General features: G+C 66.3%; 41 protein-coding genes, 2 tRNA genes, 3 rRNA genes and 1 pseudogene (1 of these 47 running past the window's edge). 26 read left to right on the top strand and 21 right to left on the bottom strand.

Annotated elements, in window-relative coordinates:
- The 4 genes from RHOOR87_RS0114170 to nucC all read left to right on the top strand — a co-directional run.
- Window positions 1–516: the 3' portion of a CBASS oligonucleotide cyclase gene (locus RHOOR87_RS0114170; RefSeq protein WP_007514458.1), read on the top strand. Its footprint begins 450 nt before the window's first position; the window shows 516 of its 966 coding nt (coding positions 451–966); its start codon lies off the left edge, out of view; its stop codon occupies window positions 514–516.
- A 7-nt stretch (window positions 517–523) separates the two neighbouring features.
- Entirely contained in the window at window positions 524–1039 is a 516-nt protein-coding gene (locus tag RHOOR87_RS0114165) for a hypothetical protein (RefSeq protein ID WP_007514456.1), read from the top strand.
- The gene (locus tag RHOOR87_RS0114160; RefSeq protein ID WP_007514454.1) at window positions 1039–1974 is read left to right on the top strand and encodes an AAA family ATPase; all 936 of its coding nucleotides are present in this window, start codon (window positions 1039–1041) and stop codon (window positions 1972–1974) included. The genes RHOOR87_RS0114165 and RHOOR87_RS0114160 overlap by 1 nt, the downstream gene beginning before the upstream one ends.
- Window positions 1975–2106: 132 nt before the next feature.
- A complete protein-coding gene (nucC, locus tag RHOOR87_RS0114155) occupies window positions 2107–2832 on the top strand; it encodes a CBASS effector endonuclease NucC (protein ID WP_007514452.1) in 726 nt (241 codons plus the stop codon).
- A 129-nt stretch (window positions 2833–2961) separates the two neighbouring features.
- Here the strand turns inward: nucC and RHOOR87_RS0114150 are convergent, their stop codons facing one another.
- The 5 genes from RHOOR87_RS0114150 to RHOOR87_RS0114130 form a co-directional block, all read right to left on the bottom strand.
- Window positions 2962–4578 (bottom strand): hypothetical protein, encoded by a 1617-nt coding sequence (locus tag RHOOR87_RS0114150; protein ID WP_196806984.1) that lies wholly within the window; start codon window positions 4576–4578, stop codon window positions 2962–2964.
- Window positions 4511–5884, bottom strand: a complete 1374-nt coding sequence (locus RHOOR87_RS0114145; RefSeq protein WP_157769773.1) for a toll/interleukin-1 receptor domain-containing protein — start codon at window positions 5882–5884, stop codon at window positions 4511–4513. The genes RHOOR87_RS0114150 and RHOOR87_RS0114145 overlap by 68 nt, the downstream gene beginning before the upstream one ends.
- Window positions 5885–6000: 116 nt before the next feature.
- On the bottom strand, window positions 6001–7299 hold the full coding sequence (locus tag RHOOR87_RS0114140) for a restriction endonuclease subunit S (protein WP_015449153.1): 1299 nt from the start codon (window positions 7297–7299) through the stop codon (window positions 6001–6003).
- Window positions 7289–8899 (bottom strand): class I SAM-dependent DNA methyltransferase, encoded by a 1611-nt coding sequence (locus RHOOR87_RS0114135; protein ID WP_007514444.1) that lies wholly within the window; start codon window positions 8897–8899, stop codon window positions 7289–7291. The genes RHOOR87_RS0114140 and RHOOR87_RS0114135 overlap by 11 nt, the downstream gene beginning before the upstream one ends.
- Window positions 8900–8949: 50 nt before the next feature.
- Window positions 8950–9174: a helix-turn-helix transcriptional regulator gene (locus RHOOR87_RS0114130; RefSeq protein WP_007514442.1), complete on the bottom strand. Its 225-nt coding sequence runs from the start codon at window positions 9172–9174 to the stop codon at window positions 8950–8952.
- Between the two features lie 82 nt (window positions 9175–9256).
- Here RHOOR87_RS0114130 and RHOOR87_RS0114125 point away from each other — a divergent pair, with 82 nt between their 5' ends.
- The 4 genes and pseudogenes from RHOOR87_RS0114125 to RHOOR87_RS20930 all read left to right on the top strand — a co-directional run.
- Window positions 9257–9613, top strand: a complete 357-nt coding sequence (locus tag RHOOR87_RS0114125; protein ID WP_007514440.1) for a hypothetical protein — start codon at window positions 9257–9259, stop codon at window positions 9611–9613.
- Window positions 9610–9891 carry a BPSL0761 family protein gene (locus tag RHOOR87_RS20915; protein WP_015449152.1) on the top strand — a complete coding sequence of 94 codons (282 nt, stop codon included), beginning with the start codon at window positions 9610–9612 and terminating at the stop codon, window positions 9889–9891. Before RHOOR87_RS0114125 ends, RHOOR87_RS20915 begins: the two co-directional genes overlap by 4 nt.
- A complete protein-coding gene (locus RHOOR87_RS0114120) occupies window positions 9872–10606 on the top strand; it encodes an SseB family protein (protein WP_015449151.1) in 735 nt (244 codons plus the stop codon). The genes RHOOR87_RS20915 and RHOOR87_RS0114120 overlap by 20 nt, the downstream gene beginning before the upstream one ends.
- A gap of 337 nt (window positions 10607–10943) precedes the next feature.
- Window positions 10944–11051: pseudogene (locus RHOOR87_RS20930) on the top strand (tyrosine-type recombinase/integrase); the annotation flags it as partial.
- A gap of 173 nt (window positions 11052–11224) precedes the next feature.
- Here the strand turns inward: RHOOR87_RS20930 and RHOOR87_RS0114115 are convergent.
- On the bottom strand, window positions 11225–19867 hold the full coding sequence (locus tag RHOOR87_RS0114115; RefSeq protein WP_027485367.1) for a glucoamylase family protein: 8643 nt from the start codon (window positions 19865–19867) through the stop codon (window positions 11225–11227).
- 168 nt (window positions 19868–20035) lie between these two features.
- Between RHOOR87_RS0114115 and RHOOR87_RS19285 the strand changes: the two genes are divergently transcribed.
- Window positions 20036–20518 (top strand): GNAT family N-acetyltransferase, encoded by a 483-nt coding sequence (locus RHOOR87_RS19285; RefSeq protein WP_037115351.1) that lies wholly within the window; start codon window positions 20036–20038, stop codon window positions 20516–20518.
- On the opposite strand, the gene RHOOR87_RS0114105 is transcribed toward RHOOR87_RS19285, so the two are convergent.
- Window positions 20511–22985 carry a GGDEF and EAL domain-containing protein gene (locus RHOOR87_RS0114105; protein WP_015449148.1) on the bottom strand — a complete coding sequence of 825 codons (2475 nt, stop codon included), beginning with the start codon at window positions 22983–22985 and terminating at the stop codon, window positions 20511–20513. The genes RHOOR87_RS19285 and RHOOR87_RS0114105 overlap by 8 nt on opposite strands.
- Window positions 22986–23083: 98 nt before the next feature.
- A complete protein-coding gene (locus RHOOR87_RS0114100) occupies window positions 23084–24226 on the bottom strand; it encodes a hypothetical protein (protein WP_027485366.1) in 1143 nt (380 codons plus the stop codon).
- Between the two features lie 116 nt (window positions 24227–24342).
- Between RHOOR87_RS0114100 and RHOOR87_RS0114095 the strand changes: the two genes are divergently transcribed.
- A complete protein-coding gene (locus RHOOR87_RS0114095; RefSeq protein WP_027485365.1) occupies window positions 24343–25626 on the top strand; it encodes an acetyl-CoA C-acetyltransferase in 1284 nt (427 codons plus the stop codon).
- Window positions 25627–25678: 52 nt separating this feature from the next.
- Window positions 25679–26230, top strand: coding sequence for an energy transducer TonB (locus tag RHOOR87_RS0114090; RefSeq protein ID WP_027485364.1), 552 nt, complete (start codon window positions 25679–25681; stop codon window positions 26228–26230).
- Window positions 26231–26440: 210 nt separating this feature from the next.
- Here RHOOR87_RS0114090 and RHOOR87_RS0114085 read toward each other — a convergent pair whose 3' ends face one another.
- The 4 genes from RHOOR87_RS0114085 to RHOOR87_RS0114070 all read right to left on the bottom strand — a co-directional run bounded on the left by RHOOR87_RS0114085 (window position 26441) and on the right by RHOOR87_RS0114070 (window position 30734).
- Window positions 26441–28318 (bottom strand): phospholipase D family protein, encoded by a 1878-nt coding sequence (locus RHOOR87_RS0114085; protein WP_027485363.1) that lies wholly within the window; start codon window positions 28316–28318, stop codon window positions 26441–26443.
- 87 nt (window positions 28319–28405) lie between these two features.
- Entirely contained in the window at window positions 28406–28879 is a 474-nt protein-coding gene (locus tag RHOOR87_RS0114080) for a histidine phosphatase family protein (protein ID WP_007514420.1), read from the bottom strand.
- A gap of 57 nt (window positions 28880–28936) precedes the next feature.
- Window positions 28937–29569 (bottom strand): ParA family protein, encoded by a 633-nt coding sequence (locus RHOOR87_RS0114075; RefSeq protein ID WP_027485362.1) that lies wholly within the window; start codon window positions 29567–29569, stop codon window positions 28937–28939.
- A 127-nt stretch (window positions 29570–29696) separates the two neighbouring features.
- Complete coding sequence (locus RHOOR87_RS0114070) at window positions 29697–30734, bottom strand: hypothetical protein (RefSeq protein ID WP_015449142.1); 1038 nt, start codon at window positions 30732–30734, stop codon at window positions 29697–29699.
- A gap of 160 nt (window positions 30735–30894) precedes the next feature.
- Between RHOOR87_RS0114070 and RHOOR87_RS0114065 the strand changes: the two genes are divergently transcribed.
- Complete coding sequence (locus RHOOR87_RS0114065) at window positions 30895–31089, top strand: hypothetical protein (protein WP_007514414.1); 195 nt, start codon at window positions 30895–30897, stop codon at window positions 31087–31089.
- A gap of 83 nt (window positions 31090–31172) precedes the next feature.
- On the opposite strand, the gene speE is transcribed toward RHOOR87_RS0114065, so the two are convergent.
- Entirely contained in the window at window positions 31173–32042 is an 870-nt protein-coding gene (gene speE / locus RHOOR87_RS0114060; RefSeq protein ID WP_027485361.1) for a polyamine aminopropyltransferase, read from the bottom strand.
- Window positions 32043–32328: 286 nt separating this feature from the next.
- On the opposite strand from speE, the gene speA reads away from it, so the two are divergent.
- Both speA and RHOOR87_RS0114050 read left to right on the top strand, forming a co-directional pair.
- Window positions 32329–34218, top strand: a complete 1890-nt coding sequence (gene speA / locus RHOOR87_RS0114055; protein WP_027485360.1) for an arginine decarboxylase — start codon at window positions 32329–32331, stop codon at window positions 34216–34218.
- A 106-nt stretch (window positions 34219–34324) separates the two neighbouring features.
- Window positions 34325–35125, top strand: a complete 801-nt coding sequence (locus RHOOR87_RS0114050) for a 3-hydroxybutyrate dehydrogenase (protein ID WP_027485359.1) — start codon at window positions 34325–34327, stop codon at window positions 35123–35125.
- 13 nt (window positions 35126–35138) lie between these two features.
- Here the strand turns inward: RHOOR87_RS0114050 and RHOOR87_RS0114045 are convergent, their stop codons facing one another.
- The 4 genes from RHOOR87_RS0114045 to radC form a co-directional block, all read right to left on the bottom strand.
- Window positions 35139–35891, bottom strand: a complete 753-nt coding sequence (locus RHOOR87_RS0114045; protein WP_027485358.1) for an SDR family NAD(P)-dependent oxidoreductase — start codon at window positions 35889–35891, stop codon at window positions 35139–35141.
- A gap of 45 nt (window positions 35892–35936) precedes the next feature.
- Window positions 35937–36641, bottom strand: coding sequence for an SPOR domain-containing protein (locus RHOOR87_RS0114040; RefSeq protein ID WP_015449138.1), 705 nt, complete (start codon window positions 36639–36641; stop codon window positions 35937–35939).
- On the bottom strand, window positions 36641–38329 hold the full coding sequence (argS, locus tag RHOOR87_RS0114035; protein ID WP_007514402.1) for an arginine--tRNA ligase: 1689 nt from the start codon (window positions 38327–38329) through the stop codon (window positions 36641–36643). The genes RHOOR87_RS0114040 and argS overlap by 1 nt, the downstream gene beginning before the upstream one ends.
- A gap of 509 nt (window positions 38330–38838) precedes the next feature.
- On the bottom strand, window positions 38839–39510 hold the full coding sequence (gene radC / locus RHOOR87_RS0114030) for a DNA repair protein RadC (protein WP_007514399.1): 672 nt from the start codon (window positions 39508–39510) through the stop codon (window positions 38839–38841).
- Between the two features lie 96 nt (window positions 39511–39606).
- On the opposite strand from radC, the gene coaBC reads away from it, so the two are divergent.
- Genes coaBC through RHOOR87_RS20805 form a run of 3 tightly spaced genes read left to right on the top strand, consistent with a single transcriptional unit; the run spans window position 39607 to window position 43635 of the window.
- Window positions 39607–40812, top strand: coding sequence for a bifunctional phosphopantothenoylcysteine decarboxylase/phosphopantothenate--cysteine ligase CoaBC (gene coaBC, locus RHOOR87_RS0114025; RefSeq protein WP_007514397.1), 1206 nt, complete (start codon window positions 39607–39609; stop codon window positions 40810–40812).
- Window positions 40809–41264, top strand: coding sequence for a dUTP diphosphatase (gene dut / locus RHOOR87_RS0114020; RefSeq protein ID WP_027485357.1), 456 nt, complete (start codon window positions 40809–40811; stop codon window positions 41262–41264). The genes coaBC and dut overlap by 4 nt, the downstream gene beginning before the upstream one ends.
- Window positions 41265–41322: 58 nt before the next feature.
- Entirely contained in the window at window positions 41323–43635 is a 2313-nt protein-coding gene (locus RHOOR87_RS20805) for a phosphomannomutase/phosphoglucomutase (protein ID WP_027485356.1), read from the top strand.
- A 71-nt stretch (window positions 43636–43706) separates the two neighbouring features.
- Here the strand turns inward: RHOOR87_RS20805 and RHOOR87_RS0114010 are convergent, their stop codons facing one another.
- Complete coding sequence (locus tag RHOOR87_RS0114010; protein ID WP_007514391.1) at window positions 43707–44348, bottom strand: DUF4124 domain-containing protein; 642 nt, start codon at window positions 44346–44348, stop codon at window positions 43707–43709.
- A gap of 117 nt (window positions 44349–44465) precedes the next feature.
- Window positions 44466–45113 carry an orotate phosphoribosyltransferase gene (pyrE, locus tag RHOOR87_RS0114005; RefSeq protein ID WP_015449133.1) on the bottom strand — a complete coding sequence of 216 codons (648 nt, stop codon included), beginning with the start codon at window positions 45111–45113 and terminating at the stop codon, window positions 44466–44468.
- A gap of 156 nt (window positions 45114–45269) precedes the next feature.
- On the opposite strand from pyrE, the gene RHOOR87_RS0114000 reads away from it, so the two are divergent.
- From RHOOR87_RS0114000 to RHOOR87_RS0113990, 3 genes are all read left to right on the top strand, one after another.
- Complete coding sequence (locus RHOOR87_RS0114000; protein WP_027485355.1) at window positions 45270–46040, top strand: exodeoxyribonuclease III; 771 nt, start codon at window positions 45270–45272, stop codon at window positions 46038–46040.
- A 64-nt stretch (window positions 46041–46104) separates the two neighbouring features.
- Window positions 46105–47343: an MFS transporter gene (locus RHOOR87_RS0113995; RefSeq protein WP_027485354.1), complete on the top strand. Its 1239-nt coding sequence runs from the start codon at window positions 46105–46107 to the stop codon at window positions 47341–47343.
- A gap of 137 nt (window positions 47344–47480) precedes the next feature.
- Window positions 47481–47792 carry a hypothetical protein gene (locus RHOOR87_RS0113990; RefSeq protein WP_015449130.1) on the top strand — a complete coding sequence of 104 codons (312 nt, stop codon included), beginning with the start codon at window positions 47481–47483 and terminating at the stop codon, window positions 47790–47792.
- Here RHOOR87_RS0113990 and RHOOR87_RS0113985 read toward each other — a convergent pair.
- Entirely contained in the window at window positions 47762–48892 is a 1131-nt protein-coding gene (locus RHOOR87_RS0113985; protein WP_007514380.1) for an anhydro-N-acetylmuramic acid kinase, read from the bottom strand. The two genes, RHOOR87_RS0113990 and RHOOR87_RS0113985, sit on opposite strands and share 31 nt — an antisense overlap.
- Window positions 48893–48905: 13 nt before the next feature.
- On the bottom strand, window positions 48906–50351 hold the full coding sequence (locus tag RHOOR87_RS0113980) for a peptidoglycan DD-metalloendopeptidase family protein (RefSeq protein ID WP_007514378.1): 1446 nt from the start codon (window positions 50349–50351) through the stop codon (window positions 48906–48908).
- Window positions 50352–50537: 186 nt separating this feature from the next.
- Between RHOOR87_RS0113980 and tyrS the strand changes: the two genes are divergently transcribed.
- From tyrS to rrf, 6 genes are all read left to right on the top strand, one after another.
- On the top strand, window positions 50538–51749 hold the full coding sequence (gene tyrS / locus RHOOR87_RS0113975) for a tyrosine--tRNA ligase (protein ID WP_027485353.1): 1212 nt from the start codon (window positions 50538–50540) through the stop codon (window positions 51747–51749).
- A gap of 467 nt (window positions 51750–52216) precedes the next feature.
- A 16S ribosomal RNA gene (locus tag RHOOR87_RS19280) occupies window positions 52217–53761 on the top strand.
- A 221-nt stretch (window positions 53762–53982) separates the two neighbouring features.
- A tRNA-Ile gene (locus RHOOR87_RS0113965) sits at window positions 53983–54059 on the top strand.
- Between the two features lies 1 nt (window position 54060).
- Window positions 54061–54136, top strand: a tRNA-Ala gene (locus RHOOR87_RS0113960).
- A 203-nt stretch (window positions 54137–54339) separates the two neighbouring features.
- A 23S ribosomal RNA gene (locus RHOOR87_RS0113955) occupies window positions 54340–57219 on the top strand.
- A gap of 250 nt (window positions 57220–57469) precedes the next feature.
- Window positions 57470–57583 (top strand): 5S ribosomal RNA (rrf, locus tag RHOOR87_RS0113950).
- The 16S, 23S and 5S rRNA genes sit together here with 2 tRNA genes alongside, the layout of an rRNA operon.
- Window positions 57584–57671: the final 88 nt, after the last annotated feature.

The raw sequence follows: 57671 nt of genomic DNA, 5'->3' as shown, positions 1-57671 counted from the left end.
GACGGCTCCTTCCTGAGCACCAGCATCCCCCGGCATCTCGAGTTCGCCAAGAAGCGGAAGCAAGCCCAAGAAATACACTTTGCCCAGGTAGTACGCCTCGTCAAGTTCTGGGCTAGACGCATGAAGGCGGAAAACAGCAACTTCCGATTTAAGTCCTTCATGATCGAGATGATTCTTGCCAAGTTGTGCGACGACGGCTTGTCATTTTCTGACTATCCCGAAGCCCTGCAGCACTTCTTTACCTACGCGGCCCGCAGCGGTCTGCGCGAGCAAATCGCCTTCAAGGATTACTACCCGCTGTCGAGCATTGGCACCTTTTCAGAGCCGGTGCAAATCATCGATCCGGTCAACGTGGCGAACAACGTGTCGAAGCTGTACACCCGTGCTCAAGCCGACGCCATCGTAGACGCGGCGCTAGACGCGGGCGATGCAATCGACGCCGCGCTGAAAGCCCCCACCAAACAGGAGACCGTACGCTACTGGCAGAAGGTCTTCGGTTCCTCCTTCCAGGTATGAGGATCCCATGACAAGCAGCTTCACTGTTTCTGCAACCACGACATTCACGGTTACTCATGCTCGCCACATGGCGGCAAAAGTCGCAGCCGACCTCAAACGCATGCAGCGCTTCTACGGTGCTCCGAGCGACTTGGATATCGCTGACTATGAAACCGAAGTAGTGGAGCTTTTGAAAGCCGGCTATTTGGGCACCGTGACTTACGGCTACAAACGCGGCGACAAATGGATTGAGCCCACGTTGCGCTACTCCGCCAAAGACCTGGCTGGTGCAGATGGCGTCGACGACGACCCGGGTAAGGTCCGTCCAGGCGCGGACATTTCCGGGGCGAGCTTCTACAACTACCTGACCTATTCGTCGGCGTGGCTAAACCTGACACCCGACCAGCGGGAAGCATTCAAGAAGAGCTTGCCCTTTCAACGCAGTACCGCTGCTGAGCCGGGCATCGATGGATACCTGACCCCTGACCGCATCTACTCTGCTGGCGGTAAGGCGCTCGATCGTTTTAGCGTGAGGACCTACTAATGAGCACCAAACCGACCCTCGATGAATTGTTCGACCAGCGTCAAACCTATCCCGACATCGATTCGCGGACACGGCTGGAACGTCTGATTGGTCTGGACGAGCAAAAATCGCGCCTGTCGAAGATTCTGGGACTCCTAGTTCACCCAGCTGGACTCGAAGCTTGGGCGAACAAGCATCATCCCGGTGCCACAGCGTTGCTGGATACCGTCCTGCGGCGTCCACCGTTGGTCATCCTCGCGGGCGATGTTGGATCAGGAAAGACCGAGTTGGCCGAAACGATCGGTGATGCCGTCGCGCGGCAAGAGAAGATCGACATTACTCTTTTCCCGTTGAGCCTGGCCACGCGCGGCAAGGGTCAAGTCGGCGAGATGACCCAGCTGCTGACGGCCGCGATCGATTACACGCTTGCGGAGGCCAAGAAACTGCAAGCCGGCCATGGGAAGAGCAATGGCGGGATCATCCTCCTTGTTGATGAAGCGGATGCACTTGCCCAATCGCGCGAGTCGACTCAAATGCACCATGAGGACCGTGCGGGGGTCAATGCCTTCATCCGGGGAATCGATCGCCTGGCACAGACGAAAGTGCCTGCGGCCGTCATCATGTGCACCAACCGCCTGAGTGCACTAGACCCGGCGGTGCGTCGTCGTGCGGCTGACATTCTTACCTTCACCCGACCCGATTCGCCGCAACGTCGTCACGTTCTTCAGCAACGGTTGGGGCCGCTGGGCCTCTCCAAGACTCAGCTCGACGGATTGGTGAACGCCACTGGCGCGCGCAATGGGCATGATGTGGGGTTCACCTTCTCCGATCTCACCCAGCGCCTAATTCCGTCGATCGTCTTGGATGCTTATCCTAGCCGCGCCGTGGAGGGCGACCGTGCAGTTCAGATCGCCCAGCAGATGACGCCGACTCCAACGTTTCGCGATCAGGCCTGAGTTTCCGCGATATCTGATACGCCTGGAGCGACTTCAATTGCGAGGTAATACGTCTTCGGTGCGCATTATTGAGCTCCAAATTCTTCTTCCGCGACGAGCAATTGCCTGCCATCAACAGCATTGAGGTGTTGAATGTCCATGTGGTCACTCTCCCAGCTACTTTCTTCTTTGCACGAAGACATTCAGCAGCGTCTTGCTACTGTTCGAAAGACGTTCGGTCACCCCGGAACGAAAGGCGATGCGAGCGAGAATGTCTGGATCAGCATGCTGGACACATACCTGCCAAAGCGCTACCAAGCAGCTAAGGCCCATGTTGTGGACAGCCTCGGAAACTTTAGTCAGCAGATCGACGTAGTGATCTTCGATCGGCAGTATTCGCCGTTCATTTTTACCTACGAGAACGAAACCATCATTCCAGCCGAGAGCGTGTATGCGGTATTCGAGGCCAAGCAAACGGCTAACGCCGGTTTGGTGACATACGCGCAGGAGAAAGTCGCTAGTGTCCGCAAGTTGCATCGGACGAGCCTTCCGATCCCTCATGCGGGAGGCACATATCCTCCGAAGCCCCTCGTCCCCATTCTTGGTGGATTGCTGACCTTTGAGAGTGAATGGAGTCCTGCGCTAGGAGCGTCTTTTGATCGAGCGCTATCGACCGATCTCGGACATGGTCGTTTGGACATCGGGTGTGTCGCCGCCCACGGTCATTTTTCCTTTGACCAAACCGCGAACAGATACAACTTCACCGATGGAAACAAACCGGCGACCGCATTCCTCTTCAAATTAATCGCCCAACTACAGTTCAGTGGAACGGTTCCCATGATCGATGTCGAAGCCTATGGCCAGTGGTTGACAAAGTGACAAGGAAGAGCCACCACTGACGGAGGTTCGCACCGAGCGATGCCGGGTACCGTCGACTTCACGGTAACGCTTGGATTGTAGGTCCGATACCTCGGAGCAGCCAACGCGTCCACGCGTAGGCGACACTACCTAGATGTAATGCTTGAAAGGCAACATCGGCTCTGAATGAAGTGGTGCGGCGGTAAGAATCTCACCGATAGCATTCGCGAACCGAAGCGTGACCGGAAGGCGGTCATTGAAAAGGCAACTATTGAAATTGATCTTGCTCAGCGCGAGCACATCGGCCATCACTGTTTGAATCGACGCATCGCCTCGACGTATGACGATATGCAGCGGGTTCGGCGTGTCCGGCCCCATGTAGGTGTCCAGACGTGGAACATAGCCGGAGGTCCAGAGGTAGCCCGCGCGTGCGCTGACGATGAGAGCGGTTCCCCGGATCACAGGATAGTTGCCGGGACGGAACAGCTTTAAGTCGTCCCAGGCATCTCCAATCTGGACGCCGACCGGATTCGTCGCGCCACTGCAGGCACTGTGAAACCCCTCCCACTCGGCATCGTCAAAGCGTGATTGCGCGTGTATGAAAAGCTCAGTCGGCTCACAATCGTGCTTGTTCTTGTACTCGGCAATGACCGTGGACGCCAGTCGGTAGGCCGCGTCCGCATCCAGGTGATACTGCCTTGTATCGGGGTTATACCAAGGGCCAAGTGCTCCACGGAAGACAACCCCCTCACCATCCGCAAGGAACATCTGAGCGGCACAGCATGCGTAGCGATGGTCCTCGTTTTGCGGCTGCTGCTTATAGACAAGTCCGACGTAGCACACACCCGGACGTACGCCAGCAAGTTGCCAAGGGCGTCCGCCAGACTTGTAGTAGGAACCAGTCGAGAGCTTCCAAGCAATTGTCGCGGGATCTTCCACGCGACGCTTCGGCTGATCAGTTCCAGCCTTGAGAAATCGCCCCGGCGCGAGCGTCGTTTCTCGAACGATCTGAGTCACGATCTTGTGATCGAGCAGGCGCGCTTTTAACTGGCGACGAAAGTTCTTCTCATACTGGTAGACCTCAGCATCCTTTTCGTCCTGTGCGAAAAGCGACGCTTGATAGGTCATCTTCGATGCCTGCTTCTCGCTCACGAGGATCTTTCCAGGCACTCGATCTGCCTTTGAGACCGCAGACTGAGGACGACCAAGCTCGTAGACGAACTCAGGAATAACCGCGTACCAGAACTGGGGCGGGTCTTCGAGCCGCTTGATCTCGGCAATGAGCCTATCAACGTAGGTATCGACTAATTCCTTGATAGCCTCGTGCCGGTTTCCGATATGTGCCTTGCGCCTTAGATCATCTTCGGACAGGTCGCGGATCGCGAAAGCTGGCGTTGCGGACCAATGTGAGAAAAACGTCTCAGCAAAGCCAGGAAACGGGACATGGTGAGGCATGCTCTCTTTGGACGTCTTTCCGCGCGTTGGAATAGGAATGTAGCCGGATACCTGAGATGCCCATTCTTGAAAGCACTCGAACGATTGCGGCGTTCCGATGAACCCATAGCGAATCGAACGAGGAGCCGCGCCAGCATCAACGGGACCAAACAGGTAGAGGCCATCTCGGGGATAAGTCACACGCTGCCCGAAGCGAAACTCAAGCTCCGGTTCCTCAATGTGCAATACGCTGAGTGCAGGACGCCTATTCCTCATCGCTTTCGCCCTCGTCTTCGTACCATTCGCCGTAGTCGATGTCGGGGTCATCTTCATCGGCATCCACATCGCCGGCTTCATGCACGCCGAACTTCGCAACCGGCAAAAAGGGCGGAAGCGAGGCGACGAGATTCTCAGTTGGCGACACTGGAAAGGCGATTTCGTTTGTACCGCCTGACACCCACCACAGATATGCAAGCAGCATGTCGCGCCAACGCGCGTTCCGCCAGCTCGCGGCGAATGATCGTCTCAGGCGATGAGCCTTTTTTGGGTCATCGATGATGTCCATACCGTTCGTGGAGAACAATAAGCGAGGGGAGAGGCGGATATGAGGCTTCGGGTAGTCGCGGGTCTGTGCGTTCAGACCGTAGTGCCAAAACACGTTTCGCTTCTCCGACTGGCCCATGATTTGGCGCGATCCCTTCATGTGCTTCCAGTTGAACGAAACTTTCGTCTTCGGGACGACGCGTATGTCAGCCCACCACGTGCGTCGGCCTTTCTGATTGGCGAGAGCCGACATGCCCAGCCGGTGCATGTGTAGATCGAAGGCTTGATTGCCGAGGTCAGAGAAGTGACGACTCGCGACGTATCGCTCGATCCCTTGCTCTGACCATCCTTCGGACCGGAACCTCGATAACGAAAGCTCCCCGACAACATGTGCCGGAACTCCGGGGCGTAATTCGCCGGCAGCATTTGGGGAGGCAAAGGTGAGGATTCCGTTCTTGAACGGAATGAGCGGGTAAGTCTCGATGTCGCGCATCTGGAATCGCTGGACATCGAAGCCGAAGGGTGGTTCGCAGTAGTACAGTGTCTCGGGAAACGACTTGATCCGGAGCCAATTCGAGACGAGATACTCTGTGCGTTGGATCAGCTTTGCAGCGCCATTCGTTTGATCGGTTAGCCACTCACTCAAGGTGTCGCCGTCATCAGTTCTCGAGATGGCTTTGTTTGCCAAAAGTAATTCGGAAAGCTCGACGAAGCCGTTAGCCCACCCATGAGAGAAGTCGATGTATTGAAGATGGGCGATGCGGAAAGGCGCATCGTAGGAAGCCAGCCGCAACGGGATGATGAACTCAGTATCGGAAATCGACTTACTAACAGCGGTTGCAATTTCGACCTCGTTACGAACGCCTTGCTTCTCCAAGCCATCTGGCGTGCAGACCAATAGCATCTTGAGTGCTCGGTTTCGGAGGGCATCTTCCAGTTTTCGAGACCAGTCCGACCCGCCATGCAGTGCGAACAGATCCGCCCAAACCTCATAGCCCAAAGCAGACAACTTGGCACCAAGCCAACGCACGAATGCATTGTCTTCCGGTGTTGCGTGCGAGATGAAAATAGCCGTTCGAGGTGAAGTTTTGTCCATGTCGTTCAGATGCGTCCTCATTCACAAAAGGATTCACAGGCTACGGCGTGAACTCTAGCGCCTCGTGTCGCCATGCCTCGCGGGGTTGATGCGCTGAAGCTGGCTGAGCTTGGGCTTCATGGTATGGCTTTCTCGATGACCTGTGCGTCGGGCAGGCGCAGCTTGCCGGAGATCAGGCGGGGGAGCAGGGTGTCGCGGAGTTGGGAAAGGCTATCGGCATGGCTAGACGCGGCGGCAATGCGCGCGCGCAGAGGCTCGATGATTTTCTCGAAAGCCTCTGCCACGCCATCGTCAGGCACGACTACCGAAAACTGCTTCAGGCTTCCCAAGTCGACACGTTGTCTGCCGCTGGTGCCAGTCATTGCCTGAATCGCGAACGCACGAAAGTTCGGCATGCGCGCCAACAGGTAACCCCAAAACGGAGGCAGTGGAGCCTTGGGCCGCATCACGATGAATTCCGTCGAACCCCAGCCAACTTCGTTGTCGGCCAGGAAATCCACGAACGCGGTCTTGCCGTTTTCCAGGCACGGTGTGATCTTCGCAAGCAAGGTATCACCATTGGTGAACTTGCTACCTGATCCCAATTCGCGCTGCGTGATTTCGGCTGGACGATGACCTTGGGTCGGTGCGTTGGCCATATCCAGATACGACGCCAAGCTGCCTTTGCGCAACACACGTTGTGGATTGAGTTCCATGCAATCGGAAAGACTGGCCGCGCGCCAACCCTGCGGGATTGGGCCGAGCGGGGAATCTTCGAAGGTGTCGGGGAACAGCGCGGCGGTGGCGACGTCCATGCCATCCGGCACGCGGCCTTCGGCTTTCGCATGCACCGGATCGAAGTCGACGAACCACGATTTGAACAGGGTTTGGGCGATGGCTTCGAGGGTGGCGTTGGTTTCTTCGAGCAGAGAGATTCGAGTGTCCAACGCCTTCAGTACTGATGCTGCGAGTTGTTGCCGCTCCATCGGCGGAATCGCAAGCACGACTTTTCGCAATTCGCTCTGTTTTATCCCCAGTACGGTCGTGCCGGAGGAACGTCCTTTCATCTGAGTCTGCATCGGCTCCGATTGAAGGGCATACAGCAGGAAGTTGTTATCCACCAACCCTCGCTTCCCACGCAGCGTCACGATTCGTTGCGCCAAGGCGACAGGCAATTGTCCGATTTGCGCGACTTCACCAAGTGGAGCTTCTGTCGTCAAAACAACATCACCGATTCGAGGTAGTCCCCGGGTCATCCAGTCATCGAAGTCAGCTGGCGAAATGAATTCAGTAGGCTCTTGGATGCGTCCGTTCTTTACGATCTTTGCAGTGATCAACGGGATGCCAGCGTCAACTTTGCGGGGGGTTTTTCCCCGGTAGTCGATAATCGCGTCCAGGCATTCCTCAAGAGGAAGCGTCTTCCATTCAGACGCCATAACCCAACGCCCCCAGCTTCTCCCGGATCAGCGCATCCAGCTCCACACCCTTCGCCATCTGCTCGGCGAGCTGCGCGGTTAGCCGCTCCATCTTCTCGCTGAACACCTCGTCGTCGTCCTCGATATCCTCCGCGCCCACGTAGCGGCCAGGGGTGAGCACGTAGCCGTGTTCGGCGATTTCGGCGAGGGGCACGCTGCGGCAGAAGCCGGGGACGTCGGCGTAGGCCAAACCCTCACCCCGGCCCTCTCTCCCACGGGAACTTCCTTCGGTCGCCGGGGGGAGAGGGGGAAAAGCCTGACGCCAGCGGTGCACGGTGTCGCCGATGCGGGCGATGTCTTCGTCGTCGAAGACGCGGAACACGCGGCCTTCCATGCGGCCGAGTTTGCGGGCGTCGATGAACAGCACTTCGCCGCGGCGGTCGCGGCCGTTCTTGGTCTTGTCTTTCGCCAGGAACCACAGGCAGGCGGGAATCTGGGTGTTGAAGAACAGTTGCGGCGGCAGCGCCACCATCACCTCGACCACGTCGCGTTCGACCATCGCCTGGCGGATCGCGCCTTCGCTGTTCTGGTTGGAGCTCATGCTGCCGTTGGCCAGCACCACGCCGGCCTGCCCGCGCGCGGACAGGTGGTGCAGGATGTGCTGCAGCCAGGCGTAGTTGGCGTTGCCGGCGGGCGGCGTGCCGAACTGCCAGCGGCGATCGTCGGCAAGGCGCTCGCCGCCCCAGTCGCTGATGTTGAACGGCGGGTTGGCCAGTACGTAGTCGGCGCGTAGGTCGGGGTGTTGGTCGCGGTGGAAGGTGTCGGCCGGCTCCTTGCCGAGGTTGAAATCCATGCCGCGGATGGCGAGGTTCATTGCCACCAGTCGCCAGGTGGTGGGGTTCGCTTCCTGGCCGTAGATGCTGAGGTCGCCGAAGCGGCCGCCGTGGCTCTCCACGAACTTCTCCGACTGCACGAACATGCCGCCGGAACCGCAGCACGGGTCATACACCTTGCCCTGGTGCGGGCCGAGGATTTCCACCAGCACCTCGACCACCGAGGCGGGCGTGTAGAACTGGCCGCCCTTCTTGCCTTCGGCGCTGGCGAACTGGCCGAGGAAGTATTCGTACACCTCGCCAAGCACGTCCTTGGCCTTGCCGCCCGCGCCGAAACCGATCGTGGAGACTAGGTCGACCAGCTCGCCGAGCTTGCCCGGTTCCAGCTGGGCGCGGCCGAAACGCTTGTCGAGGATGCCCTTCAGGCGCGGGTTGTCCGCCTCGATCGCGTCCAGTGCGGCGTCGATGCGGCGGCCGATGTTCGCCTGCTTGGCGTGCGCGCGAAGGTTTTCCCAGCGCGCCTGCTCGGGCACCCAGAACACGTTGGCGGCGGTGTAATAGTCGCGATCCTCTTCCGCGGCGGCGCGCATCACGGGATCTTCGAGGTACAACTCGGATTCCGGATCAGCCAGCGCCACGCGCAGTCCGCTGCGCAACTCGTCGAACGCATCGGAGATGTACTTCACGAAGATCAGCCCAAGCACCAAATGCTTGTACTCGGCCGCGTCCATGCTGGAGCGCAGCTTGTCGGCGGCGGCCCAGAGGGTCTTTCTCAACTCGATATTCAATGATGTTGTTCCCGGTAGTCCTGGGCCAATCGGTATGCCGGCGGCAGGGCTTAAAGCTTGGCTTGCGCCATCAACGCGGCGATCGGCATGTCCAGCCCCTCTGCCACCTTGGCGAGGGTGGCCAGCGTTACGTTCCGCTCGCCGCGCTCGATGGCGCTGTAGTAAGCGCGGTGCATACCGATGGCATCGGCGAATGTGTCCTGGCTGTATTCAAGGGCCTGTCGACGCTCACGCACGGCGGTACCCAATTTGGTCTGTAGCGTCACCTTGTCCATGCGGTGACCGTAAGCAGACGATACTTTTAGGACTACTCCTTTAGATGTAGTCTATATATAAGTATCGAAGGATGACACGACGATGCCGCTGCGATTGGTCGATGATGATCTGGATCTGTCTTTGGACATCGCGATGAGCTGGAGCTCCCGGGAGGCCCTGGGCATCCAGCTGGAGCGTTGTCTGAGCACGGGCACCAACGCGCCGTTCGAATCGCGGTTGATCACCAGTCTGGCGAGCATCCTGGACGACGATCTCCAGCCACCAACCCAGAGCCAGGTTTCGTATGCCCTCAGTATCGCGAAAGCGCTTGCCATATCACTCCCCGGGGAGGCGCTGAAGTACAAGGGAACCATGAAGCAGTTCCTCAGTCGCTACGCCCCGGTGTTCCGCGAGCACCGGTGGAAGTATTCGACGAGCGCACAAGTGCAACAGTCATGACGCTGCCGTATGAACGTTCGAGAGCAGTCATCGAAACGAGGGCGTTCTTGGCGCAGCTGCTCGGCAACCGTCGAGTTCCGGCCTCGGTACGCAGTGAAGCCAAGTGGCTTCTGCGGCACTACCCGTCAGCCAACGAGGTGTTCCAAGCGGGATGGCATGAGTTGGCCAGCCCAGCCTATGTTCTGGAGCCGATCTTCGACACCAGCGTCGACGGAAAGCCATCGGAACGTTGGCCCCCACCACGCCAAGTAGAACGGAATGACCCCAACGAAACTTGATGATCTCCTTGCTACGGCAAGGTCGACGCCGGCGGGGATGGATCCGTCAAAGGCTCAAGAGGCGGTGTTTCAAGCCCTCCTCGACGCCACCGTGTACGCGCATGTCCCATCGAAAAGACCGCCTGAAGGGCGTATGCGCTTCTTCCAGTTCATACGCCCGGACAATGGTCAAACGGTGCTTCCGTTCTTCAGTGACCGCACCCAGGCAGAGCAGCCTTTGCGCGATGGTGTTTCGATTGTGGCTATGTCGGGTCGGCGTCTGTTTGAACTTACACGCGGCGCCACCTTGATTCTCAATCCAAATATCGATGCAGTGGCACTGTATCCACCGGAAATTACGGCGATTCTTGAGGGCAGAGAGCTTGGCTACTTTGCGCAGCAGGAACCCATTGACAACGAAGCCTTGCTTGCACGTCTGCCTAGCGTCTCAACGAGCGAAGTTGACGAGGTACTACGTGAGTTGTTCGATCGGGAGGGGACTGTTAGGGCCGCCTATCTGGTGGAGGTGAACACCCAAGGCAACAAGCCGGAGGAATTCATTCTTCTTGGCGTAGTGGCGGGTTCGGCGGCCAAAGAGCGACTCCTCCAACTTGTGACGCTAGCCCTCAAAACTAAGTCGCCGCGAATGGATCTTCCCCTGAGCATTGCGTTCTTCGCACCGGATGAAGTGCTTCCTGATATCTGCCACAGGGGCATCCAGTTTTATGGAACATAAGCAAATATCAGGATGTGCATCGCACCCATTTGGCTAGCGCGCCTCCGTACAGCTCCGGGCCGCGGGGTAGTCCGTAACGCTGACACACCGTGATCCGCGACCAACCGCATCGCCTCATGCATGAACTCACTGCAAGACATCAGCGTTGTCGTCATAAACACCGCCAGCTTCTTCATCACGCCTAAAGTCGGTGTCTGTGAAGTTGGCAACACCACCTGTCCAGAATGTCGTGACAGGCGCCAATTTGGTGCTGTGGCAACACATCAAGAGGCATGTCGCATCGTACACAGCCAGATCTGATGGCGTCACGCTATGTTTCCCATCTATTTACGGTGCCCGCACGATCCAGGAACTGCTCGGCCACAAGGACGTCGCAACCACGCAGATCTATACGCACGTTTTGAACCGCGGTGGCCACGGGGTGTTGAGTCCGCTGGATCGATGAGCTGCCCGGTTACAAGGACGTGGCGACCACGGCCGCTCTTGCGCATCCATGCACCCGCGGCATTGGCACATCCGTGTGCGGCAAGATCTGCACCCACGTTCTGAACCGCGGCGGCCACGGCGTGCCGAGCCCATGGGACCGCTGGGCGCAGGCATGCGCCGCCGCGGCCGGCTTCATGGGCGGCGCGGCCAGTTCAGCTCCACGCTGTGCTCCGCGCCGTCCTCGGCGAGCGGGATGCCGCCGTCGGGCTGCATCTCGCCGTCCAGCCACAGCGTGCTCGGCGTGCCGGCGTCGCTCTGGTGCAGGCGGATGCGGTAGAGCGTGTCGCGGTGGCGGTAGTCGACCGAGAAGCCCTCCCACTCCGGCGGCAGCACCGGCGCGAAGCGCAGCGTGCCGGCTTCCAGGCGCAGGCCCAGCAGCGATTCCACGATCAGCCGGTACATCCAGCCGGCGGAGCCGGTGTACCAGCTCCAGCCGCCGCGGCCGACGTGCGGGGCCACCGCGTAGACGTCGGCGCTGACCACGTAGGGTTCGACCTTGTAGACGTCCACGGAAGCCGCGTCGAGGCCGTGGTTGACCGGGTTGATCATGCGCAGCAGTTCCCACGCGCGCGCGCTGTCGCCGAGTTCGGCGAACGCCATCGTGGCCCAGATCGCGGCATGCGTGTACTGGCCGCCGTTCTCGCGCACGCCGGGCAGGTAGCCCTTGATGTAGCCGGGGTCGAGCGCGGATTGGTCGAACGGCGGCGCCAGCAGCTGCACCAGGCCGGCGTCGCGGCGCACCAGGCGGGCGTCCAGCGAGTCCATCGCCTGCCGCTGGCGCCCGGGCGCGCCGATGCCGGACAGCACCGACCAGCTCTGCGCGATCGAGTCGATGCGGCATTCGTCGTTGCTGGCGGAGCCGAGCGGCGTGCCGTCGTCAAAGTAGGCGCGGCGATACCAGGCGCCATCCCAACCGTGCTGTTCCAGCGCGGTGCGCAACCTGGCCACTTCGCCTTCGCAGTGTTGCGCGAACGGCTCGTCGTCGTGCAGCCGGGCCACCTCGGCGAAGCGCTGCAGCACTTCGCAGGAGAAGAAGCCCAGCCACACGCTTTCGCCGCGGCCGTGTTCGCCGACCCGGTTCATGCCGTCGTTCCAGTCGCCGCCGCCGATCAGCGGCAGGCCGTGCGCGCCGCGCAGGGCAAGGCTGCGCTCGATGGCGCGCACGCCATGCTGGTACAGCGTCTCGCGCAGGGCCGAGGGCTGCGGCAGGTCGTAGTGCGACTCCTCGCCCTCGTGCAGCGGACGGCCCTCGATGTAGCCGACGCATTCGTCCAGCACGCCGCGGTCGGCGCTGGCCAGCACGTAGCGCGCGATGGCCAGCGGCAGCCACAGGTAGTCGTCGGAACAGGTGGTGCGCACGCCGCGGTCCCGCGGCGGGTGCCACCAGTGCTGCACGTCGCCTTCGGCGAACTGGTGCGCGGCGCACAACAGCAGCTGCGCGCGCGACAGTTCCGGCGCGGCGTGCACGGTCGCCATCGAGTCCTGCAGCTGGTCGCGGAAGCCGAACGCGCCGCCGCTCTGGTAGTAGCCGCTGCGCGCCCACAGCCGGCAGGCGATGGTCTGGTACAGCAGCCAGCCGTTGGCGAGCACGTCGAGCGCGGGCTCCGGCGTGTGCACCTGCACCGCGCCGAGTACGCGCGCCCAGTGTGCGCGCACCTGGTCCAGTGCGTCGGCGGCGCTGCCGCTGCCGCGGAAGCGCTGCACCAGCGCACTGGCCTCGGCGGCGTCGCGACCCAGGCCGAGGCGGAAGATCAGCTGGCGCTGCTCGCCGTCGCCCAGGCTCACCATCGACTGCAGCGCCGCACACGGGTCCAACCCGGCACCGAGCCGGCCGGACAGGTGTGCGCGGCCCAGCCCGGCCGGCGCGCGCAGGCTGCCGTTGCGGCCGAGGAATTCGCTGCGGTCGCCGCCGATGCCGCGCGCGGGGTCGTCCACGTCGAAGAACGCTACGCGGTTCGGGAACTCGCTGTTGTAGGCGTTGCGCGCGAACAGCGCGCCGCTGGCCGGGTCCGACTCGGTGACCACGTGCATCGCGGTCTTCGCGCGCAGGTCGCCGAGCAGCCATTCGACGTAGCCGGTGACGCTGAGCCGACGCGGCTGGCCGGAGTCGTTGCGCAGCTTCAGCACCGAGAACTTCACCGACGCGTCCAGCGCCACGTAGACCCACAGCTCGGAGTGGATGCCGTCCTCGTGGTGCTCGAACACGCTGTAGCCGAAGCCGTGGCGGGTGACGTAGCTGCCGCTGCCGCGGCACGGCAGTGGCGTGGGCGACCACAGCTGTCCGGTGTCCTCGTCGCGCAGGTACAGCGCCTCGCCGCTGCCGTCGCCGACCGGGTCGTCGTGCCACGGGCTGAGCCGGAATTCGTGTGCGTTCTCGCCCCAGCTGTAGGCGCTGCCGCTCTCGGAGATCACCGTGCCGAAGCGCGGGTTGGCCAGCACGTTCGCCCACGGCGCCGGCGTGCTGTCGCCGGCGGCCAGGGTGATCACGTACTCGCGGCCGTCGTGGCTGAAGCCGCCGTGCGGGTTGGCCAGCTGCAGCGCCGGCGCCGCGCCGGCGCCGCCGGCGAGCGTGGCGCTGGCGATGCGCCGGGGCCGGCTCGGCTCGAAGCGCGGCGCGTGGGTCTCCACCTGGCGCCGGCCGATCTGCTCGGCCAGGCTGCCGCGGCCGTCGCCCAGGATGATCCGCGCGCTGGCCAGCATCACCAATCGGTCCTCGCCGGACAGTTGCTGCCCCGGGCGCACGAAGATGCCGCCGGGACGGTCGAGCAGGCTGGCCTCGCTGCCGGAGGCGATCAGGCCCATGATCAGGTCGTGCAGTTCCTGCCGGTAGCCGACGCGGTCCTCGTTCCAGATCACCAGGTCCACCGCCAGTCCCTTCTGCCGCCAGTACGCGTGCGCCTGCACCAGCTGGCGCACCAGCTCGATCCGTGCCGGGCTGGCGATCTGCAGCAGCACGATCGGCAGGTCGCCGGACACCGACTGCCCCCACAGCCCGCTCTGCCCGCGCCGGTTGCCGCGCAGCACCGCCGGCTCGGCGCGCAGGCCGGCGTTCGGGTACAGGATGCCGGTGGCCATGTGTTCGTACAGCTGCGCGTCGGCGAGGCTGGCGTTGAGCTGGCGCAGCAGCACCTGGCTGTGCGTCCAGGCCAGGTCGAACACGCGGTCGGCGAGGTGGCGGTCGCGGTACTTGCCGATCAGCTGCAGGCAGCCGTCGCGTTGCGCGGCGTAGCCGGTGACGAAGTCGATGGTGGCCGATTGCTCCGGCTCCAGCGTGAGGCGGCAGCGGATCGCCACGATCGGGTCGAGCACCGGGCCGGCGCTGTCGGACAGCCTCGCCTGCTCGCGGTCGAGCGCCTGCGGCTCGGCCGTGCTGCGGCCGCGGCCGATGAAGCGGGCGCGGTCGGTCTCGTAGGAGATCGCGTCGATGTCGGCGTCGTGTACCGCCAGCAGGTGGAACAGCCACGGCACCTGCTCGCCGGCCGAGCGCGGCCGCCGCGTGCACACGATCGCCTGCAGCGAGGGCACCAGCTCGGTCTGCACGAACAGCTTGCTGAAGGCCGGGTGCGCCGCGTCGGCGGCCGGCGGCGCCAGCACCACCTCGGCGTAGCTGGTCAGCTCGATCGTGCGCCGCGTGCGGCTGCGGTTGGTGATGCGCGTGCGGCGCAGCTCGATGTCGTCTTCCGGCGACACCACGATCTCGGTGTGCGCGTCGAACTCGCGTTCGCGCACGCGGAATTCGGCGCGTGCGTCGGAGAAGATCGCCTCGAACTGTTCGGTCTTCCTCCGCGTGGGCTGGTAGGCGGTGGACCAGTACTCGCCGCTGGCCACGTCGCGCAGGTAGCAGAACATGCCCCAGGCGTCGCAGGTGATGTCCTCGTGCCAGCGCGTCAGCGCCAGTTCGCCACACCGGCTGTAGCCGCCGCCGGCGCTGCTCAGCATCACGTGGTAATGGCCGTTGGAGAGCAACTGCACGGCCGGGCGCGGGCGGTCGGGATCGGCGAACACGCGCAGCCGCGCCTCGGCCGGTCGCGATGCGCCGTCCGATTCGGGGAAGCCGGAGGCGTGCAGGTATTCCGCCGCGGTCTTCGGCACGCGTTCCTGCAACAGCAGGCTGGTGGCCTGGAACTGCGGGTCGGATTCGAAGCGCCGCTGCATCGGCCGATCCAGCAGCGCATGGCCCAGTGCCAGCAGGCTCATGCCCTGGTGGTGCGCCATGAACTGCCGCACCAGCGCCGAGTCCTGGCCCAGCGGCAGTCGCGCCGGGGTGTAGTCGATCGCCTCGTACAGGCCGTAGCGGCCGCGTGCGCCGGCCTCGGCCAGCCGCTGCAGGTTCTTGGTGGCCGCGGCCGGCACCACCATTAGCGCCAGTGCGCTGGCATACGGCGCCACCACCACGTCGTCGCCCAGCCCGCGCTTCAGGCCCAGCCCGGGCACGCCGAATGCGCGGTACTGGTAGGTGAAGTGCGCGTCCAGCATGTTGTAGCCGGATTCGGACACGCCCCATGGCACGCCGAGCTGGTTGCCGTATTCGACCTGCCGCGCCACCGCGGCGCGGCAGGTCTGGTCGAGCAAGGTGCCTTCGTAACTCGGCATCACCAGCATCGGCATCAGGTACTCGAACATCGAGCCGGTCCACGACAGCAGTACCGGCTCGCCGCCGACGGTGGTGAGCAGGCGGCCCAGTGCGAACCAGTTGTCCTGCGGCAGCTGGCCCTGCGCGATGCCGACGAAGCTGGCCAGCCGCGCCTCCGACGCCAGCAGGTCGTAGTAGCCGGCGTCGAGCCGGCGCTGGTCGACGTTGTAGCCGATCGCCAGCAGGTCGCGCGCGCCGTCGTACAGGAAGCGGTAGTCCACCAGCGCCAGCTCGCCGGCCTGCTGCGCCAGCTGCTCGATCGCGGCGAGGCGCGCGCGCGCGCGTTCGCGCACGCCTTCGGCGTCGGCCACGGCGGGCCAGGCCAGCGGTTCGATCCGCGCCAGCTGGCGCAGCGTGGGGATGCCCTCGAAGCTGGTCTCGTCGTCCGCCGGCGGGTCGAGGCCGAACGCGGCGGCCTCGTCGCACAGCTCGTCGCACTGCGCGAGCAGCGCGTCGAGCCAGAACTGCGCCTCGCTGCCGGGTTCGGCGTCCAGTCGCGGCAGCAGCGCCTGCGCGTGGCCGCGCAGCTGGCGCAGCAGCGCGCTGGCTGCGCCGGTGCTTGCCGGCGGCGCGGCCGCGCCCTCCTGCAGATGCCGGTCGAGCGGGTCTAGCGCGTGCGCGAGGTCGGGATCCAGGGTGTCGCGCAGCAGCGCCAGCGTGTCGTGCAGGCCGTGCAGCAGGTCGGGGCGGAACACCGGCTGGTCGGCCAGTTCCTCCAGCCCGGGGCGCAGGGTCAGCAGGTGGCCGGCAAGGTTGCCGCTGTCCACCGCCGAGACGTACAGCGGCGCCAGCGGCTGCAGGCTCTGCGTGTCGTACCAGTTGTAGAAGTGGCCGCGGTGGCGCGGCAGCCCCTGCATGGTGGCCAGGGTCAGCCGGGTGCGTTCGAGCAGGCGGCCGGTACCGAGGAAGCCGAAGTCGTGCGCGGCCAGGTTCGCCAGCAGCGCCAGGCCGATGTTGGTCGGCGAGGTGCGGTGGGCGACTGTCGGGTCGGGCCGCTCCTGCAGGTTGTCCGGCGGCAGCCAGTGCCCGGTGGCGCCGACGTGGACGTCGAAGAACGCCCAGGTCTGCCGCGCCAGCGTGCGCAGGAAGCGCTGCTGCGCCGCGTTCGGCGCGAACGCGACCGGCGTGCGCGGCTGGCTGATCCACCACGCGAGGGCAGGCGAGCCCAGCCACAGCAGCAGCAGCGGCGTCGCCAGCCACAGCGCCAGCGGGCGTTCGAGCGCCAGCGCCACGCCCAGCGCCAGCGCCAGCACCGGGCCGATCCACATCAGCCGCCACAGCACGGCCGGCGCATGGCCGCCGTGCCGTTCGACCTCGCCGGAGGGCTGCCACTGCAGCAGGTGGCGCTGGCTGACGGTCACCCGCCACAGCGTGCACACGATCGCGTCGAGGTGGTACAGCGCCTCGTGCGGCAGCCATGCCAGCCCCAGCGCCATCCGCGCGAAGTGCTGCAGGCTGGCGCGGAAGGCGGCGCGCAGGTGCTGGTCGAGCTGTACCTCGCGCGGCTTCTGCACCAGTTCCAACAGCGCCGCCAGCAGCGGCGGCAGCAGCACCATCGACAGCACCGCCACGGTCCACGAGAGCACCGGCGACATCAGCAGCCAGCCGCTCACCAGCAGCGCCAGCAGCGCCGGCGGCACCAGGCTGCGGCGCAGGTTGTCGAGGATCTTCCAGCGCGACAGCGCGGTCAGCGCGTTGCGGCGCCAGCCGGCGTGCGCGGTCGGCGCCCACGGCAGCAGCCACGGCAGCAGCTGCCAGTCGCCGCGGATCCAGCGGTGGCGGCGCTTCACGTCGGCGCCGTAGCGGGCCGGGTAAGTCTCGAACAGCTGCACGTCGCTGAGCAGGCCCGAGCGCGCGTGGCAGCCTTCGACCAGGTCGTGGCTGAGGATGCGGTTGTCCGGGAAGCGCCCGTCCAGCGTGCGCTCGAACGGGTCGATCGCGTAGATGCCCTTGCCGACGAACGAGCCTTCGCCGAACACGTCCTGGTAGACGTCCGAGACCATCCGCGTGTACGGGTCGATGCCGGCGTCGCTGCCGTACAGCTGGGCGTAGTGCGAGCGCGCGGTGCTCGGCAGGCTGATCCCCACGCGCGGCTGCAGGATCGCGTAGCCGCTGACCACGCGCCGCCGTTCGGGGTCGTACACGGCGCGGTTGAGCGGGTGGTCGATGGTGCCGACGAAGGCCTGCGCCGCGTCGCGCGGCAGCTCGGTGTCGGTGTCCAGGGTGATCACGTACTGCACCGGTCCGAGCGCGGCGACATCGCCCACCACCCGCATGAAGCGATCGTGCGCGTTGCCGCGCAGCAGCGCGTTGAGGTCGGCCAGCTTGCCGCGCTTGCGCTCGTGGCCCATCCAGCACTGCTCGCCCGGATTCCAGCGGCGCGGTCGATGGAACAGGAAGAAGCGGTCGGCCTTGGCGCTGGCGTAGCGGTCGTTGAGCGCCTCGATGCGCCGCTGTGCCCGCCGCAACAGCGCCTCGTCGCCGGGCAGGCTCTCGTGGTCCGCGTCGGTGAAGTCGGTAAGCAGGGCGAAATGCAGGTGCTCGTCGCGGTTGCCGAGGAAGCGCACCTCCAGCGCTTCGGCCAGTTCGTCGACGTCCTGCGCGCTGGCGATCAGGCTGGGGATCGCCACCAGCGTGCGCGCGGCGGCCGGAATGCCGTGCGAGTAATCCATGCGCGGCAGCTGCCGCGGCGCGATCGACAGCGTGGCGATCCAGTTGAGCAGGCTCAGTCCCAGCTGGCTGGCCAAGATCGCGGCGGGAACCGCCAGCGCAACCAGCGCCCAGCTCGGCCAGCGATCGTGCGCGGCGGCGGTGACCAGCGGCTGCGCGAAGGCGAACGTGACTAGCGCCAGCAGGCCCAGGTAGATCGGCAGCGGCGCGCGGTCGAAGCCGCGGCGCAGCGTTTCGCGCAGCGGCGGGCGGATGCCCAGTTGCCGTTCCAGCTGCAGCCGACCGCGGTCGATCAGGTAGTAGCCGACGTGCTGCGGCAGCGGCACGCTGCTGTCGGTGGGGGCCGCGGCCTGGCTCAGCGCGATCGCCGCCTCGGCCACCTGCAGCTCGGTCAGCCGGTGCCGCCGCGCCATCGCCTCGACCACGTGGCGGTAGCGGTCGCGGGTGGCGAAATCCATCGCCGCGTAGACGCCGGCCGGGTCCTCGCGCAGGCATTGCTCGACCAGGCTGCAGCGCTCGACGAAGTCGCGCCAGTCGATCGCCGACAGCGTGCGCAGGCTGCCGATGCTGTTGCTGATCGAGACCTGGTTGGCGGCCTGCTGCTGCGCCTCGAGCTGCACCAGGCGCTCGATGCTCTGCCCCGACGCGGCCAGGCGCTGTTCGATCCAGCTCAGCGGCAGCGCCAGCGCCGGGCTCTGGCCCTGCAGCCGGCGCGCCATCTCGGCCACGAACGGGCCGTTCATCGGCGGGTCCGAGCGCGCCATGTCGGCCACCACCAGCACCACCGAGTTCGGCTCGCGCCCGGCGATGGCGGTCATCGCGTCGGCCCAGCGCGCGGCCTTGCCGCGGTCGCGCCAGTCGGCCATCACCCGCGCGGCGACCCGGCGCAGGTTCTCGATCAGCGCCAGTCGCAGCATGATCGGGATCGCCCACAGTTCGCCCAGCTTCAGCGGGCTCACTTCCTGGTAGGCGTCGACGAAGTGCTGCAGGATGTGCGTGTCGACCCGCCCGTCGCCGTGCGAGATGATCTCCAGCGCGATGTCGTACACCCGCGGCAGCCCGGCCGACGGCCCGCTGGCCAGCCGCGGCAATTCGCGGCTGTAGCCCTTCGGCAGGTGCCGGCGGGCGATCCGCACCTGCTCCTCGACCAGGTAGAAGTTGTCCAGCAGCCACTCGGCGGCCGGGGTGATCCGCCGCCGCTTGCGGGTGGCGTCGGTCAGCCGTTCGCAGGTGTGGGTCAGCACCGCCTCGTTGTCGTCCAGCCGCGCCAGCAGCGAATCCATGCTGGTGCGGGCGCTGAGCCGATGCAGCCCGGCCAGTGCGCGGCCGTGGCGTTCCATCTGTTCGGCGCTGAACAGTTCCGCGCGCAGCGCCGGCTCCTGCTCCGGCCGGGTGCGCGCCGCTGCGCGCCGCCGGCGGAACGCTTGCAGGCGGCGCAGCTTGAGCAGGTCGAGCAGGTTGCCAATGTTCAAGACGATTTCCTTGGGCCTCGCGGGATCGGCCACGAGGCGTCCATGCGGGCGGAGCGCCGACGGGAACCCGTGCGAGGGCTGCGACCGCCGGCTCGGCCCGACCTTACGCGGCGGCATGTGAAGATGGCGCGCGCTACGATGGGCGCCCGCCGCTACCGGAGCCACGCCGTGCCATTGCAGATCCGCGCCGCCACTCTCGCCGACGTTTCCGACCTGGCCGCCTGGAATGCGGCGATGGCTTGGGAAACCGAGCACAAGCGGCTCGATCCGGCGACGCTGGAGCGCGGCGTGCGCGGCGTGTTCGAGCAGCCGCGGCGCGGCTTCTACCTGGTGGCCGAGCATGACGGCGCGGCGGTCGGCTGCCTGCTGGTCACCTACGAATGGAGCGACTGGCGCGGCGGCGATTTCTGGTGGATCCAGAGCGTCTATGTGGTGCCCGCCGCGCGCCGCGCCGGTGCGTTCCGCGCGTTGTACGCCGATGTGGCGCAACGCGCCGCGGCGGCCGGCGCGGTCGGCCTGCGCCTGTACGTGGAAACCGAAAACCGGCGCGCGCAGGCGACCTACGAAGGGCTTGGCATGCAGCGTTGCCACTACTTCATGTACGAGGCGCTGCCGGCGGCGCCGGCCGCGCAGGAGCGGACGCTCAGGTAGGTTCGGCCAGCCGCTGCTCGAATGCCGCCGCCGGCATCGCGGCGCCGTACAGGAAACCCTGCAGCTGCGAGCAGCCGGCGTGGCGCAGGAAGGCGCCCTGCTCGTACGTTTCCACGCCTTCGGCGATCACGTCCTTGTTGAGGCTGCGCGCCATCGCGATGATCGCGCTGGTGATGGTGGCGGTGTCGCGGTCGCTGGTGATGTCGCGTACGAACACGCGGTCGATCTTCAGTGCGTCGATCGGGAAATGCTTCAGGTAGGACAGACTGCAGTAGCCGGTGCCGAAGTCGTCCAGCGACAGCCGCACGCCGCGTCGCTTGATCCGCTGCAGCAGCCCGGTGGTGGCGTCGCCGCCGGACATCACCATGCGCTCGGTCAGTTCCAGTTCGAGCAGGCCGGTCGCGAGGCCGCTCTCCTCCAGCACCTCGTCCAGCCAGTTGTAGAACTCGGCATGCTGGAACTGCAGCGGCGACACGTTCACCGAGACCGGAATGGCGTGGCCGAGGTCCTGCCACCGCCGCGCCTGCCGGCAGGCGCGGCGCAGCGCCCAGGCGCCGATCGGCAGGATCAGCCCGGTGTCCTCGGCGACCGGGATGAACTGGTCCGGCGCGTACGCCTCGTGCCCGTCCGCCTGCCAGCGCAGCAGCGCCTCGGCGCCGACGATGCGGCCGCTGTGCGCGTCCACCTTGGGCTGGTAGTGCAGCTCCAGTTCGTGCCGCGGCTGCGCCTGGCGCAGCGCGGCCTCGATCCGCCGCCGCGCCTGCGCGCGTTCGTTCATCGACGCGGTGAAGAAGCGGTAGCCGTGCAGGCCCTGCGCCTTCACCGCGACCAGCGCGGTCTCCGCATGCTGCAGCAGGCCGTCCGGCTCGACCGCATCGTCCGGGTACACGCTGATGCCGATGCTGAGCCGCAGGCCGAGTTCGGGCAGGCCGTCGACGCGGGTCTGCTCGCCGTGGTTGATCAGCCGCTGGCACAGGCTGGCCGCCTCGCCCGCGCTTTCCAGGTGCGGCAGCACCGCCACGAACTCGTCGCCGCCGTAGCGGCTCAGCAGGTCGTCGCCGGACAGGCAGTGCTGCAGCTGGGCGGCGAACGCGCGCAGCACCCGGTCGCCGGCGGCGTGGCCGTGCAGTTGGTTGACCTGCTTGAAGTTGTCGATGTCGACGTAGAGCAGCGCGGCGCGCTGCTGGCGCCGGTTCGCGGTGGCGATCGCCTGGCCGATGTGCTCGTGCAGCTGGCTGCGGTTGGGCAGGCCGGTCAGCGTGTCGTGCTGGGTCAGGTGGATCATCTTCAGCGCCAGCGCGCGGGTCTCGCTGACGTCGTGGAACACCAGCACGCCGCCGATCACGTTGCCGGCGTGGTCGTGGATCGGCGCGGAGGAATCCTCCACCGGCGTGTCGAAGCCGTGGCGGTGGCGCAGCAGGGTGCGGCCGGCCAGGTCGACGATGCTGTTGTGGCCGATCGCCGCGCGCAGCGGATTGGCCACGGCGTCGCCGCTGCGTGCGTCGAACAGCTGGAAGATCTCCTCGATCGGCCGGCCCGCCGCCTCGATGCCGGTCCAGCCCGTCATCGCCTCGGCAATCGGGTTGAGCGAGGTGATGCGCAGCTGCGGGTCGGTGGTGATCACCGCGTCGCCGATCGAGCGCAGGGTCACCTCGGCCAGCTCGCGCTCGCGGTGCAGCGCATCCTCGAACGCCTTGCGCTGGCTGATGTTCTGCACCTGCGAGACGAAGTACAGCGGCGCGCCCTGCTCGTCGCGCACCAGCGACACGCTGAGCTGGATGTGCACCACGCGACCGTCCTTGTGGAAGTTGCGCTTCTCCAGCTGATAGGACTCGCGCTGGCCGGCCAGCAGCTGCGCCATCAGTTCCGCGTCGGCCGCCAGGTCGTCCGGATGGGTGACCGCGGCGATGTCCAGCTGCAGCAGCTCCTCCTCGCGGTAGCCGAGCATCTGGCAGACCGCCGCATTGACGCGCACGAACCGGCCGTCCGGGCGGGTCAGCGCCATGCCGATCGCGGCGTGCTGGAACGCGGCGAAGAAGCGCTGCTCGCTCTCGTGCAGCTTGAGCTCCAGCGTGCGCCGCTCGGTGATGTCGACCAGCGCGGTGAAGATGCCGCGGACGCGGCCGTCGGCGTCGAAGTCGGGCTGGAAGTTGCCGTGCGCGTAGCGCGGCCGGTGGCCGTCGTGCAGCTCGCCCTCGTAGCTGGCCATCTGCCCGGCGTAGGCGCGCGCCAGCGCCGCCTCGGCCAGCGCGTGGTTGCGCCGGCCGACCACGTCGACCAGGCGCTGGCCGAGCAGCTGCTGCGGGTCGAGGCCGAGCCAGCGGCGATGGGTGTCGTTGACGAAGCGGAAGCGCTGCTCGAGGTCGAGGTAGGCGAGCAGCGCAGGCGTGCCGTGCGCCACCCGTGCCGGCCAGTCGGATGCATCCGGAAGCGAAGGCGATACCTCGGCAGGCTTGTGCGGCCGCATGGTCATTCCGTCAGCATGGCGCCCCCTGTCGGCGCCGCTTCATCATGCGCCGAGTTTTCGCCGCTGCCCAGCGGGCCGGGCGAACCACCCGGCGACGATCAATGCAGGGCGGCGGCCGGGGCGCCGAGCCGGCCGGCGGCGTCCAGCACGATCCGGCCCGATGCGTGCAGTTCGGCGACGATGCCGTACTGGTCGGTCAGTCGCGCCAGCAGCGAGCCCAGCGCCTGCGGCTGCAGCGGGTAGCCGTGCGCCAGCGCGCGCGCATGGCCGCCGTCGCCGCGCTGGGCCACGGTGATCGCCACCACGCCGAGGCCGGGGGCCTCGTGCGCGAACAGCGTCGGCGGATCGTAGCCGGGTTCGACCGCGGCCAAGGTTTCCAGCAGGTAGCCGTCGGCGGCCGCCGCCGGCTGTGCCGCGTCGGGCTGCAGCTGCAGCGGCAGCTGGTGCGCGTCGAGCAGTGCGGCGTACTGGCGCAGCTCGAACACGATGCCGGCAAAATCGTGCGCGCGCTGCCCGGCATCGCCGGTCTGCACGGCCAGCCACTGCGACGGCGACTGCGCCAGCACCTTGCCGTCGGCGTAGCGCACGGCCAGCCCGCGCGCGCTCATCGTCGCCTCCTCGCGGTACGGGGTCAGCAGTGCCGTCTCCAGCAGCGCCCACAGCGGCGCCAGGTTGACGTGCTCGTACTGCACGCAAGTCAGCGCCAGCAGGTCGTTGCGGCTGAGGTAGCGCACGTGCTCCAGCCGGATGCCGAGCGTGCGCATCAGCCAGTCGGCGGTCAGCGCGCCGGCCTCACCGCGCCCGACCAGCTGGATCTCCAGCTGCTCGGACAGCTCCTCGGCCTGCCCCGCCGGCGCCAGCAGACTCATCGGCAGCAGCCGCATCGGGCCTTCAGCATAGGTCGGTGAGGGTTCCAGCGGTTGCGCCGGCATCTGCCCTTGATGGCTGCCGAACGCCACCACGTTCTCCAGCTGGCTGCGCGGCACGCGTCGCGCCAGCTCGTCCAGCGCGGCCCAGACCGGGAAGCCCGGTCGCAGCAACTCGACCTGGTCGAACAGCGCGCCGGCCAGCGCCAGCCGCGCGGCGTCGACCTGCGGCACCAGCGCGTGCAGGTCGGCGGCGATCAGCGCCGCCAGCGCGGCAGCCTCGTCGCGGGTGAACGTAAGCCGCGCCGGCGGCTCGCCCGCGACCGGTTCCAGGGCCAGCACCACCGGCAGGGCGAACAGCGTTTGCGTTTCCACGAGCGAGGGTCCGGAAGACGGGAGGAGACGGGATTCTACCATTCAGCGTTTTGGGCTTTCGCCGCGCGGCATGGCGGGTTAGCCTTGACCGACTTGAGTGGTGGACTGTTCCGAGCATGGAAAACACGCAGAAGCGCGTCGGGGTGATCGGCGGTGTGCGCATCCCGTTCTGCCGCAACAACACGGCCTACGCCGACGTCGGCAACTTCGGCATGTCGGTGAAGGTGCTCGGCGCGCTGGTCGAGCGCTTCGGCCTGCACGGGGTGGAACTGGGCGAAGTGGCGATGGGCGCGGTGATCAAGCACGCGTCCGACTGGAACCTGGCGCGCGAGGCGCTGCTCAGTTCCGGGCTGGCGCCGACCACGCCGGGCATCACCACCGCGCGCGCCTGCGGCACCTCGCTGGACAACGCCATCATCATCGCCAACAAGATCGCCGCCGGGCAGATCGAGGCCGGCATCGCCGGCGGTTCGGACACCACCTCCGACGTGCCGATCGTCTACGGCACCCGCCTGCGCAAGCGCCTGCTGGCGATGAACCGCGCGAAGACGCCGCTGGACAAGCTGAAGACGGCGCTGCGCGGCTTCTCGCTCGGCGAGCTGAAGCCCTCGTTCCCCGGCGTGGCCGAGCCGCGCACCGGCAAGTCGATGGGCGACCACTGCGAGCAGATGGCGAAGGAGTGGCAGGTCAGCCGCGAGGCGCAGGACCAGCTGGCGCTGGACAGCCACCGCAAGCTGGCCGCCGCCTACGACGCGGGTTTCTTCGAGGGCCTGCTGGTGCCGTTCCGCGGCCTGAAGCGCGACGGTTTCCTGCGCCCGGACTCGACCATGGACAAGCTGGCTTCGCTGAAGCCGGCGTTCGACAAGAGCTCCGGCCACGGCACGCTCACCGCCGGCAATTCCACCGGCCTGTCCGACGGCGCCGCCGCGGTGCTGCTGGGCAGCGAGGCGTGGGCCGCGCAGCGCGGGCTGAAAATCCAGGCCTGGCTGCGCGATGCCGAAGTCGCCGCGGTGGATTTCGTGCACGGCGAAGGCCTGCTGATGGCGCCGACCATCGCGGTGCCGCGCATGCTGGCGCGCCACGGCCTGCGCCTGCAGGACTTCGACTACTACGAGATCCACGAGGCGTTCGCGGCACAGGTGCTGTGCACGCTGCGCGCGTGGGAGTCGGCCGACTACTGCAGGAACCGGCTCGGCCTCGACGCGCCGCTCGGCGCGATCGATCCGGCGAAGCTCAACGTGCACGGCTCCAGCCTTGCCGTCGGCCACCCGTTTGCCGCCACCGGCGCGCGCATCATCGCCACGCTGGCGAAGCTGCTGGAGCAGAAGGGCGCCGGCCGCGGGCTGATCTCGATCTGCACCGCCGGCGGCATGGGCGTCACCGCGATCCTCGAGCGGTGACCGGGCGGCCGCTTCAGCCTCGATTCGTCCGGGCGGGTGCATAAAGGCCGCCATGTTCCGCCTGCGCACCACCGCCTCCCTCAGCCTGCTCGCACTGGCCGTCGGCGTCGCCGGCACCGGCTGGCTCAGCGCGCAGACCAGCGTCTGGTCCGGCCCACCGACGCGCTACACCGCGCAGGTCGACACGCCGACCGCGCTGCGCGCCCGCCCGTCGCCGCACCGCCCGCGCCGCTCGCCGCGCGTCGCGCCGGCAAGGCGCATGCTGCCGTCGGCGGTGGTCGCTGACGAAGCACAGGCCGCCATCGCTGCACCCGCGCCGGAGCTGGTGCCGCTGGCCACCCCCGCCGACACCTCGCAATCGTGGGACGAGTTGCGCGGCCATCTCGACGGCCGCGTGCTGCTGCACGTCGACATCGACGGCAACGGCCGGGTCACCACCGCCAGCCTGAGCGAATCCAGCGGCGACCCGGTGCTCGACCAGCACGCCCTGCGCAGCGTGCGCGGCTGGCGCTTCGCGGTACCGCCGGACCACTCCGACGGCCTCAGCGGCGAGCTGCCGATGCGCTTCACCTCGCGGGGCGATCGCGTCGCGCAGTTGCCGTAGGGTTTTGTCCGGGCGCGTTGGTGCTTCGCGTTTTATCAAGCCTGCGCAAAAGGCGTGCGCTTTCTGCAACCTGCAGGAGCCCACTTTGAGCGCGATGCTGTCGTGCTTGCTGCATTCAGGGCGAAGAACATCAGAAGCAAGAGCTTCACACGAGGCAACAGGTGGCGAAAGTGGTTCTCGTGGAGCAGCGCTCACGGTGGTGAATGGCGCTCACAGGATGCCCTTGGCGCCCACCCCGAACGCGGTAACCATCCGCGTGATGATCAGCTTCGGCGAGAGCGCCACGTCGGGGAAGTCGCCGACCGGTTCGTAGCAGGCGTAGAAGTTCGGGTCGGTGGCGCGCAGCGGCTGGCAGCCGGGCTTGAGGTCGAAGCTGGTGGCGTAGCGGAACGGCCACAGGTCGAACAGCGGCAACTGCTCGGAGACCGTGCCGATCACCCGGTTGATGTCGGTCAGCACCGGTACCTTCGACCGCCGCGGCGCGATCACCCACGCGTTTTCCGGCTGCGTGCTGCGCAGGATGCTGTGGCGCAGCTGGTCGGCGAAGTCGTGGTCGTAGACGATCACGCCCGACTCGGTGTTGTAGTGGTCCGAGCGCGGATCGAAATTGTGCGAGCCGACCATCGCGAAGACGTCGTCGACCACGATCGACTTCGCATGCAGGCCGAAGCGCAGGCCGGTGCTGTGCAGCGGTGCCGGGCGATTGCTGCTGCCGCGGCTGCCGAGCAGGCGGAAGCGCGCCGCGGGAACGTGAGCCGGGCCGGCGGCTTCCGGCGGCGGCAGCGCGGTCGTGTCCAGGTCGAGGTTGGCCAGTTCGTTGTCCACCGCGGCGCTGGGCGCGTGCGGCTTCAGCTCGTGGATCTCGAAGCCGAACTTCTTCAGGTAGCGCTTGCGATGTTTGTACGACATCGCGTACACCGCGAACGCGTCGGTCGAGGCCAGCGAATTGGTGGAGACGATCACTAGCGGCGGGTCGGCGCGCCGGTGCAGCGTGCGGAAGATGTGCTGCGCGCGCTTGCTCATCACCAGGTACGGCGTCTGCAGCAGTACCTCGCGTTTCGCCTCGCCGATCATGCGCATGATGTGGTGGGTGAAATCGAGCGCGCGGCGCTTGTCCGGCTTGTCGGTCTTCGCCGGCAGGTCGCTGAAGTACTCCACCCGACCCACCCGCCGCGAGGCGTCGACCAGCCAGGTCTGCAGCCAGGCCGGGTCCTCGGCGGCCTGCTGCACGCGCGCCACGCGCGCCGGACGGCGGTAGTGCGGGGCCGGCCAGGTTGGCGGCGTGTGGTCGGACAGGATGCGCCGGTTGACGTCGCGCAGATGGGTCAGCGGCAGCGCGCGCGGGTGGTTCCAGAACCGCTCGAAGCTGGCCGCCATCTGCAGCGCGGCGGGGCCGCCGACCATCGCGTCGCGGTCGACGTAGTTGAAGCTGTCGTCCCAGTTGAAGTAGCGGTTCTGGTAGTTGCGCCCGCCGGTGATGCCGATGCGGTCGTCCACCAGCAGCAGCTTGTTGTGCATGCGCTGGTTGAACTGCATGAAGCAGCACAGCACGCCGGCGGCGAATTCCAGCGGCTGCGTGCGTGCCTTGTGGAAGGTCGGGTTGTACAGCCGCACTTCGAGGTTCGGGCTGACCCGCGTCAGCCGGTCGAGCAGGTCGAGGTCGCCGAAGGAGAACAGCTGGTCGGCCAGGATGCGCACGCGCACGCCGCGCCGCGCCGCCTGCACCAGCTCGTCCAGCATCAGCTGGCCGGCATCGTCCTGGTCCCAGATGTAGGTCTGCACGTCGATCGAGTGCCGCGCCGCGCGCACCAGGTTGATCCGCGCGGCCATCGCCGGCACGGAGTCGTCGAGCAGGGTGACCACGTGCACCGGCCGCTCCGGGGTGGAGGCGGCGAGCGCCTCGGTGGCGGCGGCCAGCAGCGGCGACGGCAGCGCACAATGGTCGGCCTGCGCACAGCTGCTGCTGCGGTCGGCGCTGGCGGCGACGATGGCGTCGGCACGGCGGATCTGCGCGCGCGATACGGTGCAGCCCTGCAGCGACAGCAGCGCAAGCAGCAGCGGTAGGGCGAATCGGCGCAAGACGGACATGGGCAAATCATACGGTTGGCGCGTGCCGTGGTCGTGAGGAAGCGGCGGCCGCCGCCGGGCCGCGGCAACGCACGGTCGCCGCGCGGGTCAGGGCGACCAGAACGCGTCCAGCCGGGCGTTGCCCGGTTCCAGCGCGCCGTCCAGGTGCAGCACCGCCAGCGCACCGGGCGGCATGCCGCGGAATTCGTCGGAGCGGCCCTCGACCAGCAGCGCGACCAGCCGCTCCATGCCGGGGTTGTGGCCGACCAGCAGCACGGTGCCGGCATCGGCGTGCTGGTCGAGCAGGGCCAGCAGTTCGCCGGGCGAGGCGTCGTAGATCTCGTCGGCCTGCTGCGGCACCGGCGCGTTGTCGATCGCGGCCAGCGCCAGGCGGGTGGTCTCGTCGGTGCGCCGGCTCGGCGAGCACAGCACCCGGTCGGGGCGCAGGCCGTGCGCGGCCAGCCACAGCCCGGCGGCCTGCGCTTCCCGTTCGCCGCGCACGCTGAGCGGACGCTGCGGGTCGTCGCCGGTGGTTTCCATCGGCACCGCTTCGGCGTGTCGCAACAGGATCAGTTCGTGCATGGAAGACTCCGGGGGTGGTGGCGCAAGGCGCGCGGTGAACATCGGGAAGGGCGCGCTTCAGTGCTGGCGCTTGATCCAGCGCAGCAGGGCCTTCCAGTCCTGCTGGTGGCTGCGGACCTGTTCGGACTGGTAGTCGAAGATGCCCTTGCCGAGGCCGGCGAGCAGCACGTAGGCCTGGCTGTCGCGCAGTTGTGCGGCGATCGGGAACGGCGATTGCCCGGCCAGTTGGGTGATCGCATCCTGGCTGGCGTGGGTCCACGGCTTGAGCCGGTTGGCCACCAGCGCCACCGGCAGCTTGCCGCTGCGGATGCGTCGGATCGCCTGCAACTCGCCGAGGAAGCGCAGCGTGGCGTCGAGGTCGAACGAGGACGGCAGCACCGGTACCAGCAGCACGTCGGCCACCTCGAGGTAGGGTTCCAGCTCGCGCTCGCCGGAGCCGGCGGGGGTGTCGATCAGCAACTGCTGGGTGTCCGCCGGCACGCGTTGCAGGTTGCGCCGGCCGCTGTCGAAGGCGAGCACGCCGGGGACGTTGTCGGGTCTGAGCTCGGCCCAGTGGAAGCTGGAGTGCTGCCGGTCGGCGTCGATGATCGCGGTGTGCTGCCCGGCCTGGGCCCAGTGCGATGCCAGTTGCGTCACCAGCGTGCTCTTGCCGCAACCACCCTTGCTGCTCGCCACCAGCGTCGTAAGCATCGGATCACCCCTGCCACGGAAGGTGGCCCAAGCCTAGCGGGCGGGGCGCCAATGGGGAATAGCCGGGAATCGGGAATGGCCAACGGGATGCGCCGGATCGAGCGGCAGGGCCCGCTCTTGCGATTCCCTATTCCCGATTCGCTGTTCCCGGCTGCCAGTCGGCGGGTGCCTCGACCGGGAGGCCGTTGTCGCGCAGGGCGGCCAGCTGCAGGCTCATCTCGGTGCCGCCGTGGCGCGCCAGCGTGAGCAGGCGCTGGGCCAGCGCTGCGTCGTCCTGTGCCCGGGCCAGCAGGCGGGCGAAGCTCTGCACCTGCCAGACCAGGTTGCGACGGGCGTCCTTCGCTTCCTGCCGCTGCGCCGGATCGTCGGCCAACACTTCGCGCAGGTGCAGGCCGAGCGAGCGGGCCAGCGGGCTGGAGCCCCATTCCAGGGTCTTGCCCAGGGCCAGGCAGTCGGTCTTGATCGAGGCGTCCTCGCCGGCGTTCTCGCACAGCTTGGCGACCAGTTGCAGGCTCGGCTGCGGCTGGGTGCCGGCCAGGCCGAACACCAGCACGGTCTGCATGCCGACGGCACCGCCGGCGTGGGCCGGGTCCAGCGTGTCCGGCGGCGGCGGCAGCGCGCCGGCCGCGTTGGCCAGGGCCTGCAGGCTGGCGCCGGCGTAATCGTCGTAGCGCTTTGCCGCGGCGGCCTGGCCCAGGTCGTCGCGGGCGGCGTCCTGTTTCATGCCGCGCGCGTCGGCGCCGAGCTTGAGCAGCCACACCGCGGCGTTGTCCGGTGCCCGCACCAGCAGGCGCTGCAGCGCCTCGCCGTTCGGGCAGGTGCCGGCGGCGGCATCGCAATCGGCCAGGCGCATCCAGTCGACCGCTGCGCCGGCACCGTCGACCTGCGCGGCCCGCTCGATCAGGCGGTGGAAGCTGTTCTCCGGCGGCTGGTTGAACAGCGGTCGCGCCAGCAGGGCCGCGCCGAGCAGTCGCAGCGGGTCACCACCGGGGGCCAGCACGCTGACCAGGTCACGCTGGAACGCGAGCTGGGCCTTGTCGCGGGCTTGCGCGGCCCGACCCGGCGTGCTGCGGCTGTTGCTCGCGGGGGACTTGCCGGCGACCGCCGGCGCGACCGCCAGCGACAACGCGCAGGCCAGGGCGAGGCAATGCCATCCACGCATCATGGGCCGGGCTCCGCAATCCAAAGCGCGCAGCATACCGTTTGCGGATTAAGCGCGGCTGATCGGGAAGGCGGCGAAGCGGTGCCGTCACGGCGTGGCTTGCTAGGATGGGTGTCCCCGGCGCAGGGCCGCGCCCCCACGATCATCGTTCGGGAGACGCGTAGTGGATCATCTGTCGACGTTCGCCGGCGGCGCACCCTGGTTTGTCGGCTGGGGCACGCTGGCCCTGATCAATGCCGCGCTGGCGCAAGGCAAGAACCGCAGCGGCCTGCTGTGGTTCCTGCTGTCGCTGCTGGCCGGCCCGCTTGCCACGCTGCTGCTGGTGCTGCTGCCGAAGGTGCGCTCGAAGATGTTTTGAGCGACGGGATGGGGGATTCGGGTTCGAAAGAGCGGCGGTGTCGCAGCCGCTGGCTTTGCCGAATCCCGTCGGCCGTTCCCGCCTCAGTCCCCCAGCGCCTCGCGCATGAACTCCGGCTGCGCCAGCGCGGCCTTGTGGATCTCGGCGTTGTAGTAGCGGGTCGGGAAGTTCTTGGCGCTGGCGCCGCGCTCGCGGAAGCCGCTCAGGTCGCCGCCCTTGCGTGCCATGGTGCAGCTCCACCAGCCGGTCGGGTAGCACGGCTGCGGGAACGGCAGCGTCTTCACCGCGCTGAAGCCCGAGGTGCGCATCGCCGAGCGCATCGACTTGATCAGTTCCAGGTGGGCCAGCGGCGATTCGCTCTGCTGCACCAGCAGGCCGCCGTGGCGCAGCGCCTTGTAGCAGCTGGCATAGAACGCGGCGTTGAACAGGCCCTCGGCCGGGCCGACCGGGTCGGTCGAGTCGACGATGATCAGGTCCAGCGAGTCGGGCTCGGCCTCGGCCATGTACTTGATGCCGTCGATGAACCGCAGTTCGGCGCGCGGGTCGCCGTTCGCCTCGCACAGCTCCGGGAAGTACTGCTCGGCCAGGCGGGTAACGCGCTCGTCGATCTCCACCTGCACCGCGTGTTCGACTTCCTCGTGCTTGAGCACCTCGCGCAGCGTGCCGCAGTCGCCGCCGCCGATGATCACCACGCGCTTGGCGCGCGCATGGGTGAACAGCGCCGGGTGGGTCATCATCTCGTGGTAGAGGAAGTTGTCGCGGCTGGTCAGCATCACGCAGCCGTCGATCACCATCAGCTTGCCCCAGTCGGTGGTCTGGTGGATCTCGATGGTCTGGAACGGGGTCTTCTCCGCATGCAGCAGTTGCTCGGTGCGGAAACCGATGGAGGAACCGGAGGCCTGGTGGGCTTCGGTGAACCAGCTGGTTTCATTCGAGGTGGGTTGCTGCGACATGGTGGACGTTCCTGACGTGCCGGAGGGGAAAAGCAAGACTGTCCATTGTAGCGACAACCGCCGTGAACGTCCCGGCGGGACCGGCCACGTCTTGCGCATATCGTCACAGCGGCCCATTACAATGACGGTTGGCCTGCCGGGACCCTTCGCCGGCGGCCGACCAGCCCGATCGGCCCCGCGGCGTGCGAGGCTTCCGGTCGTTCGGGCTCGTGCTGCTGTCATCGGGCAAGACGTCAAGGCTCGCCGCTGCGACGACATCATCCTTTTCCATCGAGGAGATCTCTGCATGGCGAACCCTTGGAACACCGACGCTGCCCGTCACACCTACGCCGTACCCCACTGGAGCGACGGCTACGTCGACGTGGACGACGCCGGCGACATCGTGATGCGCCCGCGCGGCACCCGCGGCCCCAGCCTGTCGCTGCCGGCGATCGTCGAACGTGCCCGTGCCGACGGCCTGCGGCTGCCGCTGCTGGTGCGTTTCCCCGACATCCTGGCCGACCGCCTGGCGCGGCTGCAGGGCGCGTTCGCCAAGGCGATCGACGAGTGGCGCTACGCCGGCGGCTACACCGCGATCTACCCGATCAAGGTCAACCAGCAGCGCGGCGTGGCCGGCGAGCTGGTCGCTGCCGGCACCCGCGGTTTCGGCCTGGAAGCCGGTTCCAAGCCCGAGCTGATGGCGGTGCTGGCGATGGCGAGGCCCGGTTCCATCGTGATCTGCAACGGCTACAAGGATCGCGAATACATCCGCCTGGCGCTGATCGGCAGGAAACTCGGCCTGCGCGTGCACATCGTGATCGAGAAGCTGTCCGAGCTGGACCACGTGTTCGCCGAGGCGAAGGCGCTGGGCGTGGAGCCGCTGCTCGGCGTGCGCGTACGGCTGGCCTCGATCGGCGCCGGCAAGTGGCAGAACACCGGCGGCGACAAGGGCAAGTTCGGGCTGTCGCCGCAGCAGGTGCTCACGCTGATCGAGCGACTCGACGCGGCCGGCCTCAAGCACACGCTGAAGCTGCAGCACTTCCACATGGGCTCGCAGATCTCCAACGTGCGCGACATCGCCAACGGCATGCGCGAGGCGACCCGTTACTTCGTCGAGCTGAAGCGGATGGGCGTGCCGCTGGAGATCGTCGACGTCGGCGGCGGCCTCGGCGTGGACTACGAGGGCTCGCGCTCGCGCAGCCACAACTCGATCAACTACTCGATCGAACAGTACGCCGCCACCATCGTGCAGTCGCTGGCCGAGGCGGTCGAGGCCGAGGGCCTGGCCGCGCCGCACATCCTCACCGAGGCCGGCCGCGCGATGACCGCGCACCACGCGGTGATGGTGGTCAACGTGACCGAGGTCGAGGAGGTGCCGGCCGGCGCGATCCCGCCGCCGTGCGCGGACGAGCCCGCGGTGCTGCGCCGGCTGCGCGAGACCTGGGAGGAACTGGACCGGCGCCCCGCGCTGGAGCTGTTCCACGAGGCGCAGCATCACCTGAGCGAAGGCCAGGCGCTGTACGCGCTGGGCCAGCTGGCGCTGGCCGACCGCGCGCGGCTGGACGAGATGTACTACGCGATCGCCAACGCCGTGCGTGCGCGCCTGCTGCCGGCCGAACGCTCGCACCGGCAGGCGCTGGACGAGCTGGACGAGAAGCTGGTCGACAAGTACTTCGTCAACTTCTCGGTGTTCGAGTCGATCCCCGACGTGTGGGCGATCGGCCAGATCTTCCCGATCGCGCCGATCGCCCGGCTCGGTGAACAGCCCACGCGCCGCGGCGTCATCGTCGACCTCACCTGCGATTCGGACGGCCGCATCGACCACTACGTCGACGCCGAGGGCGTCGACGTCAGCCTGCCGCTGCACGCGCTGAGGGCGGGCGAAAGCTACCGCCTCGGCATCTTCATGGTCGGCGCCTACCAGGAGACCCTGGGCGACATCCACAACCTGTTCGGCGACACCGACGCGGTCAACGTGCGCGTGGATGGCGACGGCTACACCTTCGCCCACGTGCGCCGCGGCGACACCACCGACCTGATGCTCGACTACGTCGGCTACGACCTGGAGGCGCTGCGCGCCAGTTATCGCGAGCGCATCGCCGCCGCCGGCCTCGGTGGCGCCGAGGCCGCGCAGTTGTACGACGCGCTCGACGGCGGGCTCACCGCGTACACCTATCTGGCCGAAGACGCCGACTGAGCTTCTGCTCCAAGGTCCAATGGCGCCTTGCGCGGCAGCACCTACAATTTGCGGAATGGGCGCGGCGGTGAGGCCGCGCCTCCCCGCCATCCTGAAGGAGCAAAGCATGAACAGTCTTGAAGGCAAGGTCGCCCTGATCACCGGCGCGGCCAGCGGCCTCGGCAAGGCGATCGCCGAGCTGTACGCGATGCACGGTGCCAGCGTGGCGATCGCCGACATCAACCAGCAGGCCGCCGATGCCGTGGCCGCGCAGATCAATGCCGCCGGCGGCAAGGCGCTCGGCCTGGCGATGGACGTGACCAGCGAGGCGGCGGTGAACGAGGGCACCGACCAGGTGGTCGCCGCGTTCGGCGCGCTGGACATCCTGGTCTCCAACGCCGGCGTGCAGATCATCAACCCGATCGATCAGTTCAGCTACGCCGACTGGAAGAAGATGCTGGCGATCCATCTCGACGGCGGCTTCCTCACCACCAGGGCCGCGCTGCAGCACATGTACAAAGATGACGGTACCGGCAAGAGCCGCGGCGGCATCGTGATCTACATGGGCTCGGTGCACTCGCACGAGGCGTCGAAGCTGAAGTCCGCCTACGTCACCGCCAAGCACGGCCTGCTCGGCCTGGCCCGCACGCTGGCCAAGGAAGGCGCGCCGCACCACGTGCGCTCGCACGTGATCTGCCCGGGCTTCGTGCGCACGCCGCTGGTGGAGAAGCAGATCCCCGAGCAGGCGAAGGAGCTGGGCATCAGCGAGGACGAGGTGATCAGGAACGTGATGCTGAAGGACACCGTCGATGCCACCTTCACTACCGTCGAGGACATCGCGCAGACCGCGCTGTACCTGGCCACCTTCCCGTCCGCGGCGCTGACCGGGCAGTCGATCGTGGTCAGCCACGGCTGGTTCATGCAGTAGGCATGATGTCGCGCTAGTTGCGGTGCACCTGCAGCCCGGCCGCCGACTGGCTGACCGGCATCACCTCGATGCGGTTGATGTTGAGGTGCGGCGGCAGGTTGGCGATCCACCAGATCGTGTCGGCGATGTCGGTCGCGGTGATCGGCTGGGCGCCGGCGTAGAGCTGATCGGAGGCGGCCTGGTCGCCGCCGGTGCGCACCAGGGTGAACTCGGTCTCGGCCATGCCCGGCTCGATGGAAGTGACACGCACGCCGGTGCCATGCAGGTCGGTGCGCAGGTTCTGCGAGAACTGGGTGACGAAGGCCTTGGTGCCGCCGTACACGTTGCCGCCGCGATAGGCGTAGCTGCCCGCGATCGAGCTGACGTTGACGATCGCGCCGCGGCGCGCGATCAGTTGCGGCAGCAGCAGGTGGGTCAGCGACACCAGCGCGGTGACGTTGGTGTCGATCATCTGCTTCCACTGTTCGAGGCTCGCCTGCTGCGCCGGCGCGGTGCCCAGCGCCAGGCCGGCGTTGTTGACCAGCAGGTCGATGTCGGCGAACGCGGATGGCAGCGCCGCATGTGCCGCGCGCATCGCCGCCTCGTCGCGCACGTCGAACGCCGCCGCATGCACGCGCCCGGCGCCGTGCCGCGCCACCAGCGGCTGCAGCCGTTCCATGCGGCGACCGCTGGCGATCACCCGCCAGCCGCCGGCCACGAAGCGTTCCACGGCGGCGGCGCCGAAGCCGGAGCTGGCGCCGGTGATCCAGGCAGTCTTGGTCGTCATGAGCGGCACGCGTGATGGGAAAAGTCGGGGGAAGAGTCGGGTGGCCTAGCGGCCTTCCTTCAGCGCGATCGCGTTGATGCCGGCGCCGGCCAGGCGCTGCTTGGTCGATTCCAGCTCGGTGGCCGAGCGGAACGGCCCCAGCCGCACGCGGTTGTAGGTCTGCCCGCCGATGCTGACCGACTGCACGTTCGCCACGAAGCCTTGCAGCGCGAGTTTCGCCTTCAGCGTTTCCGCGTCGGCGGCGTTCGGGAAGGCGCCGACCTGCAGCAGGTAGCCGCTGCCGACGGCCGGTTGCGGCACCGCGCTGGCCGGGGCGGCGGTGACGTCCTGGCTGACCGCGGCCGGTGCGTTGGCCGGTGCCGCGGCGGGCGCCTGGGCTGCCTGCTGCGCTTGCAGCTGCGCCGCCTGCTGTTTCTGCTGCTGCTCGACGCGCGCCTGTGCGCTGATCTCGGCGTCGGGAATGCGCACTTCTTTTTCCGACAGCACCGAGTAGAAGTCGAACTGCGGCTTTTTCGGTGCGCTGTCGCCGGTCGATTCGAGCACGCCCGGCGCGCTGCCGCGCTCGGCCGTGGCCTGCGGATTCGCCTGCGGGCCGTCGGCCTTGCGCAGGCCGGTCAGCAGGCTGCCGCGCATCATCACGGCCATCAGGATCGCGCCGGCGACCAGGCCGACGATCGCGTAGCCCCAGCCCGGGAAGCCGTTGCTGCCGTTGCGCACGGCCTGCCGGCCCCTGCCCTTGCGTGCTGCCATTACATCTTCTCCGGGGCGCCGAGGCCCAACAAATCCAGCCCATTCTTCAATACCTGGCGGGTCGCCACCACCAGCGCCAGGCGCGCGTTGCGCAGCTCGGCGTCCTCGACCAGGAACTGGTACGAGTTGTAATAGGTATGGAACGCGTTGGCCAGTTCACGCAGCCATGCCGCGACCAGGTGCGGCTCCAGGTTCGCCGCCGCCGCCTCGACCAGTTCAGGGTACTTCGACAGTTCGGTGAGCAGGATCTGCTCGTGTTCGGTGTCCAGCCGCGCCAAGTGGGCGAGGCCGTCGGCGAGGTCGACCGTGAAGCCCTTCTCCGGCGCCTGGCGCAGCACGCTGCAGACGCGGGCATGCGCGTACTGGATGTAGTAGACCGGGTTGTCGTTCGACTGCGAGCGCGCCAGGTCGATGTCGAACACCAGCTGTGAGTCGGACTTGCGCGAGATCAGGAAATAGCGCGTGGCGTCCTTGCCGACTTCGTCGATCAGGTCGCGCAGGGTGACGTAGCTGCCGGCGCGCTTGGAGATCTTCACCTCCTCGCCGCCCTTCATCACCGTCACCATCTGGTGCAGCACGTATTCCGGCCAACCCTTCGGGATGCCGCAATCGAGCGCCTGCAGGCCGGCCTTTACCCGCGCCAGCGAGCCGTGGTGGTCCGAACCCAGCTCGGTGATCGCGCGCTGGTAGCCGCGCTGCCACTTGCTCAGGTGGTAGGCCACGTCGGGCAGGAAGTAGGTGTAGGTGCCGTCGGACTTGCGCATCACGCGGTCCTTGTCGTCACCGAACTCGGTGGTGCGCAGCCACAGCGCGCCGCCTTCCTCGTAGGTGTGGCCGTGCGCGACCAGCTCGCGCACGGTCTCCTCGACCTTGCCATCGGTGTACAGCGACGATTCGAGGAAATAGGTATCGAAGCCCACGCCGAACGCCTGCAGGTCCAGGTCCTGCTCGCGGCGCAGGCTGGCCACGGCGAAGCGGCGGATCGCCTCGAGGTCGTCGACGTCGCCGGCCGCGGTCACCGTTTCGCCGTCGGCGACGACCGACTCGCGATCGAGATAGGCGCGCGCCACGTCGGCGATGTAGTCGCCGCGGTAGCCGTTCTCCGGCCAGCTGCTGTCGTCCGGGGTGATGCCGCGGGCGCGCGCCTGCACCGAGATCGCCAGGTTGGCGATCTGCACGCCGGCGTCGTTGTAGTAGAACTCGCGCTTGACGTTCCAGCCGGTGGCGGCGAGCAGCCGGCTCAGGCAGTCGCCGATCGCCGCGGCGCGGCCATGACCCACGTGCAGCGGGCCAGTCGGGTTGGCCGAGACGAATTCCACGCCGACGGTCCTGCCGTTGCCGCTGGCGCTGCGCCCGTAGGCATCGCCGTCGGCCAGGATCCGGCGCACTTCGGCGTGATAGGCGCCGGCGCCGAGGAAGAAGTTGATGAAGCCGGGGCCGGCGATCTCGACTTTGTCTACCAGCGTGTTGGCCGGTAGCGCGGCGACCAGCTTCTCGGCCAGCTCGCGCGGCCTGGCGCGCGCCGGCTTGGCCAGCAGCATTGCCACGTTGCTGGCGAAATCGCCATGCTCGCGGCTGCGCGCCCGCTCGATCACGAAGCCGGGCTGGCCGAGATCGGCAGGCAGGGTGGCGGCCTCTTGCAGGGTCTGGATCGCCTGCAGCACCAGTTCGCGCAGCTGTTCTTTCACGTGTGGGATCAGTTTCGTGATGGAACCGGTAATCCTAACAGACCGCCTTGACGCCGAAACGCGCGGTATGGAGTGCCTGCCGCACGGGGCGATGACAGCTCGGCATGCGCCGGAATTTTGACGCACCGCGGCGAGGCAATCTGTGGATAAGTCTGTGGGGAAAGCGGGAGCGGGCGGGCTGGCCCGGCCTGCAGCCCGCCATACATCTATCCACCGCAAGAAATTAAGTTTCAAGATCAATGAGTTGTAAAGTAAAGCTCGAGCCGGCGCCGGATAGGCACGGCAAGTGCCGGTATCACCGTTTTGTGTATAAGTGCCGGCCGCTTGCGCGGCATCTCCCGCCGAGGTTCGCGTCACGGTTTTGTCATGCGGCACTGCGATACTGAACGGGCCAGAACATGAACTCCCCTCCATGACATGGCGCCCGGGGATGCCGCTCTCCCCACCTCCCCAATCGGCCTCGCGGCGTGGCTTGTGCCACGCCGCTTTTTTTGCCCGCGAGTCGGCGCTCAGATCAGGCCGCGCGCCGCCATCGACACCGGCTCGCCGCTGCCGATCACCAGGTGGTCGAGCACGCGCACGCCGACCAGCTGCAGCGCGTCGCGCAACTCGTGGGTGATCGCCCGGTCCGCGGCGCTGGGTTCGGCCACGCCGGAGGGGTGGTTGTGGGCGAAGATCACCGCGCAGGCGTTGTGCCTGAGGCAGGCCCGCACCACTTCGCGCGGGTGCACGCTGGCGCCGTCGACGGTGCCGCGGAACAGCTCCTCGAACGCCAGCACGCGGTGGCGGTTGTCCAGGTAGAGACAACCGAACACCTCGTACGGCAGGTGGCGCAGGCGTGCGCGCAGGTAGTCGCCGCTGTCGCGCGGGTTGCCCAGGCTGGGCTGCTCGCGCAGTTGCTCGGCCAGGCTGCGCCGGGCCAGTTCCAGCGCGGCGGCGATCCGCGCGCGCTTGGCCGGGCCGAGCCCGCCGACGTGGACGTGCGGCTCGCTGCGACCGAGCAGCGCGCCCAGGCTGCCGGCGCCGGCGATCAGCTCGCGACCCAGCGCCAGCGCGTCCTTGCCGCGGCTGCCGCTGCCCAGCAGTACCGCCAGCAATTCGGCGTCGGACAGCGCGGCGCTGCCGCGCGCCAGCAGTTTTTCACGGGGGCGTTCGCCCTCGGGCCAGTCGCGGATGCTCATGCCCTCAACTTGCCGCACGGTGCCCTTGCCGGGCAGCGGTGCGTGCGAGTGAATCCGGTAAGCTAGGCCTCTGCCCGGTTGTCAGGCCCGCCTTACATGAGTCTTGCCCAACGCCGCATCCTGCTGGGAGTGTCCGGCGGCATCGCCGCCTACAAGTCCTGCGAACTGGTTCGCCGCCTGCGCGATCTGGACGCCGAAGTGCGCGTGGTGATGACCGAGGGCGCCACCCGTTTCGTCAGCCCGACCACGTTCCAGGCGCTGTCCGGCCAGCCGGTGCGGGTCAGCCTGTGGGACGCGCAGGCCGAGGCGGCGATGGGACATATCGAACTGGCGCGCTGGGCGGAACGCATCCTGGTGGCGCCGGCCAGCGCCGACCTGCTGGCGCGGCTGGCGCACGGCCTGGCCGACGATCTGCTGAGCACGCTGTGCCTGGCCAGTGCCGCGCCGCTGTATCTGGCGCCGGCGATGAACCAGCAGATGTGGGCGCACCCGGCGGTACAGGCGAACATCGCCACGCTGCACCGGCACGGCGCGCGCTTCCTCGGCCCGGCCGCCGGCGAACAGGCCTGCGGCGACGTCGGCAGTGGCCGCATGCTGGAACCGCACGAGCTGCGCGACGCGCTGGCGGCCTCGTTCGGCGAACCGTTGCTGGCCGGGCGACGTGTGCTGGTCAGCGCCGGCCCGACCTACGAGGACATCGACCCGGTGCGCTTCATCGGCAACCGCAGCTCGGGGAAGATGGGCTTCGCGGTGGCCGAAGCCGCCGCGCAGGCCGGCGCCGAGGTGACCCTGGTCGCCGGGCCGGTGGGCCTGGCCACGCCGGCCGGCGTGGCCAGGCGCATCGACGTGCGCAGTGCGGCGCAGATGCATGCGGCGGTGCTGGCCGCCGCGGCGCAGGCGGACATCTACATCGGCGCGGCGGCGGTCGGCGACTATCGCCCGCAGGAGGTGTCCGCGCAGAAGCTGAAGAAGCGCGACGGCGGCGAGCTGGTGCTGCATCTGGCCGAAAATCCCGACATCCTGGCCAGCCTGTCGGCGCAAACCGCGCACCCGTTCCTGGTCGGATTCGCCGCGGAGACGCATGATGTGGCGAGCTATGCGCAGGGCAAGCTGCGGCACAAGGGGCTGGACATGATTGCGGCAAACCAGGTGGGCGGCGGCCTCGGTTTCGAGGCGGCCGACAATGCGCTGACGCTGTATTGGGCCGACGGCGCGGCCGAACTACCGCGTACGTCGAAAGCCGAACTGGCGCGACAGCTGGTCGCCCGCGTGGCCGAACGCTATCGGACGGCGCGCGGATGATCGACGTCGAGCTGAAGATCCTCGACCCGCGCCTGGGTGACAGCATTCCGCTGCCACAGGCCGCCACGCCCGGCAGCGCCGGTATGGACCTGCGCGCCGCGCTGGCGCAGCCGCTGACCCTGGCGCCGGGCGAAAGCGCACTGGTGCCCAGCGGAATGGCGATCCACATCGGCGATCCGGGCTGGTGTGCGCTGGTGGTGCCGCGCTCCGGGCTGGGCCACAAGCATGGCCTGGTGATGGGCAACCTGGTCGGGGTGATCGACGCCGACTACCAGGGCCCGCTGATGATTTCGTGCTGGAACCGCGGCAGCCAGCCGCACACCATCGCGGTGGGCGACCGCATCGCCCAGCTGCTGCTGGTGCCGGTGGCGCAGGCACGATGGAACGTGGTGGTCGATTTCGCGCCGAGCGAGCGCGGCGGTGGCGGGTTCGGCTCGACCGGTATCGAATGACCAGCAAGGTCGACCCGGGCACCCGGGCCGGCACGCAGTGACTGCCGTGGGGGCGGGTATGGCGTTGAACATCGCGAACGAACGGCTGCGCAACCTGCGCGTCGACTGGCGGGACTTGCTGCCGCTGGCTGGCGGCACCGCGCTGCTGCTGCTGGGACTGTTCTGCGCCTGGCAGACCTGGCTGATTGCCGACGAGGGCAATGCGGTCCGCCGCGTGCACCTGGCCCAGGATGAGGCCGTCCGCGCGCTGGCCGCAGAAATCGCCAGCCAGCGCGGCGCGGTCGAAAAGGTGCTGGCCGGCGTCGATCCGGCGACCTTGATGAGCGACCCGGCGCAATCTGCCGCGGCGCTGCGGCGGCAGTTGCCGCAGGCGAAGAAGCTGGAGTTGTACAGCGGCGAACTCACCGAGGTGCTCAAGGCCAATTACCGGGAGTTCGGCTACGCCAAGGCGGCCCAGTTGATGGCTGCGCAGAGCGCGGAGGGGTTGCCGCTGGCGCAGAGCGTCTCTTACGGCAACGGCGATCGCCGGCTGAGCCTGGTGATCCCGCTGGGGCCGCCGCAGCGGGCCCAGGCGTGGGCCTGGGTCGAATTGCCGTTCGCGCCGCTGCGGCAGCGCTTCGACGCGATCTCGCCGGCCGGCGGCCGGCTCGACCTGCGCCAGGGCGACGATCGCGGCTACGTGCAATTGCTCTCGCACGGCACCCGTTCGGCCGAAGCCGAAGCCACCGGCAAGCCGGTCGCCGGCAGCGTGTTCAGTGTCGGTGCCGGCCTGCCCGGCGCCTTCATCGTGCTGCCGCGCTGGTGGCTGCTCAGCGGCCTGCTGGCCCTGCTCGGCCTCGGCGGCGGCGGCTATCTGCTGCGCCTGCGCCAGCGCTGGAAAGCGCTGCCGGAGGTCGAGGAACCGGAGGTGCCGCTGCCCGCGCGGCAGACCGCTCCGGCCCGGGCCAAGCCGCCGGAGCCGCCGGAGCCGCCCGCGGCCGCGCCGGTGGTCGGCGTGGACCCGAGCATCTTCCGCGCCTACGACGTGCGCGGCGTGGTCGGCAAGACGCTGAACAAGGAGGTGGCGCATGCGCTCGGCCAGTCGATCGGCACGCTGATGGTCGAAAAGGGCCTGCGCGAGATCGTGGTCGGTCGCGACGGCCGGCTGTCCGGGCCGGAGCTGGCTGCGGCGCTGGCCGATGGGCTGCGCGAAGCCGGCGTCGACGTGATCGACATCGGTGCGGTGCCGACGCCGGTGGTGTACTACGCCACCTATCGCTTCAACACCGGCTGCGGCGTGGCGGTCACCGGCAGCCACAACCCGCCGGACTACAACGGCTTCAAGATCGTGGTCGGCGGGCAGACGCTGGCCGAAGGCGCGATCCAGGACCTGTACCAGCGCATCGCCGGCGGTGCGCTGGCCAGCGGCGGCGGCGGTGGCCTGCGCCAGGTCGACGTGGCCCCGGACTACATCGAGAAGATCATCGCGGACGTGCTCGCCGAGCGCCGCCTGAAGGTGGTGGTCGACTGCGGCAACGGCATTCCCGGCGCGATCGCGCCACAGGTGCTGGAAGGTGTCGGCTGCGAGGTGGTGCCGCTGTACTGCGACGTCGATGGCAGCTTCCCGAACCATCACCCGGACCCGTCCGACCCGCACAACCTGGAGGACCTGATCCTCGCCGTGCGGCAGACCGGCGCCGACCTGGGCCTGGCCTTCGACGGCGATGGCGACCGCCTCGGCGTGGTCACCCGCAGCGGTGAAATCGTCTACCCGGACCGCCTGCTGATGCTGTTCGCGCGCGACGTGCTGTCGCGCCAGCCCGGCGCTACGGTGATCTACGACGTGAAATGCACCAGCCACCTGAAGGGGCAGATCCTGGACGCCGGCGGCAGCCCGCTAATGTGGCGCACCGGGCACTCGCTGATCAAGGCGAAGATGCGCGAGACCCAGGCCGAGCTGGCCGGCGAGATGAGCGGGCACTTCTTCTTCAAGGAGCGCTGGTACGGCTTCGACGACGGCATCTACGCCGCCGCGCGGCTGCTGGAGATCCTCGCCGGCGACCTGCAGGGGCGCAGCGCCGAGCAGATCTTCGCCACCCTGCCGAAGAGCGTCTCCACGCCGGAGCTGAAAGTGGAACTGGCCGAGGGCGAGCACTATCGCTTCATGGACCAGCTGCGTCAGCAAGCCAGCTTCGAGGACGCCAGCCTGATCACCATCGACGGCGTACGCGCGGACTGGCCGGACGGCTGGGGGCTGGTGCGCGCGTCGAACACCACGCCAGTGCTGGTGTTGCGCTTCGAGGCGGACGACCCGGTGGCGTTGAAGCGGATCCAGCAGCTGTTCCGCCGGCAGTTGCTGGCCGTCAATCCGGGCTTGAAGCTGCCCTTCTAGCCGCGGTGATCGGCTGACGGCGGCACCCCGCGCGGCAAGCCGCGCGCAGGGTGGGCGCCACCGGCGCCGCCCTACTCCGCCGCCTGCCCCTGCGCCGTCCTGACCTCGCGGTAGTGCGCCAGTTGGCCGACCTGCTGCCGCTCGGTATCGCTGCGCAGGGTCTGCTGGCGGCTCAGCGTGTCGCGCAGCGTGGCCACCACGTTGCGCTGCTGCGCGATGCTGTCGGCCAGAAACTTCGGCACCGGGTTCTTGGCGTTCTCGAGGTCGGCCGCCCGGCCGAGCAGGTCGGTCAGCGCCTTCTCCTGGCTGCGCAGGTTGATCTGGGAGGTATGGATCTGCTGGTCGATGGTGTCCAGCATCTGCTGCAGCGAAATCCGGTAGGACTCCTCGTCCGGGTAGGCTGCCAGCATCTGCGCATCGGCGTTTGCACGCTCCTGCGCGGCGCGCTTCTGGGCCGCCTGTTCGGCCGCCAGCTTGTTGGCGGCGACGCGTTCGGCAGCGGTCAGCTGGCGCGGCACGCGCTGCACCACCAGGCCGCGGTCGTTGACCAGGTCGTAACCGTACTTCATCGCTTCGGCGGTCAGGCTGTCGCTGAAGTGCACCAGGCCTTGAGCGTCGTACCATTTGTAGCGGATGTTGCCGGTGTTCTGGGCGTACGCCGACAGGCTCGCGGCCAGCACGACAGCAGCGATGACGAGCAATGATTTGCGCATGGATACCTCTCTCGTTGCCCAGTATAGCCAGCGCCGCCGCGCTGCCTAGCTCGGTGGCGGCGGCAGTCGTCGCCAGTGTGACCGGGTTCGCCTGAGTCTATCGACCGGACGCTGAACTCAGCGCCGGACCCCGTAGCGCTCGCGGTAGGTCAGCAGGCGGGCGTGTTCGGCGGCCAGACGCGGCTGCTCGCCGGCATACGCCAGCACGTCGTCGAGGCCGGTGATCGCGATCACCGGGATGCCGTAGTCGGCGGTCACTTCCTGTGCGGCGGAGCGTTCGCCCTGGCCGCGCTCCTGCCGGTCCAGCGCGATCAGCACCCCGGCCGGCGTGGCGCCGTGGGCACGGATCAGCTCCAGCGATTCGCGTACCGCGGTGCCGGCAGTCATCACGTCATCGACGATCAGCACCCGACCCCGGAGCGGGGCGCCGACCAGCACGCCGCCCTCGCCATGATCCTTCGCCTCCTTGCGGTTGTATGCCCACGGCAGGTCGCGGCCGTGGCCGTCGGCCAGCGCGATGGCGGTGGCGGCGGCCAGCGCGATGCCCTTGTAGGCAGGGCCGAACAGCATGTCGACGGCGATGCCGGCGTTCACCATGGCGGCGGCATAGGCACGGCCGAGCCGGGCCAGTGCGGCGCCGGAGTCGATCCGCCCCATGTTGAAGAAGTACGGGCTCTGACGGCCGGATTTCAGGGTGAACTCGCCGAAGCGCAGCACCTCGCGCTGCAGGGTCAGTTCGATGAAGTCGCGCTGGTAGTCGTGCACGGATCGTCTCGCAAACGGTGGAAGTCGGGGCCGCGGAGCGGGCGCCGCGGGTCGGCACGCACCCATGGTACAGCCCTGCCATGGGCCTGGCCGGGGCGTGGACGACGGAGCGGGCCGGCAGGGTTGCTATGATGACCCGCCGCCCGAGGAGTTCGCATGCGCATCATCAGTCTCAATGCCAACGGCATCCGTTCGGCCGCGACCAAGGGCGTGTTCGACTGGTTGCGCCGGCAGCGAGCCGACGTGGTCTGCCTGCAGGAAACCAAGGCGCAGGAAGACCAGCTCGCCGACCCGATGTTCCGCCCCGACGGCCATCACTGCTTCTACCGCGACGCCAGCAGCAAGAAGGGCTACAGCGGCGTGGCGATCTATGCCAGGCGCGAGCCCGATCAGGTGCTGACCGAACTGGGCTGGGGCGAGTTCGACGACGAGGGCCGCTACATCGAGGCACGTTTCGGCAAGCTCAGCGTGGTCTCGCTGTACTTCCCGTCCGGTTCCTCCGGTGACGAGCGCCAGCAGTTCAAATTCAAGGCGATGGAGTGGATCACGCCGATCTTCGACAAGTGGCTGAAGAGCGGCCGCGACTACGTGATCTGCGGCGACTGGAACATCGTGCACACGAAGAACGACATCAAGAACTGGAGCTCGAACCAGAAGAATTCCGGCTGTCTGCCGGACGAGCGCGCCTGGCTGGACCTGCTGTTCCACGAGCGCGGCTGGGTGGACAGCTTTCGCGCGATCAAGCCGGATGCGGTCGAATACACCTGGTGGTCCAACCGCGGCCGCGCCCGCGAAAACAATGTCGGGTGGCGGATCGACTACCAGGTGGTCTCGCCGGGCCTGCGCGAACGCCTGAAGGCCTGCTCGATCTATCGCGACGAACGCTTTTCCGACCACGCGCCGTACACCGTCGACTATGCCGACTGAACCGGCGCGCCGGCCGGCCAAGCCGTCGGTATGGCGGGCATTCGCCCAGCCGGCGGCGTGGACGATGTTCCTGTTCGGCTTCTCTTCCGGCCTGCCGTTCCTGCTGGTGGCCGGCACGCTGGCGTACTGGTTGAAGGAAAACGGCATCAAGCTGGCGGACATCACCATGATCGCCAGCGCCGGCATGACCTACGCGTTCAAGTTCGTGTGGGCGCCGCTGCTCGACCATTGGCGGCTCCCCGGCTTCGCCCGCCTTGGCCAGCGCCGCGGCTGGCTGCTGTTCGCGCAGCTGGGTGTGGTGCTCGGGCTGCTGGCGATGGCCGCGCTGACCCCGGTACAGCTGGTGCCGTTCGTGGCCGCCACGCTGATGGTGGCGTTCTTCGGCGCCACCCAGGACATCGCGGTGGACGCCTACCGCATCGAGATCGCGCCGATCGAGGCGCAGGGCGCGCTGGTCGCCACCTACTCGCTCGGCTACCGCATCGGCCTGCTGCTGGCCGGCGCGGTGGCGCTGATCCTGGCCGACCACCTGCCGTGGCGGCTGGTCTACGCGTTGATGGCGCTGGCGATGGCGGTGCCGTTGGCGACCACGCTGGTCGCGCGCGAGCCGGAGGCGCTGCGGATACGTGCCGCGGGCTGGCGCGACGCGATGCGCGAGAGCGTGCTCGATCCGTTCGCCGATTTCTTCCGCCGCTACGGCTGGGCACTGGCCGGGGTGACGCTGCTGTTCCTGCTGCTGTTCAAGATGCCGGAGCAGGCCACGATCGGCGGCATCATGAGCCCGTTCTACCGCGACATGGGCTTCTCCAAGACCGAGATCGGCACGATCACCAAGATCTACGGGATCTGGATCGGCATCGTCGGCGTGTTCCTCGGTGGCGCGGCGGTGGCGCGCTGGGGCGCATGGCGCCCGCTTGGCGTCACCATCGTGCTGTGCGGCTGCAGCAACCTGCTGTACCTGCTGCTGATCGCCCATCCCGGCAACCTGCTGGTGCTGACCCTGGTGATCTCCGGCGAGAACCTCACGCTCGGCATGCTGGGGCCGCCGACCGTGGCGTTCCTGTCCTCGCTGGTCAACCGCCAGCACACCGCGACCCAGTACGCGCTGCTGAGCTCGCTGGTCAACCTGCCAGGCAAGCTGCTCGGTTTTTTTGCCGGCGGCATCGCCAGCGCCACCGGTTACGGCGGCTACTTCGTCATCACGGTGCTGGCGGTGTTGCCGTCGATGCTGTTGTTCGCCGGCCTGTGGCGCTGCTTCCGCGGCGAGGAGCGTGCACGCGCGGCGGCAGAAGGCGCCACCTAGGCTGTTGATCGGCAGGCGTGGTTGCGTTCACAGCGGAATTGCCAAGTCGGCCACGAAATCGTCATCGCGACGTGTACGGTGGCGGCGGTTATGCAAGCATCCACGGCACAGGGCATGTGTAACATGGAGTGATGCTTATGCCGGACATGGTCCTGCAACATGTCGACAGCCTGCTCGTCGAACGCATCCGGTCGCTGGCCAGGGATCGCCAGTGCTCGATCAATGAAATCATGCTGCACGCCCTGCGCAGCGGCTTGGGCATTTCGGCCGCGCAGCAATTCAGCGAAAGTTTGCGCGACCCGGAGGCGCTGACCGTGCTCGAAGGTCAGTGGGAAGCCGCGGAACAGGGGGTGTTCCAGGAGGCGCTGCGTGCGCTGGCGCAGACCCGGCCGACCCAGCTGGCTCCGGAAAGCATCGGCTATGCCGGGCGCACGGTCGGCGCGGAATAGATCGCGCCCAGCACCCGCGGGCCACGCGCGCCGGTGACCGCCGGCAGGTTGCCGGGCAGGCCGAGCAGACGCTGCCGTGCCAGCCAGGCGAACGCGGTGGCTTCGAGGAAGTCCGGGTCGATGCCGTAACGCGAGGTGCCCTGCAGCACGCGCGGCGCCAGCAGCACGCTCAGCCGCCGCATCAGCGCGGTGTTGTGCACGCCGCCGCCGCAGGCCAGCACTTCGTTCGCATCCGGCGCGTGCTGCGCGATCGCCAAGGCAACACTGCGTGCGGTGAGTTCCAGCAGGGTCGCCTGTACGTCGGCGGGGTCCAGCGCGGCGAGTGGTGCATGTGCGCTCAGCCAGTCCAGGTGGAAATATTCGCGGCCGGTACTCTTCGGCGGCGGCAGCGCGAAATAGGGATCGGCCAGCAGGGTGTCGAGCAGGTTGGGGTCGAGGCGGCCGGCGGCGGCATAGGCACCATCGCGGTCGAACGGCTCGCCGCGCTGGCGCAAGCACCAGGCGTCGAGCAGGCCGTTGGCCGGACCGGTATCGAAACCGAGCACGCGGCCGTCGACGCCGAGCACGGTGATGTTGGCGATGCCGCCCAGGTTGAGCACCACCCGGGTGTGTCCCGGCCGCGCCAGCAGCATCGCGTGCAGCGCCGGCAGCAGCGGCGCACCCTGCCCGCCGGCGGCGACGTCGGTGCGGCGGAAGTCCGCCACCACGTCGATGCCGCAGCGTTCGGCGATCACGCTGGGGTCGCCCAGCTGCAGGGTGAACGGGTAGGCGCCGGCGGGCCGGTGGCGCAGCGTCTGGCCGTGCGAGCCGATCGCGCGGACGCGCGTCGCGGGCGTGCTGCTGCGTTCGAGCAGTTGCAGCGCGGCGTCGGCGAAGCAGTGGCCAATCTGGACGTCCAGCCGTCCAAATGCATCCAGGTCGAGCGTGGCTTCGCCTTGGGCCAGGGCGAGCATCCGCTTGCGCAGATCCTCCGGCCAGGGATGCGAGTGACTGGCGTGCAGCTGCGGTACGCCACGCTTGAAGCCGGCCAGTACGGCGTCGATGCCGTCGGCGCTGGTGCCGGAGATCAGCCCGATATAGAGCGCCGAGGCGTCGTCCACGCGCGGCGGGTGCTCAACTGTCGTGATTGGCGGGGGCGTTGGCGCGCGCCAGCTTGATGCGCGCGTCCAGCTCGGTCAGCCGCGCCAGCTGCGGCTTCACCACCTCGGCCTTGAAACGTGCCATCTGCACGGCCGGCAGCGGTTCGGGCTTCGGCAGCGTCACCGTCTGCGGATTGCGCTGCACGCCGTTGACGCGGAACTCGTAATGCAGATGCGGGCCGGTAGCCAGGCCGGTCATGCCGACGTAGCCGATCACTTCGCCTTGGCGCACGCGCTCGCCCACATGCTGGCCCTTCACGAAACGCGACATGTGACCGTAGGCGGTGCTGATGCTCCTGTCGTGCTGGATCACCACGAAGTTGCCGTAGCCGCGCTCCCAGCCGTGGTACTTGATCACGCCGTCGCCCGCGGCGTGGATCGGGGTGCCGCTGGGGGCGGCGTAGTCGACGCCCTTGTGCGCGCGCATGCGGCCGAGGATCGGGTGCATGCGCGCCGCAGTGAATTGCGAGGAAATGCGGGTGAAGTCGACCGGGATGCGCAGGAACGACTTCTGGATCGGCCGTCCGTCCTCGCTGTACCAGCCGTAGCTGCCATCGGCTTTCTTGAAGCGGTAGGCGGTGTAGCGCTGGCCCTGGTTGATGAACTCGGCCGCGATGATGTTGCCCTGGCCGTAACGCACGCCGTCGCGGTAGATGTCGTCGTAGATCACCGTGAAGCTGTCGCCGACACGCAGATCCTGCACGAAGTCGATGTCGTACTTGAACAGGTCGGCCAGCTTGCCGACCATTGCCGCATCCATGCCGGCCTGGTCGCCGGCGGCGTACAGGCTGCTGCGGATCACGCCATGCGCCACCTGTTCGCGCAGGTCCATATCGCGCTGCTGGATGGCGACGGTGGGCTGCGCGCCGTCGAGGCGGACAGTGGCGCGGCTGGCCTGGTCCTGGTCGAAGCGGAAGCCCTTGAGGCTGCCGTCGCTGCCGAGCAGGAAGTCGAACTCCTGGCCCGGGCGAATGCTGTGCAGGGCGGTCTTGGCGCCCCCGGCGGCGTCCATCACCTTCTGCAGGTCGGCCATGCCGAGACCGCGGGCGGTGAAGATGTCCGACAGCGTCTGGCCAGGCTGCACTCGCACCACCTGCCAGTCGTCCACGGTCGCGGCGGTGGCGCTGACCGGCGCGATCTTCGGCAGTGCCAGCGGCAGCAGTGAATGCACTTCCGGCGTGGGTGCCGGCCGCATCGCGCTGGCCCAGGCGGGCATGATGAAACCGGACAGCAGGGTGATCAGCAGCGCCGTGCCGGCGAGCACCAGGCGCTCGCGGTGCCAGCGGATCGGCTCGACTTCGCCGGAGCGATTGAATGACCAGTGAGCGCAGCGCGCGTAGAAATGGGAGTGCCGACGCTGTGCCTTGCGACAGATCGCCTGCTTGCGGGTTTGCCGCGCCCCCTGCTTTTCTTCTGCCATGCTGTGCACGCCCGCGCTACAAAGTAACAAACTGCGCGTACCATAACTGTCATGTGCAAAGGGCGTCAACGCCTTTCGCATCAAGGGTTTGCAACGCATTTGTTGTTAACACACAATTAACGTTGACGGCACGGTCACACAGCGGACCACGGCCTACTTCCACTGACATCGACTGAGAAACCTTGAATGAGCGAGCTTGAACGGGCGTTGGCCACGATGGCGCGTGGCGCTGACGAAATCATCAAGCGGGAAGACCTGGCCGAGCGCCTGAAGCAGGGTCGCCCGTTGCGGATCAAGGCCGGCTTCGATCCGACCGCACCGGATCTGCACCTGGGCCATACGGTGCTGCTGAACAAGATGCGCCAATTCCAGGACCTAGGTCACCAGGTGATTTTCCTGATCGGCGACTTCACCGGCATGATCGGGGACCCCACCGGCAAGAACGTCACCCGCAAGCCGCTCAGCCGCGACGACGTGCTGGTCAACGCCGAGACCTATGCCGAGCAGGTCTACAAGGTGCTCGATCGCGAGAAGACCGAACTGCGCTTCAATTCGGAGTGGTTCGGCAAGATGAGCGCGGCCGACATGATCAGGCTGGCCGCACAGCACACCGTGGCGCGCATGCTCGAGCGTGATGACTTCACCAAGCGTTACGCGGCGCAGCAGCCGATCGCGATCCACGAATTCCTCTATCCGCTGGTGCAGGGCTACGATTCGGTGGCGTTGAAGGCGGACGTGGAGCTGGGCGGCACCGACCAGAAGTTCAACCTGCTGATGGGGCGCGCGCTGCAGGAGCACCATGGCCAGCCGCCGCAGATCGTGCTGACCATGCCCTTGCTCGAAGGCTTGGACGGCGTCAACAAGATGTCCAAGTCGCTGGGCAACTACATCGGCATCAGCGAGCCGGCGATCGACATCGTCACCAAGACCATGAAGATCGGCGACGAGCTGATGTGGCGCTGGTTCGAACTGCTCAGCTTCGACGTGTCGCTGGACGAGCTGGCACGCATGAGGCAAGACATCGCCAGCGGCGCCCTCAACCCGCGCGACGCCAAGCTGCGTCTCGCGCGCGAGCTGGCCACGCGCTTTCATGACGCAGCCGCTGCCGAGCAGGCCATCGCCGGCTGGCATGCGGTCGTGCGCGGCGAGGGCGATACTTCGCTGCTGCCGCAGTCCGATGTCGCGGTGCCGGCCGAGGGGATGCGCCTGGCCGCCCTGCTGACCGCTGCCGGGCTCACTGCGAGCAACTCCGAGGCGAATCGCAAGTTGAAGGAGCGTGCCGTGCGCATCGATGCCGACGTGGCGGAGGACGCGCAGCGCGTCTTCCACGCCGGTTTCGAGGGCGTACTGCAGGTCGGCAAACGCAACTTTGTCCGCGTGAGGCTCGTGCTCGCCTGATCCGCTGCGTTCCCGCCAGCGGGGGCGTGCAGCGAGTGTGTCCGGGAAAGAAAATTTCGCGCTGCTGCAGTGGCTTGCGAAGATTCCATGAAATTTTTCTCAAGAAACACTTGCCAAATAAAACACAGCCCGTATTATTCGCGGCCCGCAGTCGCCCAACGTCGCAAGACGGACTGCCGGAGACCTCGAAGTAGCTTTCTCGTAGGTGTTGACGGTCGTAAAAAGCGATGTAGAATGGGCGGCTCACCCGGGACGAAAGGTCACGGGGCGATCACCGAAACGGTGGTCGGCAAGGTGAAGATCTTTGACAGTGTGCGCAGGTGAATTGTGTGGACGTCTTGTGCTGGAGGGTTGCGACCTGTCCAAGCAATGCAAGCGTCCCACCAAGTAAAAAGTCAGTAATGAGTTTTGATTGGTTGGGAACATACGCTTCAGAAAGATAGATCGACTTCGGTTGATCGAAAACTTAAGTGAAGAGTTTGATCCTGGCTCAGATTGAACGCTGGCGGCATGCCTAACACATGCAAGTCGAACGGCAGCACAGAGGAGCTTGCTCCTTGGGTGGCGAGTGGCGGACGGGTGAGTAATGCATCGGGATCTACCCTGACGTGGGGGATAACCTCGGGAAACCGGGACTAATACCGCATACGTCCTACGGGAGAAAGCGGGGGACCTTCGGGCCTCGCGCGGCAGGACGAACCGATGTGCGATTAGCTAGTTGGCGGGGTAATGGCCCACCAAGGCGACGATCGCTAGCTGGTCTGAGAGGATGATCAGCCACACTGGGACTGAGACACGGCCCAGACTCCTACGGGAGGCAGCAGTGGGGAATATTGGACAATGGGCGCAAGCCTGATCCAGCAATGCCGCGTGTGTGAAGAAGGCCTTCGGGTTGTAAAGCACTTTTATCAGGAGCGAAATACCACGGGTTAATACCCTATGGGGCTGACGGTACCTGAGGAATAAGCACCGGCTAACTTCGTGCCAGCAGCCGCGGTAATACGAAGGGTGCAAGCGTTAATCGGAATTACTGGGCGTAAAGGGTGCGTAGGCGGTTACTTAAGTCTGTCGTGAAATCCCCGGGCTCAACCTGGGAATGGCGATGGATACTGGGTGGCTAGAGTGTGTCAGAGGATGGTGGAATTCCCGGTGTAGCGGTGAAATGCGTAGAGATCGGGAGGAACATCAGTGGCGAAGGCGGCCATCTGGGACAACACTGACGCTGAAGCACGAAAGCGTGGGGAGCAAACAGGATTAGATACCCTGGTAGTCCACGCCCTAAACGATGCGAACTGGATGTTGGTCTCAACTCGGAGATCAGTGTCGAAGCTAACGCGTTAAGTTCGCCGCCTGGGGAGTACGGTCGCAAGACTGAAACTCAAAGGAATTGACGGGGGCCCGCACAAGCGGTGGAGTATGTGGTTTAATTCGATGCAACGCGAAGAACCTTACCTGGCCTTGACATGTCCGGAATCCTGCAGAGATGCGGGAGTGCCTTCGGGAATCGGAACACAGGTGCTGCATGGCTGTCGTCAGCTCGTGTCGTGAGATGTTGGGTTAAGTCCCGCAACGAGCGCAACCCTTGTCCTTAGTTGCCAGCACGTAATGGTGGGAACTCTAAGGAGACTGCCGGTGACAAACCGGAGGAAGGTGGGGATGACGTCAAGTCATCATGGCCCTTACGGCCAGGGCTACACACGTACTACAATGGTCGGTACAGAGGGTTGCAAGACCGCGAGGTGGAGCCAATCCCAGAAAGCCGATCCCAGTCCGGATTGGAGTCTGCAACTCGACTCCATGAAGTCGGAATCGCTAGTAATCGCGGATCAGCTATGCCGCGGTGAATACGTTCCCGGGCCTTGTACACACCGCCCGTCACACCATGGGAGTGGGTTGCTCCAGAAGGCGTTAGTCTAACCGCAAGGGGGACGACGCCCACGGAGTGGTCCATGACTGGGGTGAAGTCGTAACAAGGTAGCCGTATCGGAAGGTGCGGCTGGATCACCTCCTTTCAAGAAACGACGGCGTGAGTCTTCACGCAAGACGTCCACACAAGACACCTGTACTTCACGCGAAGGGTTTGCTTTACGCAACGTCCCTGTTGCGAAGAGCAGACATCAAGACCGGCCATCCATGGCCGGACTCTTCACAACAGCCGCTTCGAACGAGGCTTACGGCCACGTCAAGCGGGACCAGGTAGCTTGGCTCGCGGGTTCTGGGGTTCACCTTTCATGGGTCTGTAGCTCAGGTGGTTAGAGCGCACCCCTGATAAGGGTGAGGCCGGTGGTTCGAGTCCACCCAGACCCACCATGGGGCCATAGCTCAGCTGGGAGAGCACCTGCTTTGCAAGCAGGGGGTCGTCGGTTCGATCCCGACTGGCTCCACCACTCAAGCGCCGCGTGAAGTATCAGCACACACAAGATTTGAAGTCATCCGGCATTGAGGCCGGTGTGACGTTCTTTGAAAACAAGTAAACGAGTGACAAGCGTCTTGGTTCGAACCGAACCGAGGCAAGTGTTAAGGCACGAAAACGAAGTAACTTGGCTGCACCTGAGGAGGGTGCATGCCCCGAGGCGACTTGGGGTTATATGGTCAAGCGACTAAGCGTATACGGTGGATGCCTTGGCAGTCAGAGGCGATGAAGGACGTGGCAGCCTGCGAAAAGTGTCGGGGAGCTGGCAACAAGCTTTGATCCGGCAATGTCCGAATGGGGAAACCCACTCCGCAAGGAGTACTGCATGGTGAATACATAGCCATGCAGGGCGAACCCGGGGAACTGAAATATCTAAGTACCCGGAGGAAAAGAAATCAACCGAGATTCCCTGAGTAGCGACGAGCGAACGGGGACTAGCCCAAAAGCACATTGTGTTCTAGTCAAACGGCATGGAAAGGCCGGCCATAGATGGTGATAGCCCAGTCGACGAAAGGGCACTTTGTGTGAAATTGAGTAAGGCGGGGCACGTGAAACCTTGTCTGAACATGGGGGGACCATCCTCCAAGGCTAAATACTCCTGACTGACCGATAGCGAACTAGTACCGTGAGGGAAAGGCGAAAAGAACCCCGGAGAGGGGAGTGAAATAGACCCTGAAACCGTATACGTACAAGCAGTGGAAGCCCGCAAGGGTGACTGCGTACCTTTTGTATAATGGGTCAGCGACTTACTGTCAGTGGCAAGCTTAACCGTATAGGGGAGGCGAAGAGAAATCGAGTCTGAATAGGGCGCATAGTCTCTGGCAGTAGACCCGAAACCGAGTGATCTATCCTTGGCCAGGTTGAAGGTGCGGTAACACGCACTGGAGGACCGAACCCACATCTGTTGCAATAGATGGGGATGAGCTGAGGATAGGAGTGAAAGGCTAAACAAACTCGGAGATAGCTGGTTCTCCTCGAAAGCTATTTAGGTAGCGCCTCGGACGAATCTTCCTGGGGGTAGAGCACTGTTATGGCTAGGGGGTCATCGCGACTTACCAAACCATGGCAAACTCCGAATACCAGGACAGACTATCCGGGAGACACACGGCGGGTGCTAACGTCCGTCGTGAAAAGGGAAACAACCCAGACCCGCAGCTAAGGTCCCAAAGTCATAGCTAAGTGGAAAACGATGTGGAAAGGCATAGACAGCCAGGAGGTTGGCTTAGAAGCAGCCATCCTTTAAAGAAAGCGTAATAGCTCACTGGTCGAGTCGGTCTGCGCGGAAGATTTAACGGGGCTAAGCTATGCACCGAAGCTCGGGGTGTGCACGCAAGTGCACGCGGTAGAGGAGCGTTCCGTAAGCCTGTGAAGGTGGATTGTAAAGTCTGCTGGAGGTATCGGAAGTGCGAATGCTGACATGAGTAACGATAATGGGGGTGAAAAGCCCCCACGCCGAAAGCCCAAGGTTTCCTCGCGCAACGTTCATCGGCGCAGGGTGAGTCGGCCCCTAAGGCGAGGCAGAAATGCGTAGTCGATGGGAAGCTGGTTAATATTCCAGCACTTTTCTACAGTGCGATGTGGGGACGGAGAAAGTTAGGTCTACCGGGCGTTGGTTGTCCCGGGGAAAGGCGGTAGGCATGGATCTTAGGCAAATCCGGGATCCTTTATGCCGAGCACCGAGACGAGCCCTTTTGGGCGAAGTGACCGATACTACGCTTCCAGGAAAAGCCACTAAGCTTCAGCTGTAGAAAAACCGTACCGTAAACCGACACTGGTAGGCAGGGTGAGAATCCCAAGGCGCTTGAGAGAACTCGGGTGAAGGAACTAGGCAAAATGGCACCGTAACTTCGGGAGAAGGTGCGCCCTTCGATGTGGTCACGTGCGTGACTGAGCATTGAAGGGTCGCAGTAACCTGGCCGCTGCGACTGTTTATCAAAAACACAGCACTCTGCAAACACGAAAGTGGACGTATAGGGTGTGACGCCTGCCCGGTGCTGGAAGGTTAATTGATGGGGTCAGCCGCAAGGCGAAGCTCTTGATCGAAGCCCCAGTAAACGGCGGCCGTAACTATAACGGTCCTAAGGTAGCGAAATTCCTTGTCGGGTAAGTTCCGACCTGCACGAATGGCGTAACGACAGCGGCGCTGTCTCCACCCGAGACTCAGTGAAATTGAATTCGCTGTGAAGATGCAGCGTTCCCGCGGCAAGACGGAAAGACCCCGTGAACCTTTACTATAGCTTTACACTGAACGTTGAGTTCTTCTGTGTAGGATAGGTGGGAGGCTTTGAAGTGCAGACGCCAGTTTGCATGGAGCCATCCTTGAAATACCACCCTGAAGTGCTTGACGTTCTAACCTCGGCCCGTAATCCGGGTCAGGGACCGTGTATGGTGGGTAGTTTGACTGGGGCGGTCTCCTCCCAAAGAGTAACGGAGGAGCACGAAGGTACGCTCAGCGCGGTCGGACATCGCGCACTGTGTGCAAAGGCATAAGCGTGCTTGACTGCGAGATCGACGGATCAAGCAGGTACGAAAGTAGGTCTTAGTGATCCGGTGGTTCTGTATGGAAGGGCCATCGCTCAACGGATAAAAGGTACTCCGGGGATAACAGGCTGATACCGCCCAAGAGTTCATATCGACGGCGGTGTTTGGCACCTCGATGTCGGCTCATCACATCCTGGGGCTGTAGCCGGTCCCAAGGGTATGGCTGTTCGCCATTTAAAGTGGTACGCGAGCTGGGTTCAGAACGTCGTGAGACAGTTCGGTCCCTATCTGTCGTGGGCGTTGGAGATTTGAGGGGGGCTGCTCCTAGTACGAGAGGACCGGAGTGGACGTTCCGCTGGTGTTCGGGTTGTCTCGCCAGAGGCATTGCCCGGTAGCTATGAACGGAAGTGATAACCGCTGAAAGCATCTAAGCGGGAAGCACGCCCCAAGATGAGATCTCCCGAGAGCTTGACTCTCCTTAAGGCACCATCAAGACCAGGTGGTTGATAGGTCAGGTGTGGAAGCGCAGCAATGCGTTCAGCTAACTGATACTAATGAGCCGTGCGGCTTGACCATATAACCCCAAGTGGCTTTGTTTTACGCAGGTCCCTCTGCGAAGCTACCGGCCATCCATGGCCGGAGCCTTCGAAAGAGCGATCGTTCCAAGGCACTTGCCAAATATCGAATTCACCTCGACGCTTGTCACTCGTTTACGATTTATCTCACGTGAGATCCCTCTCACGAAAAGAAGAGTCAAAACCCCGCCATCCGTGGCGGACTCTTCAAAAATGCGGAGCCGGCGCGTCAGCGCTGCTCCCACCCCTTCCCTGGCGGCCATAGCGGCGTGGTCCCACCTGATCCCATCCCGAACTCAGAAGTGAAACGCGCATGCGCCGATGGTAGTGTGGCTTTGCCATGCAAGAGTAGGTCACCGCCAGGGGCTTTATCCTTAGAAGGCCTCCCCATCCGGGGAGGCCTTCGTCTTTATCAGCCTCACTCCCCCAACGGCAACGCTCGGGGGCTTTGGT

This window comes from Rhodanobacter sp. OR87, assembly GCF_000473345.1.
Taxonomy (GTDB): domain Bacteria; phylum Pseudomonadota; class Gammaproteobacteria; order Xanthomonadales; family Rhodanobacteraceae; genus Rhodanobacter; species Rhodanobacter denitrificans.
The sequence above is the reverse complement of the archived record's forward strand: the minus strand, read 5'-3'. Positions and strand labels throughout refer to the sequence as shown.

Bases quoted from the DNA above. Each gene is read 5' to 3' on its own strand.
- RHOOR87_RS0114165 (WP_007514456.1), top strand. From the start codon at position 524: ATGACAAGCAGCTTCACTGTTTCTGCAACCACGACATTCACGGTTACT.
- RHOOR87_RS0114160 (WP_007514454.1), top strand. From the start codon at position 1,039: ATGAGCACCAAACCGACCCTCGATGAATTGTTCGACCAGCGTCAAACC.
- nucC (WP_007514452.1), top strand. From the start codon at position 2,107: ATGTCCATGTGGTCACTCTCCCAGCTACTTTCTTCTTTGCACGAAGAC.
- RHOOR87_RS0114150 (WP_196806984.1), bottom strand. From the start codon at position 4,578: ATGAAGATGACCCCGACATCGACTACGGCGAATGGTACGAAGACGAGG.
- RHOOR87_RS0114145 (WP_157769773.1), bottom strand. From the start codon at position 5,884: ATGGACAAAACTTCACCTCGAACGGCTATTTTCATCTCGCACGCAACA.
- RHOOR87_RS0114140 (WP_015449153.1), bottom strand. From the start codon at position 7,299: ATGGCGTCTGAATGGAAGACGCTTCCTCTTGAGGAATGCCTGGACGCG.
- RHOOR87_RS0114130 (WP_007514442.1), bottom strand. From the start codon at position 9,174: ATGGACAAGGTGACGCTACAGACCAAATTGGGTACCGCCGTGCGTGAG.
- RHOOR87_RS0114125 (WP_007514440.1), top strand. From the start codon at position 9,257: ATGCCGCTGCGATTGGTCGATGATGATCTGGATCTGTCTTTGGACATC.
- RHOOR87_RS20915 (WP_015449152.1), top strand. From the start codon at position 9,610: ATGACGCTGCCGTATGAACGTTCGAGAGCAGTCATCGAAACGAGGGCG.
- RHOOR87_RS0114120 (WP_015449151.1), top strand. From the start codon at position 9,872: ATGACCCCAACGAAACTTGATGATCTCCTTGCTACGGCAAGGTCGACG.
- RHOOR87_RS0114105 (WP_015449148.1), bottom strand. From the start codon at position 22,985: ATGCGGCCGCACAAGCCTGCCGAGGTATCGCCTTCGCTTCCGGATGCA.
- RHOOR87_RS0114095 (WP_027485365.1), top strand. From the start codon at position 24,343: ATGGAAAACACGCAGAAGCGCGTCGGGGTGATCGGCGGTGTGCGCATC.
- RHOOR87_RS0114090 (WP_027485364.1), top strand. From the start codon at position 25,679: ATGTTCCGCCTGCGCACCACCGCCTCCCTCAGCCTGCTCGCACTGGCC.
- RHOOR87_RS0114085 (WP_027485363.1), bottom strand. From the start codon at position 28,318: ATGTCCGTCTTGCGCCGATTCGCCCTACCGCTGCTGCTTGCGCTGCTG.
- RHOOR87_RS0114080 (WP_007514420.1), bottom strand. From the start codon at position 28,879: ATGCACGAACTGATCCTGTTGCGACACGCCGAAGCGGTGCCGATGGAA.
- RHOOR87_RS0114075 (WP_027485362.1), bottom strand. From the start codon at position 29,569: ATGCTTACGACGCTGGTGGCGAGCAGCAAGGGTGGTTGCGGCAAGAGC.
- RHOOR87_RS0114070 (WP_015449142.1), bottom strand. From the start codon at position 30,734: ATGATGCGTGGATGGCATTGCCTCGCCCTGGCCTGCGCGTTGTCGCTG.
- speE (WP_027485361.1), bottom strand. From the start codon at position 32,042: ATGTCGCAGCAACCCACCTCGAATGAAACCAGCTGGTTCACCGAAGCC.
- speA (WP_027485360.1), top strand. From the start codon at position 32,329: ATGGCGAACCCTTGGAACACCGACGCTGCCCGTCACACCTACGCCGTA.
- RHOOR87_RS0114050 (WP_027485359.1), top strand. From the start codon at position 34,325: ATGAACAGTCTTGAAGGCAAGGTCGCCCTGATCACCGGCGCGGCCAGC.
- RHOOR87_RS0114045 (WP_027485358.1), bottom strand. From the start codon at position 35,891: ATGACGACCAAGACTGCCTGGATCACCGGCGCCAGCTCCGGCTTCGGC.
- RHOOR87_RS0114040 (WP_015449138.1), bottom strand. From the start codon at position 36,641: ATGGCAGCACGCAAGGGCAGGGGCCGGCAGGCCGTGCGCAACGGCAGC.
- radC (WP_007514399.1), bottom strand. From the start codon at position 39,510: ATGAGCATCCGCGACTGGCCCGAGGGCGAACGCCCCCGTGAAAAACTG.
- coaBC (WP_007514397.1), top strand. From the start codon at position 39,607: ATGAGTCTTGCCCAACGCCGCATCCTGCTGGGAGTGTCCGGCGGCATC.
- dut (WP_027485357.1), top strand. From the start codon at position 40,809: ATGATCGACGTCGAGCTGAAGATCCTCGACCCGCGCCTGGGTGACAGC.
- RHOOR87_RS20805 (WP_027485356.1), top strand. From the start codon at position 41,323: ATGGCGTTGAACATCGCGAACGAACGGCTGCGCAACCTGCGCGTCGAC.
- RHOOR87_RS0114010 (WP_007514391.1), bottom strand. From the start codon at position 44,348: ATGCGCAAATCATTGCTCGTCATCGCTGCTGTCGTGCTGGCCGCGAGC.
- RHOOR87_RS0114000 (WP_027485355.1), top strand. From the start codon at position 45,270: ATGCGCATCATCAGTCTCAATGCCAACGGCATCCGTTCGGCCGCGACC.
- RHOOR87_RS0113995 (WP_027485354.1), top strand. From the start codon at position 46,105: ATGTTCCTGTTCGGCTTCTCTTCCGGCCTGCCGTTCCTGCTGGTGGCC.
- RHOOR87_RS0113990 (WP_015449130.1), top strand. From the start codon at position 47,481: ATGCCGGACATGGTCCTGCAACATGTCGACAGCCTGCTCGTCGAACGC.
- RHOOR87_RS0113980 (WP_007514378.1), bottom strand. From the start codon at position 50,351: ATGGCAGAAGAAAAGCAGGGGGCGCGGCAAACCCGCAAGCAGGCGATC.
- tyrS (WP_027485353.1), top strand. From the start codon at position 50,538: ATGAGCGAGCTTGAACGGGCGTTGGCCACGATGGCGCGTGGCGCTGAC.